This window comes from Pseudomonas sp. Pse79 (assembly GCF_024519615.1).
Lineage (GTDB): Bacteria > Pseudomonadota > Gammaproteobacteria > Pseudomonadales > Pseudomonadaceae > Aquipseudomonas > Aquipseudomonas veronii.
Map to the genome: position 1 here is coordinate 1 of NZ_JALJRR010000037.1, position 40,591 is coordinate 40,591.

Here is a 40,591-nt window from a genome sequence, read left to right on the forward strand (position 1 = left end):
TGCGGTGTGTGAAGACGAAACGAACCGAAAGTTCGACTCTTACAAAACACCGAAAACTATCGCATACCCAATTTGCTGAAGCGAGGCCATCAGGCCACGACTCAGTACCCGAATTTCTTGACGACCATAGAGCATTGGAACCACCTGATCCCATCCCGAACTCAGCAGTGAAACGATGCATCGCCGATGGTAGTGTGGGGTTTCCCCATGTGAGAGTAGGTCATCGTCAAGATTAAATTCCAGAACCCCTGTTTGCTCGCGCAGACAGGGGTTTTGTTTTAGTAGAAGTCCACGAATTTCACTGGAGCGTTGCCAAGGCAACGGTCTGGTACACAGAATTTCTTGACGACCATAGAGCATTGGAACCACCTGATCCCATCCCGAACTCAGCAGTGAAACGATGCATCGCCGATGGTAGTGTGGGGTTTCCCCATGTGAGAGTAGGTCATCGTCAAGATTAAATTCCGAAACCCCTGTCTGCTTGCGCAGACAGGGGTTTTGTCGTTTAAGAGGTCTGCTTCGGTCGCACATCCGCTCAGCTGACTCCCTGCATCTGATCGATGCTCATCCGTCCTGGAAAACTGCAAGACTTTGCAGTTTCGGACGCCTTGTTTGTACCGCCGGTCTGTTTCCCACTCAAAAAGAGGATCTTTCTGACAAAACCTTAAGATTCCACTTCATTTGGCCGAAAGCCTGACGAGCCATGCGTGCACCGATTTGGAGCAGATCAAGCGTCTGCCCAGGCGTTACATGGAATGTTCCACCCAGCACGCTCCCCCCCTTTGGCAAAAGAAGTCGATGAAATGAATCTAAAGTTCAGTCATAAAATTCTGTTGGCCGCGTCAGGCGTCGTGGTCTTGGCCTTCGCGTTATTCACGTTGTACAACGATTACTTACAGCGCAGCACCATCAAACAGAACCTGGAGTCGTCCATCCAGCAATCCGGAGAACTCACCGCCAGCAGTGTGCAGAACTGGCTCAGTGGCCGTGTGCTGATACTCGAAAACCTGGCACAAAACATGGCTCACCAGGGCAGTGCTGCAGATCTTCCAGGCTTGGTTGATCAGCCCGCACTCACCTCGAACTTCCAGTTCACTTACGTCGGCCAAACCAACGGCGTGTTCACCCAACGCCCCGACGCAAAAATGCCCGATGGCTATGACCCGCGCCAGCGTCCTTGGTACAAGCAAGCCGTGGCGGCTGACAAACCGATGCTGACCCCGCCTTACATGGCAGCCGTGGGTGGGCAGATCGTGACCATCGCCATGCCGGTGAAAAAGAACGGCGAGTTGCTGGGCGTGGTCGGTGGTGACCTGAGCCTGCAAACGCTGGTGAAGATCATCAACTCGGTAGACTTCGGCGGCATCGGCCATGCGTTCCTGGTCAGCGGTGACGGTCAGGTCATCGTCAGCCCCGATCAGGGCCAGGTGATGAAGAACCTCAAGGACATCTACCCAGGCACCAGCGTCCGTATCGAGAAGCTTAACCAGGATGTTGTCCTCAACGGTCAGGATCGCATTCTGTCCTTCACCCCTATCGCCGGCTTGCCAGGTGCGGACTGGTACATCGGCTTGTCGATTGATAAAGACAAAGCCTACGCACCCCTGGGTAAATTCCGCACCTCCGCGCTGATTGCCATGCTGATTGCCGTGGTGGCGATTGCGGTGCTCTTGAGCTTGCTGATCCAAGTACTGCTGCGGCCATTGACCACCATGGGCGTTGCCATGCAGGACATCGCCCAGGGTGAGGGTGACCTGACCCGCCGCCTGGACGTGACCAGCAAAGATGAGTTTGGCGAGGTAGGCAGTGCCTTCAACCAGTTCGTCGAGCGTATCCACGCCTCGATTTCCGAGGTGTCCTCGGCAACACGCCAGGTGCATGACTTGTCCCAGCGCGTAATGGCGTCGTCCAACGCTTCGATCGTCGGTTCTGACGAGCAGAGCGCGCGCACCAACAGCGTAGCGGCGGCAATCAACGAACTGGGCGCCGCGACCCAGGAAATCGCGCGTAACGCCGCTGACGCTTCCCAGCACGCCAGTGGTGCCAGCGAGCAGGCTGACGATGGGCGCAAAGTGGTGGAGAAAACCATCCTGGCTATGTCGGAACTGTCGCAAAAGATCAGCCTGTCCTGCACCCAGATCGAAACCTTGAACGCCAGCACCGATAACATCGGCCACATTCTCGATGTGATCAAAGGCATCTCCCAGCAGACCAACCTGCTCGCGCTCAACGCCGCGATCGAGGCCGCCCGTGCCGGGGAAGCGGGTCGCGGGTTTGCCGTGGTCGCCGATGAAGTGCGCAACCTGGCTCACCGTACCCAGGAGTCGGCGGAGGAAATCCACAAAATGATTACTTCGCTGCAAGTGGGTTCGCGTGAAGCGGTGACCACCATGAATGCGAGCCAGACCTCCAGCGAAGAGAGCGTCGAAGTCGCCAACCAGGCCGGTGAGCGCCTGATCAGCGTGACGCAGCGGATTGTTGAAATCGACGGCATGAACCAGTCGGTCGCCGCCGCCACCGAGGAGCAGACCGCGGTGGTGGAAACCCTCAATGTCGACATCAACCAGATCAACCTGCTGAACCAGCAAGGCGTGGCCAACCTCAATGAAACATTGAAGGACTGTGACGCGTTGTCTCAACAGGCCAGCCGCTTGAAACAACTGGTCGACAGTTTCAAGATCTGACCTCAGCGGCATAGGAGCGAGGCCTCTCGCTCCTACTGCTTAGCCGAGCATTTGTCGGACATTTTCCAGTGCGCCGTCGGCGAAGTTCTGCATAAAGTGTTCGAACCCTTCCTGCGCGGTGTCAACCGGTTCGCCGATGAGCGTCCAGGTCGCCCTGGAGCATCCGCAGCCAAGTGGCTCCACACGCATTGCCGCCCACAAGCGGGCCACGCCCAAGGTGTTGTAGACCGTGGTCCAGGTCATGAACATGGCCTCTTCGTCACGGCTGTTGAGCTGCTCCACCGCACAATGGCCATCGTGGAAATACTTCGTGCGCAAAGCGCCTACGCCGGTGCCGGTCATTTCGATGTGCGACAAGGCGGGAATGAACGCATCAAAGCCTGCAAAGTCCCCCACCAAGCCCCACAGCCTGGCGGCCTCGCAGGTGACTACGACAGAGGCCACCACTGGTGTGCCCCGGGGGTTGCGGATCAATGTATCGGGTTGCAACGGTTTCATGAGGTTGTCCTGAGGCGGTTCAGAGAAAGCCGATGGCCTTGAGGTAGTCGCAGCCTTTGCCTAACAGCGCGGGGCTTTTCTCGGGGTACGGCTTACCCATTTCTTCCACGCCCCGGCGTGCGTTGTCGTGACGGATCATCGACGTATCGCCGATGTCTTCACCCAACCCGTCCAGGTAAAAACCCAGCACGCCAAACAGCGCATTTTCGCGGCCCACCGTTCGCAGTTGCCGTTGCCACTGCGCGATACTGACCCGCTCGAATGTGTAGCCGGCGTCGCGGAATGCATCGAGGTACTGCTCCCAGCTCAGGGGTTGTGGGTTATGCAGGTTGTACACGCTGCGCCCGGTTGCGAAACGAGCGCAGTGGAACGCGATGAAGCGTGCAAAAAAGTCCACCGGCATCAGGTCGAAGTTTGCCGCTAAGCGCGGAACCAGGCCCAACTGCAGCGAGCCCTTGAGCATCAGCATCAGGCGATTTTTCTGTGGTTGGCAAACACCGCTTTGGCTGTTGAAACTGATATTGCCCGGACGATAGATATTCACCCAGGCACCTTGCTCCAGCGCGCGCGCCGATAGCCGCTCGGCCACCCATTTGGACAGGTTGTAACCATTCTTGATGTAGATCGGCGGTGTCGCCGCAGCAGGCGACTCGAGGACCTGTCCCGCGGCGTCGATGGCGCTGCATGCCGAGAGTGTCGAGATGAAGTTGAAGACCTTTTTGCTGTGGGTTTCACACAGGCGCACGCATTCCAGTACCGGGTCGACGTTGTCTTTCACCAGCGACGCGTAGTCCATCACATGGTTGACCCGCGCCGCGTTATGCACCAGCACGCCAAAGTCCCTGGCGAGGCGCTCGTACACCTCGGCGGCCAGGCCCAGGCCAGGCTGGCTGACATCGGCGGCGTACACCTGCACCCGGCTCAGGTCCAGATGTTCCAGGCGGTACTCCTGCAACGCCTGGGTGAACCGTACCGTTGCCAGCTGGTTCGGCAGTTCCCGCACCAGGCATGCCACTTCGGTCGCACCGCCGGCCAGCAAGGCTTCGACAATGTGGACCCCGATAAAACTGTTGGCCCCCGTCACGATCACTTTGCGGCGATCACCGGCGCGGTCCTCGGGCAGCACCTCAAAAGCCGGTTCCCGCTGTGCGTCTTGAACCGCCTGGCCGACGGGTGCGGCAGCGCGCGGGCCGTCCTCCAGCAGCGCCGCGAGCGTGCGAATGGTCGGCATTTCAAAAAAGCTGTTCAGGGGCAGGCTGCGACCAAATTGTTCGCGAACCCGCAGCAGCAGGCTCGACAGCAAAATGGAGTGGCCGCCGACGTTAAAGAAGCTGTCATCGATGGACAACGTGCCCGTGGGAAGCTGCAACAACTCATGCCACAGCCCCAACAGCTCAACCTGCAGCGGCGTTTGCGCGGCCTTTACGGTGTGATTCGAAGGGCGCTGCACCGGCAGTTGCAACAAGGCCTGGCGATCGACTTTACCGTTGCTCGCGTAAGGCAGGCCGGCGAGTTCGATCCACCGCTCGGGTTGCATGTAATCAGGCAGCCACTGCCGTGCATGCTGCTTGAGGTCGTCCATCGTGGCACCCGGTTCCGGCTGGGCGACCACACCGCGAATCCTGCGATCACCGTCGATCACCACCGCCACCTGGCGGAACAGGCGGCTGGCACGCAGGCACTGTTCGATCTCCTGGGGTTCGACTCGAAACCCCCGAATCTTCACTTGCTCGTCCCGACGCCCGCCCAGCTCGATGCCGTCGCCGGTCCACTTTGCGTAATCACCGCTGCGGTAGGCGCACACGGGTTGTCCTCCCGGCAGTACCAGTTCGACAAAAGCGTCGTCGCGCAGTTGTGTTGCGTTCAAGTACCCCAGGCTCACGCCCGGCCCGACGATGTACAGCTCGCCCATCACCTGTTCGTCCACCGGCTGTAAATGCTCATCGAGTATCAGCACCTGGCTGTTGGCGATGGGACGGCCGGCGTTGCGATTGCTGTCCCCGGGCCGCAACGTGCGATGGGTGACCAGCACCGTGGCTTCGGTGGGGCCATAGAGGTTGTGCAACTGGCATTGGCCGGCCAGTCGTTCGATCACATAGGGTTCACAGGCATCGCCGCCGGTCAGCAGGTGCGTCAGGCCCAGCGGTTGGTCCAGCGGCAGGATGCTCAGCAGCGCCGGCGGCAGGAAGGCATGGGTGAGCCGCTGCTGGCGGATCAGTTCTACCAACTGCAGCGGGTCGCGTCGTTGCGCCTCGCTTGGAACAATCAACTCGGCGCCGGCAATCAGGCTGGGGAAGATATCCATCAGCGAGGCGTCGAAGCTCAACGAAGCGAACTGCAGTACCCGACTCTGTTCGTCCAGCCCCATGCAACCGCCGAACCAGGCGGTGAAATGGGCCAGGTTGCTCTGGCTCAGCAACACGCCTTTGGGGCGGCCGGTAGTGCCCGAGGTGAAGAGCACCATGCACGGTGCATCCGGGGAGGGGCGATGCTGCAGCAACGGTGACGTGTCGTGCTGATCGAGCGCATTGACATCCAATGAAACGAAGTGCTCGCGCAGTGGGTGGCCGCCATCATCCAGCAACAGCCTGGCTCCCGCGCTGTCCAGCATGGCCTGTTGGCGTTGCGCCGGATGATCCGGTGCCAGCGGCAGGTAAACCGCGCCACAGCCCAGCACCGCAAGAATGCTGGCATACAACGCCGTTGTTTTTTCCAGGCACACCCCGACCACCGGTGGTACCTCGAGGCCTTCCAGCAGTGGGCCGAGGCGTTGCTGGATCGCCCGTGCTTGAGCGTGCAATTGCCGGTAGGTCAGCACACGGCCGGCAATGTTCAGCGCCGGTCGTGCGGCGAAGGTGAGCAGGCTGGCTTGCAGTCGTTCGATCATCGGCACCTGCGCTGCCTGCAGCAATTGCACATCGGCGGTGTGATTGAACCGATGCACGAACGCCAGTGCCTCCAGCTTTTGCAAGCTGTGTTCGGGCCAGGCATTGGTGCCGGCCGCGGCGGGGCAATACTCCGGGTCGCGGGCGAAGCCGCTGACCAGCACGGCGACCCATTCCACCAGCGCGCTTGTCGCTTGCAGGCGCAGTCGCTGGCCATTGCCGCTGGGCGCGTCGGCAAGGTCCAGCACGGCCAGCAAGCATTGGCCGGCGGCATAAGCGCGTAACTGTAGCCGCGGCAACCCATGCTCCGTCAGCGGGCCGACGCCCAGGCGCAGGCTGATGCGTGGAGCGGCGGCCAGGTGCGCGGGCAGTGACTCGCTACCGTCCTCGATCACCAGGTCGGCAACGTCATGCCCCGACAGATGACCATACTGTTCCAGCTCCACCCTCACCGCATCCAGGGCACGGCTGATACCCAACCATCCAATTGTCAGGCGCCTCATGCCGCTCTCCCGGCCACCGGCAGATAGTCGGCCAATGCCAGGGCCACGCTCGGTGTCTGCAGCAAACCGCTGTGTTGCAGAAAGCCCATGATGTTACCGATCAGCGGGTGGTGGCGGGTGATGGGGAACTCCAGTGCCGCCATGTCGGCCCGCAGCGCATGGCGAACATCAGCGCTGACGTCCAACTGATCGATCAGTTGCAGGTCGAAGGATTTTTGCAGCTCGTTGGTCAGGTAATGCGCCAGAAAGATGGGCAAGACCGGCGCAATGCTGTCGCGGTCAGCCGGGCTTGCCGCCTGCCAATAGAGGCGCACCAGGCGTGTCCAGAACTGCCCATGGCGCCCTTCGTCGAACAGGTGATCGGCCATCAAGCCACGGATGGAGGCCTTGACGCTGTCGTCCCTGGAAAACGCCGCCACGTCATGGGTCACGGTGTTTTCGGCAATGGCCACGGCAATCAATTCCACCGCATCGCGCAGGTGCGCCGGGGCTTGCGCCTGCGCCGCCGGCAGGGCGCGGCTCAGTTCGATCTGCCCGGGCAGATCCAGCGGTGATATACCGGTCATCTTCACGGTCTGTTGCAGGAAGTCCAGCGCGACCAGGGCGTGATAGTCCTCGTCCACCACGACGGTCATCGCGTCATAGCGACACACAAGGGGGAAGGGCAGGGCGAAACGGTTCTTGGCGATGTTGCGCGCGGTCCTGTCGACGATCTCGGTTTCGAAAATCACCACGTCATTGATGAATTTGTAGAAGCTTTGCAACAGCACGAAGTCGCGCCACTGCGGGCAATGTTCAAGAAAGGTCGCGCTGAGGACCAGAGGTTGGCGGCACAGCGGATAGATCAGTTTGTCGTCGTTTTCCAGCAGGCGGCGAGGGCGTGTGCGGATGGTGGCGCGGCGTTCCCAGTCTTCGGCGATGGAGCGGTAGGCGCTGATGTTCATGGGCGCACCTGTTGCAGCAAGGTGTGTACGTCGTCCCAGAGCTTGATGCGGTTTTCCACGGCGTTGACCGCGGTTTCAGCCGCCTGTTGCTGGCGCTCGGGCGCGCTGTCGGTAAGGCCCTGGAGCATCCTCTGCGCCCCTGGCTCGTGGTCTTGGGTGTCCAGTTCGATGTGGCGGTTGAGGTACTCGCCCAAGGTTGGCGCCTGGCTTCTGATGATCTCACTGCCCTGCAACAGCCGTTCGAACATGCTCGGGATAATGCTTTCGCGGCCGTGCAGGAAGGCGGCGGCCACACAATGGGTGGGCGCATTCAACGCGATGTGCAACGTGCTGGCGACGAAGCGGGCCACGCCGGGCAGCACATCGACCTGGCCCAGGGCGGCATTGGCCTCGACGCCCCGACGTTGCAGCGTGATGAACGTATCGATGGCGTGGGTACTGGCGCCCACTTCGAGCATGGCTTCGCGGTACAGCTCGAAGTGGCTGCAATGACCGCGCCGGGGGTGTTCGTCCGACTCCTCGCCCAGCACGATTTCGTTGATCAGGCGGGCGGCTTGCGGGTCGGTCGGCGGGAGCCAGGGTAATTGCGTACAGGTCAGGTCCCGTTGCAGGCGTTTGGTGAGGCTCATGAAGTCCCAAACGGCAAATACATGGTTTTCCATAAAGATTTGTAACTTGCCGAGTGAAGTTATTTCTTCAAATAACGGATGGCTGCATAACTGCAGTTTTTTTTGTTTAAGTAAACCTTGATACATAGTTGATGCCTATAAGTTGTTGCGACTGCTCTGAAAACAGTGCTGGGCTTTTGCAGCCCAAAAGCGGACAGATAACGTTTAGCCAAGCAGCGCGCGCAGCGCTGCCCAAACAAGGGTTCGTGCAGGCTGTTGAGGTGCTTGGTTTATTGAAGAAAGATAATAAGCCGATTAAACGTTTGGGCGAGCTTATAAATGTATCAGATGTTTTTTCGAAAAGATTCCGATTGTGGGTAAGTTATATTATTAAACGTGGGAAGTTTCTCGAGCATTAGCAGGCATTACGCAGCCGAATAGTTTTAACCGGGGCGTCTTGATGCAGGTTCTGCCAACAGCGAAGGTCGCCCCGCAACGCTTGATCGGTGAAGCAGGCTGGGAAAGTTCAGTTGCCGGTCGCCTCAAGGCCCTTGAGGTAAGTGCTGATGACCTCCATGCCTCGCATCAAGTGATTGCGCAACGTCAGGATACTTTCGTCGACCTTCTTCTGCGCCACCAGGCTCAGCAGTTCGCGGTGATCTTCCTGGGACGTCTCGCCGAGCCCCATCGCCTCAAGGTTGAAACGCAGGAAGCGCTCCTCTTCATTCAAACCGTGTTCGACCAACGTGAGTAGCCGCCGGTTGGGGGCCTTGCCATACAGCGCCATGTGGAACAGGCGGTTGAGCCGGCCGATCTCGGTATAGTCTTTCTCTTGTTCCAGCGCCGTGATGAAGGCATCGGCCTGGGCAATGTCGTCTGCGCTGAGCAACGGAATCGACAAGCGCAGCGCTTCGGACTCCAGCAGCATGCGCAGGGCGTAGGTCTCGGCCGAATTGTCTTCGATCAGCGGTGCAACCACCGCCCCCTTGTGCGTCACGACGTGCAGCAACGACTGGGCTTCCAGCTGCCGAAGGGCTTCACGCACGGGCATGCGACTGACGCCGAACAGGCTGGCCAGCTCCTGCTGGCGCATGGCGGTACCACAAGGCAATCGGCCATCGAGGATGGCGTTGCGCAAGGTTTCTTCGATTACGGAACGAGCAAGATGGGCGGGAATAGGCCCGCTGACCTTGATACTGCTCAAAGGGCTCGGCTTTTGCGTCACGGCTACGCTAGCCTCCTCATAGAATGGCAATGGCTTATTGGATCCAATGCACACTAGAGATTGCCTACAGGCTTGTCAAACGAGCAAGGTTTTCGGCTTGTAAGCGGCTAAACACGCCACTCTGGGTGCCCACATCGAGCTTTTGCGGTGTCTTACACGGTGGTGTCGGATTGCCCTGCATTGAACACTTCACCGCCATCGTTTGTGCCATTCCCGCCGCCCAGCGCAGGGTTTCGTCGGTGCATTCCTGTCTATGAATATTCTCTAACGGTATTTAAAATACAGTTCTTATATCTATAAAGTTACTCTCCTGTCCGATCGGGAGTGAACTCATGTCAGCCACCTCTACTGTTCCAGCAGCGATCCCTAACGCCCAAACCTTCGAGATTCGCCCACTTCCCGGCAGCGTGGGGGCCGAGATCATCGGCCTGGATTTGTCCCGCCCGGTCAATGACGAGGATTTCGCCCGCATTCACCGCGCGCACCTGGATCACCATGTGGTGGTCTTTCGCGACCAGCGCATCACCCCCGACCAGCAGATCGCCTTCAGTCGCCGCTTTGGCGTGCTGCAGATCCATGTGCTCAAGCAGTTCCTGCTGGCCAACCACCCGGAAATCCTGATCGTCTCCAACATCATCGAAAACGGCCAAGCCATCGGCCTGGGCGATGCGGGCAAGTTCTGGCATTCGGACCTTTCCTATAAAGAACTGCCGAGCCTGGGCTCGATGCTGCATGCCCGGGAACTGCCAGCCGAAGGCGGCGACACCTTGTTTGCCGACATGCACAAGGCCTGGGACCACTTGCCCGAGCACCTGCGCAACGCCGTACACGGCCGCAGCGCTGCGCATTCCTACACCGCGCGTTACAGCGAAACCAAATTCGAAGGCAACTGGCGCCCGACACTGACCCCCGAGCAGCTCGCCCAGGTCGCCGAAGTGGTCCACCCGATTGTGCGTACCCATCCGGAAACCGGCCGCAAGGCGCTGTTCGTCAGTGAAGGCTTCACCACCCGCATCGTCGGCCTGCCGGAGGACGAAAGCCGCGACCTGCTGGCCCAGCTCTACGCCCACAGCGTGCTGCCGGACAATATCTACCGCCACCACTGGCAGCCCCACGACTTGGTGTTCTGGGACAACCGCTCGCTGATCCACCTGGCTACCGGTTGCCCGAGCCATCTGCGCCGCAAGCTGTACCGCACCACCATCCAGGGCGACGCGCCTTTCTGATTCGGAGCATGACCATGTCCAGAAACATTCCATTTGCGCGGCTGGCCGCCACGTTCGGCCTGGGTATCAGCCTGCTGGCCGGCAGCCTCGTCGCCCCGGCGGTGGCGCAGGCTGAAGGTGAGATTCGCATCGCCGAGCAGTTCGGCATCGTCTACCTGTTGCTCAACGTGGTGCGCGACCAGCACCTCATCGAAAAATACGGTAAGCAGGAAGGCCTCGATATCCAGGTCGACTGGACCCAACTCTCCGGCGGCGCGGCCGTGAATGATGCGTTGCTCTCCGGTTCCATCGACATTGCCGGTGCCGGCGTCGGGCCGCTGCTGACCATCTGGGACCGTACCCGCGGCAAGCAGAACGTCAAGGCCGTCGCCTCCCTCGGTAACTTTCCCTACTATTTGGTGAGCAACAATCCCAAGGTCAAGACCATCGCCGATTTCACCGATAACGACCGCATCGCGGTACCGGCGGTGGGTGTGTCGGTGCAGTCGCGCTTCCTGCAATACGCAGCTGCCAAGCAGTGGGGCGACAAGCAATTCAATCGCCTCGATCAGTACACCGTCGCCGTCCCGCACCCCGACGCCACGGCGGCGCTGATCGCCGGCGGTACCGAGCTGACCGGGCACTTTTCCACCCCGCCGTTCCAGGACCAGGCCCTGGCGAACCCCAATGTGCATGTGGTGCTCAACACTTATGACCTGCTGGGCCCGAACTCGCCGACGGTGTTGTTCGCCACTGAAAAATTCCGTAACGACAACCCGAAAACCTACAAGGCATTCGTCGATGCGCTGACCGAAGCCGCGCAGTTCGCCCAGCACGACAAAGGCGCCGCCGCCGACACTTACATCCGCGTGACCAAGGCCAAGATCGACCGTGCCGAGCTGCTGAAAATCATCGACAACCCGCAATTCGAGTTCAGTGTCACGCCGAAAAACACTTACCCGCTGGCGGAGTTCCTCTACCGCGTCGGCGCAATCAAGAACAAGCCGGAATCGTGGAAGGACTACTTCTTCCAGGACGCCAAGCCCCTGCAAGGAAGCTGAGATGAACGCGCCCCTGCAAGGCCACACGGCCAGCAACCTGCCCACCGCCACTGCGCTGCTGGCGGTGGATAACGTCAGCCTCGAATACCGCACCCCCGAGCACGTGGTGCGGGCCACGCACCAAGTCAGTTTCGACATCGACCCGGCCGACCGCTACGTGTTGCTCGGCCCGTCGGGTTGCGGCAAATCCACCTTGCTCAAGTCCATCGCCGGGTTTATCCAGCCTTGCGAAGGGGAGATCCGCCTGCTGGGGCAGAGGGTCGAACAGCCCGGTCCAGACCGCATCGTGGTGTTCCAGGAATTCGACCAGTTGCCGCCGTGGAAAACCGTCAAACAAAACGTCATGTTCCCGCTGCTGGCATCGAACACCCTCAAGCGGCGGGACGCCGAAGAACGCGCGTTGCACTACCTCGACAAAGTCGGCCTCGGCGCCTTTGCCGACGCCTATCCGCACACCCTCTCCGGCGGCATGAAAGCCCGCGTGGCCATCGCCCGCGCCCTGGCGATGCAGCCGAAAATCCTGTTGATGGACGAACCCTTCGCCGCCCTCGATGCGCTGACCCGCCGCAAGATGCAGGAAGAGTTGCTGCGGCTCTGGGAAGAGGTGCGTTTCACCTTGCTGTTCGTCACCCACTCCATCGAAGAGGCGCTGGTGGTGGGCAATCGCATCCTGTTGCTGTCGCCCCATCCCGGGCGCGTGCGCGCGGAAATCCACAGCCATCAATACGATCTGCACAGCCTTGGCGGTGCGCAATTCCAGGCCTCGGCGCGAAGGATTCATCGCCTGCTGTTCGATGAAGCGCCCGAAGCCGAACGTGAGTTGGGCTTCGCCGATATCCGCATCGCTTACTGAAGGGCCCCTCCCATGCGCCAGGAATATGAAGTCACCCTCGAACCGCTGCTCAGCGTCCCCGTGGAGCGCGAGCTGCCCCTGCGCCAACGCGTGTGGCAACAAGGCTGGTTGCGCAAAGGGTTGATCCTGATCGTGCTCGCGATCCTCTGGGAAGCGGTTGCGCGCTACCAGAACAATGACCTATTGCTGCCGAGTTTCTTGCAGACGTTTCACGCGCTCTACGACGGGCTTCTGAGTGGCGAGCTGCTGAGCAAAGTCAGCATTTCGTTGGTGGTGCTGATCAAGGGTTACCTGATCGGCATTGTGCTGGCATTTACCCTGACCACACTGGCGGTCTCGACCCAACTGGGCCGCGACCTGCTCAGCACCCTGACCTCGATGTTCAACCCGCTGCCGGCGATTGCGCTGTTGCCGCTGGCGCTCTTGTGGTTTGGCCTGGGCCAGAACAGCCTGATTTTCGTGCTGGTGCATTCGGTGTTGTGGGCGTTGGCGCTCAACACCTATTCGGGGTTTCTCGGCGTGTCCGAAACCCTGCGCATGGCCGGTCGCAACTACGGGTTGAAGGGCATGCGCTTCGTGCTGTTCATCCTGATCCCGGCGGCACTGCCGTCGATCCTCGCCGGCCTGAAAATCGGCTGGGCATTCGCCTGGCGCACGCTGATTGCCGCCGAGCTGGTGTTCGGCGCCACCAGCGGCAAAGGCGGCCTGGGCTGGTACATCTTCCAGAACCGCAATGAGCTGTACACCGATAAGGTTTTTGCCGGGCTGGCGGTGGTGATCCTGATCGGCTTGCTGGTGGAGAACCTGGTGTTCGACACGTTCGAGCGGCTCACCGTGAAGCGTTGGGGCATGCAGCGTTGATGCTGTAGCCCCACGCGACATCCCTGTTACGATTGCGCCCAGTTCACTCCCTATCGATCACGAGTGCTTGGCATGCAACTACCGGACATGAACCTGCTGGTCGCTCTCGACGCATTGCTCGACGAGGGCAGCGTGGTCGGTGCTGCGCGGCGGATGAACCTCAGCCCGGCGGCGATGAGCCGCACCCTCACGCGTATTCGCGAGGCGGTGGGTGACCCGATCCTGGTACGCGCCGGGCGTGGCCTGGTGCCGACGCCCAAGGCGCTGGCGTTGCAGGGCCAGGTGCGCAGCGTAGTGGAACAGGCGGCGCTGCTGTTCCGTTCGGCGGATCAGGTCGACCTGAGCACCCTGCGCCGGCGCTTCAGCGTGCGGGCCAACGACTTTTTCATCGGTGTGTATGGCGGTCGTCTGTTCGACACCCTGGAGCGTTCGGCACCGTTATGCGAGCTGTGCTTCGTGCCCGAAGGCGATACCGACGACGAAGCGCTGCGCGAAGGGCGCCTGGACTTGCGGGTGAGCAATACCCTGCCCGCCAGTCCCGAAGTCAAGGTGCAGAACCTGTTCTCCACCACCTTCGTCGGGCTCGCGCGGGAAGATCATCCCTTGTTCGATGAGGAGATCACCGCCGCACGGTTCGCCAGCTATTCCCACATCAGCATCTCGCGACGCGGCATCGCCCGAGGGCCGATCGACACTGCGCTCAATGCCCTGGGCCTGGAGCGCCACGTGGCAATGATCGCCCCGGGTTTTCACGGCGCGATGTTCATGTTGCCCGACTCCGACCTGTTGCTGCCGGTGCCCAAGGAAGCGCTCTACAGCGTCAATCGCTTGAAGTTGCCGTTGCGTGTGTTCCCGTTGCCGATTTCCCTGCCGACCCTGGTCCTGGCCCAATTCTGGCACCCGCGTTTCGACAAGGACCCGGCCCACAAATGGCTGCGCGAAACCCTGCGCGAGAGTTGCCACGCCACCTGGTTGGAAGCCCAGCCTGCCCAGGCTTTAAGCATGCACGATCAAGGGTGGAAGGGGTGAGCCCAGGATTGCGTCCGGCGCACTTATAACCTTCCGATAAGTAACTTTTTGTCATGAATGTGCCCGATTAAACTGCTCGGGTATTTCTCATCCCGAGTTACCTGTTCATGACGTCCCTCGCTGCCCCGGCCCCCCTGGCCGCGGCCAAACCCACTGCCCCGAGCCCGCCCGTGTTCGGCCCGCGTATCATCGTTGGCCTGGTCGGCGTTTTGCTCGCGGTGTTGGTGTCCGGTCTCAACGAGATGGTCACCAAGGTCGCCCTCGCCGATATCCGTGGCGCGCTGTACATCGGTTTTGACGAAGGCACCTGGCTGGTCGCGGCCTACACGGCCACTTCCGTAGCGGCCATGGCGTTTGCGCCCTGGTGTTCGGTGACGTTTTCTCTGCGCCGTTTCACCCTGTGCGCCATCGGCCTGTTCACCGTGCTCGGCATCCTGTGTCCGTTTGCGCCGAACTACGAAAGCCTGCTGCTGTTGCGCACTGTGCAAGGCCTGGCGGGCGGCGCGCTGCCGCCGATGCTGATGACCGTGGCGCTGCGTTTTCTGCCGGCCAACGTCAAACTGTATGGCCTGGCCGGCTACGCGCTCACGGCCACCTTCGGGCCGAGTCTGGGTACGCCGCTGGCGGCGTTGTGGACCGAATACGTCGGCTGGCAATGGGCGTTCTGGCAGATCGTCGGGCCGTGCCTGCTGGCAATGGCCGCCGTGGCTTACGGCCTGCCACAAGACCCGCTGCGGCTGGAGCGCTTCAAGCAGTTCAACTGGCGCGGCCTGCTGCTGGGTTTTCCGGCGATCTGCATGCTGGTGATCGGCCTGTTGCAGGGCAACCGCCTGGACTGGTTCGAGTCGGGCCTGATCACCGGCCTGCTGGGCGGCGGCGCATTGTTGCTGGTGCTGTTCATGTTCAATGAATGGTCGCACCCGATGCCGTTTTTCAATTTGCAGATGCTTGGCCTGCGTAACTTAGCGTTTGCCCTGATCGTGCTCGCGGGGGTGTTGATAGTGCTGACCTCAGTGATCATCATCCCGTCGAGTTTCCTTGCCCAGGTTCAGGGTTACCGGCCGCTGCAAACCGCGCCGCTGATGTTGCTGATGGCGCTGCCGCAATTGATCGCGCTGCCGCTGGTGGCGGCGATGTGCAACCTGCGTTGGGTCGATTGCCGTTGGGTGCTGGGGATCGGGCTGGGTCTGTTGGCGCTGTCTTGCATCGGCAGTGTGCACCTGACGTCGGCGTGGGTGCGCGACGATTTCTATGGCCTGTATCTGCTGCAAATCTTCGGCCAACCCATGGCCGTGTTGCCGCTGCTGATGCTCTCCACGGGCAGCATCCAACCGGCGGACGGGCCGTTCGCTTCGGCCTGGTTCAACACCGTCAAGGGGCTGGCCGCCGTGATCGCCACCGCCGTTCTCGATGTGCTGACCACCCGGCGCCTGCATTTCCACTCGACTGTGCTGGTCGACCGCCTGGGCAACTCGCCACTGGCCGACAGCGACGCGCAGGGCCTGGCCCAGCGCCTGCACGCGCAGGCCGTGGTGCTCACTTCCTCGGATCTCTATTACGTCATGGCGGTTGTCGCGGCGACGTTGATCCTGCTGATTTTCTGGATGCCCACGCGGATTTTTCCGCCCCGCGCGCCGACTTGATTGCTCACCGAGCCCTAAGGACTTTCCATGAAACGCAAAGACAAAATGGCTGTCTCCGCCATCGCTGTGTTCGCCGTCGGCGTGCTGCTGTACCAGGCTGTGCCGGGGCTGCTGGGCAGCCAGCGCCAGACCACCAATGACGCCTTCGTCGCCGCCGACTTCACCCTGGTCGCACCCCGTGTGGCCGGGTTTATCAAGGAGGTGTTGGTGGAAGACAACCAGCGCGTCAAGGCCGGCCAGTTGTTGGCGCTGATCGACGACCGCGATTTTCGCGCCGCCGCCCAGGCTGCCGATGCGGATATGTTGGTGGCCCAGGCTCAACTGAAAAATGCCACCGCCACCCTTGAGCGCCAAAGCTCGGTGATCACCCAGGCCCAGGCCACGGTGGCGGCAGAGCGCGCCGAAGTCGCCTTCGCCGAACACGAACTGAACCGCTACAACCACCTCGCCGGTGTCGGTGCGGGCACTGTGCAGAACGCCCAGCAAGCCAGGACGCGCATCGACCAGGCCACCGCGCGCCTGACCAATGCCACGGCGGTGCTGGCGGCCGAGCGCAAGCAGGTGGAGATCCTCAGCGCCTTGCGCGACGCCGCCGCCGGTGGACTCAAACGCGCCCAGGCCGCTCTGGAAATGGCCAGCTATCAGTTGTCCTATACGCGCATCGTCGCGCCGCTGGATGGCATGGTCGGCGAACGCGCGGTGCGGGTCGGCGCCTACGTCACGCCGGGCAGCAAAATCCTCGCGGTGGTGCCGTTGGCCGAGGCATACGTGGTCGCTAACTTCCAGGAAACCCAGCTTCTCCATATGCATGCCGGCCAGGCCGTGCAGGTGCGCGTCGACAGCCTCGACGGCGAGTTGCTCGACGGTCACCTTGAAAGCCTGGCACCCGCGACCGGGGTGACGTTCTCCGCGGTCAAACCGGACAATGCCACCGGCAACTTCACCAAGGTGGTGCAGCGCATTCCGGTGAAGATCGTCCTCGAACCCCACCAAGCGCTGACCGAACGCCTGCGCGTCGGCATGTCGGTGGAAGCCAGCGTCGACACTCGGTCCGTTGCGCAACAGCGTGAGGTGGCCCAGCAATGAGACAGGTCGCCTGGCTTACCTTGAGCCTCATCAGCCTGAGCGCCTGCAGCGTCGGCCCGGATTTTCAGCGGCCACAAGGCCTGCCCATGGCGCAATGGGCCGAACCCCAGGGCCGTCAGGCGGCCAGTCGCGCGGTCAGCGATGCGCTGCAAGAGCGCTGGTGGGACGTGTTCCATGACGAGCAACTGTCGGCCCTCACCCGTCGCGCCCTCACCGATAACCTGGACCTGAAACTGGCCAGCAGCCGCCTGCAACAAAGCCGCGCCATGCGCCAGGTGATCACCGCCGAACGTTACCCCAATGTCGAGGCCACGGGTGGCTCTCAACGCAAACGCAACAGCGGCAAAGGCTTGAGCGACCCTTCCGGCGAAAATGGCCGCTCGGCGTTCAGCCAATGGGACATGGGCTTCTCCGCCTCCTGGGAGCTGGACTTCTGGGGCCGCGTCAAGCGCGAAACCGAGGCCGCCGACGCCACCCTGCACGTCGCCGAAAACGACCGCCGCGCCGTGTTGCTGTCGGTGCTGGCCGAGACCGCCCAGGACTACATCCAACTGCGCGGCGTGCAGAACACCCGCGCCGTCACCGAACAAAACCTTGCCGTCGCCCGCCGCAGCCTCTCACTGTCGCAACTTCGCCTGGCTGACGGTGTAGCGACGGACCTGGACGTGGCTGAAGCCGCCGCCCAGGTTGCGGCCATCGAAGCGCGCCTGCCGGATTTGCAGCAACGCCAGGACCAGTTGATCAACGCTCTCAGCCTGCTGATGGGCGAACCGCCGCAAGCCCTGCATGCGCAACTGTCCGGGGACGCGGCCGTGCCGCAGACCCCGCGTCAGGTCGCCATCGGCCTGCCTTCGCAACTCGCCGAACGCCGCCCCGATATCCGCCAGGCCGAAGCGCGCCTGCACGCCGCCACCGCCAGCATCGGCGTGGCCCGGGGCGACTTCTACCCGCGCATCACCCTGTCCGGCAGTCTCGGCTCCCAGGCCATGCAACTGTCGGACTTCGGCTCCTGGGGCTCCCGCGCATTTGCCTTCGGCCCGCAATTCAGCCTGCCGCTGTTCAACGGCGGGCGCTTGCAAGGCATGTTGAACCTGCGCGAAGCCCAGCAGCAGGAAGCCGCGCTGGCCTACCAACACACCGTGCTGCGTGCCTGGCATGAAATCGACGATCAACTGACCCGCTACAACACCAGCCAACTGCGCCGCGACAGCCTCGCCGAAGCGGTGCGCCAGAACCAGATCGCCCTGTCCACCGCGCAACACCAGTACGTCGAAGGCGTGGTGGATTTCGTCAACGTACTCACCGTGCAAAGCGCGCTGCTGACCACGCAAGAGCAGTGGGTGGAAAGCTCTACCGGCGTGTCGTTGGCGATGGTGGGGTTGTATAAAGCGCTGGGCGGCGGCTGGGAGTCGGTCTACCCGTTGACGGACGTTCGACGCTGAAATGGGAAAATCTTCTCGTCATTTCCTGCGAGGCGAAGATTTAGAAAGGGGTCGAGGTTAGCCCGGGCCTCCGCTGGAGCAAAGACGCATGGCTTCTTGCATATTTTAATTGGGCGTCAGGATTGATCAGGGGTTGCGCAAAAACACCACATACCCGCGAAACCACTCACTCCCCTTCAAATACCCCGGCGCCGTCCATTCCCCGCCCTGGATCAAGCCGATCTTGAACGGCAGCCCCAGCCGATTCATCCGTGGCAGATACGCGGCGTAATCCGGGATGCTCTGGCGCCCCTGATACGTCTGCACCACCACCTCATCCACCACGCCGTTGAGCCGGGCGATGGCGGTTGGGTCGGCGTTGCTGCTCCAGTCCATCAGGCCGGTGATGCTCAGGCGCAGGTCGGCGGGCAGGCGCTGGCGCAGGTCGCGCAGGAAGTCGGCGTATTCGTGCAGGTACTGGGTGCGGGCGTCGAAGTCGATCTGGATGCCGATCACCGGGTTGCCGGCGTCGCGCCAGCGTTGTACCTGGCCGAGCAGTTGGGTGTAGACGCGGTCCGGCCAGCGCAGGGTGTGGGCGCGGTAGACCAGCCAGATGTCGCCCTGGGTGATGCGCGGCACGCTTATGCCCTGGGCGATCAATTGCACGCCGCGTTGGGGCGCGCGGCGGGTGGCGTTGATCTGGCCCTGGAGGATGTACAGGGTGTTTGCCTGCTTGAGCACCGGCTGCGGCGTGACCCCGCTCCACAGCCAGAAGGCGTCATAGTCGCGGGCGTCGACCGCGCCGAAAGCCGGGCTTGCCAGCAACAGCAAGCCGAGCCACAGCGGTTTCACCAGTAGTACTGCAGGGATTTGCCCCACTGCGTGTCGGCAAAGCCCGTCTTGAGTTGACGGAACCAGGCCTTGCGCACGGCCGGTGCGACGTCTTCGCCGCCGCAGCTGTTATAGCCGGCGGGCGCGTAGCAGTTGATGGCGCGGAACAGCGCGTAGGCTTTGTCGGTTTTCGGCGCCTTGGGGTTGCCGATCACCTGTTGGTAGCCGTCGAGCCGCGAGAAGGTGTCACCCTTGAAGTCCGATGGCGTACTGCCCAGGCTGCCGGCGGCGCGTGCCTGTTCAAGGGGCATGCCGTCGAGGTTGTTGCGCAGGATGAACTCACCGAAGCAGTTCAGGCCCTGTGGGTTTTTCGCGTCGTTCTGCAAGGTCGCGGCGGTTTGCGCAATGCTCGGGCAGACGTAGCCGGATTCAGCTTTTTCGCCGTTCCATTGGAACAGTTTCAACGTCTGGCTGGCGCTGTAGACATAACCCAGGCTGGTGCCCAGCTTGTCGTCCGGGGCCGACGCCGGCAGTTGCTTGAGGTCGTCGTCGAAGGTGGCGAACTGGCCGCGCAGCAGGTCTTTATAGAGCAGCACGAATTGGGCGGTCTGGCGCTCCAGCGGGTCATGGGCCTGGGCGATCTGTTGGCGCAGCAAGTCCGGCCCGGCGATGTGGCGCAGCAGGATGTAGCGCACCTGTTTGGCGCTGATCGGCGAATCGGCGGCGAACACCTTGGCCAACTGGCCGCTGTGTTCGTAATTCATCGCCAGTGCCAGCTCCAACTGGTCGCGTTGCAGCGGTTGTTTGGCCAGCGGCAGCAGTTGCAGCCACAGGGTTTCGGCGGCTTTCCAGTCTTGCTTGGCTTCCAGGGCCAGGCCGCGCAGGGTCTGTTGGCTGAAGGCGAAGTAATCCGGGTTCGACGGCACGTCCTGGGGCAGGTGTTTCAACGCGTTGTCGGGTTGATGCTCGACGTACAGGGCATACGCCGCTTGCAGGTAGTCGAACAGCGCCGGCGTGTCGGCAAACACGGCTTTTTGCTGATCGAGGTCGGCGCGGCTGAGGGCCGGCGGCGTGTGAGCGCGCATCCGCATCAGGTCGCTGACGAGCAGGATCATCGGGTTCTGGACTGCCTTGCCGTTGACCATCAGCAGCTTGACGTCGGCTTCGGCCACCAGCTCATCCACGGACACATTGCGCTGCGCATCGGTGGCCTGGGTCAGTTGCCAGGCATAGGCCTCGGCGAGCTTGGCTTGATCGTCCGCCAACCAATACACCCGGCGCAGCAGGCCACGGGCGGAGGCGACGTAATCACCCTGTGGATAAGTCTTCAGGTAACCGAGGAAGCCTTCTTCGGCGTCGCTCAGGGCGGACTTATCCACATGCTCGAGTTGCGGCATGCCGTATTCGTCGAAGGCGTCGGCCTGCGCCTGGTTCAGTGACGTCCGCGCGGTCATGTACAGCGCGGTTTCCTTCAGCCAGGGCACATTGCTGGTGCTGGCGCCGGCGAAACCGCGCTCGGCGTCGCTGAAACGGCCGCTATAGAAGTCGGCGGCAGCCTGCAGATAAGTGCGGAACAATTGGCCTTCGCTGGATTGGATCTGCTGTGCATCCAGCACTTGGCCTTCCCAAGAACAGGCCGTGAGCAATTGCAAACGCGCCTTCACCAGTAGCTCGCGTTCGGCTGCCGGCATGTCGGCCTTGAGCACCTGGCGGATAAACGCGGTGGCGCTGTCATCGTCGTTGCTGCGGCAGCGGCTGCCTTCGCCATTCAGGAAGTCAGCCCCCGCCGATTTGTATTCGTCGCGCTTGATGCCCAAAGGCTGGAGCAGGGTGTCGAGTTCGGCGCTGGGCGAGGTGTGCGATGTGTTATCCGCTTCGGCCGGCGCGGCGGCGATCGGCACCAGGCGGTACACCGGGAACGGCACCGGACCGAAGCCTTGGGACAGGTCGTCCTCGCTCAAGGCGTTCGGTGCCAGGGGCGCGGCTTTTTTGTCGGCCAGTAACAGGCGCAGGTTGGTTCGGCTGTCATTGCCGGGGCTCAGGAACGGCAGGTTGTTGCAGGTGTCCAGGCTGTCCCGCGAGACCCTCCAGTCGGGGTAGCACGAGTCGTCGGAGCTGGCGAGTGCCGGCAGGGCGAGACCGGCGAGCAGGGCCAGTGCCAGGGGTGACAGAAAACCGATGTGCATGACGTGTCCTTGATCCTGAGTCCTTGGAGGTCGGCAATCATAACGTGATCCGGCGAAGGCTTCGGCAAAGGCCTACAAAAAATGCTGATTTGTCTGACTGGGGGTAGTGGCAATTTAACTCCGCTGCCCTAGACTGCGCACATCGTCAGGGAGGTCGAATGTATGAAGCAGTTATGTAGATCGGTACTGGGATTTTCCTGCTTGGTGAGCCTGGCGCCGATGGTCATGGCGGACGATCCGCTGTTGGACCACGCGCCCGCAGCGGCCGTCAGCGCCGACAGCGAAGCCCGTGGTGTATTGCGCGCCCGTGACCAGGCGATGCTTGCCAGTGAATTGTCGGGGCGGATTGTCGAACTGCCGTTCAGCGAGGGCGAGTCGTTCAAGAAAGGCGACACCCTGGCGCGTTTCGATTGCTCGGCCTACCAGGCCCAACTCAATGCCGCCTCGGCCGCCAGCCGTGGCGCCGGCGAAGAACTGGCTCACAACAAACAACTGGCGGCGCTGAATTCGGTCGGCCGGTTCGAAGTGGCCCGCGCCGAGGCCAAACTCACCGAAACCCAGGCCCAGTCCCAGGTCTATCAGGTGCAGGTCAAGCGCTGCAGCGTGCTGGCGCCGTATGACGGCCAGGTGGTGCAGCGCAAAGTCCAACGTTATGAAAGCGTCTCGGCCGGCGCGCCGCTGCTGGAAATCGTCGACAACCGCAGCCTGGAGATCCACCTGCTGGTGCCGTCGCGCTGGATGGGCAAACTCAAGCCCGGGCAGACGTTCAGCTTCACCCCCGACGAAACCGGCCAGGCATTCAACGCCACCGTCAAACGCCTTGGCGCGCGCATCGACGAAGGCAGCCAGACCCTGTTGCTGGTCGCGACCTTGCCCAATGCCAGTGGGTTGATGGCCGGCATGAGCGGCACCGCGCACTTTGCACAACTGCAATGAACGCACCGATGACGGGCAATGCCGAGCGGGTATTCGCGCAGTTTCTCGAGTTGGAACGCCAGACCCGCGCCGCCCACAGCACTGAGCAATTGGCCTACAGCCTGGTCAACGATGGGCAACCGCTGTTCGGCTATCGCCATGCGGCGCTGTTGATCGCCGGCAAGGTGCGGGCGGTGACGGCGGTGAGCAGCGTCGACCCGAACGCGCCGTTCGTGGCCTTCGTCGAGCAGGCCGTGGCCCAATTGCACAAACACGGGCTGGGCCAGACCGCCCGGGAAGTGCCGGCCGCGCAATTGAGCGCGCAACTGCAGGCCGACTGGCAGAGCCTGTCCGCCGGCCATGTGTTCTGGTTGCCCTTGATCGACCCGCAAGGCCGCGTGTTCGGCGGTGTGTGGCTGGCGCGGGATACGCCCTGGAACCCGGCCGAGCAAGTGCTGCTGGCGCAGTTGGGCGACACCTACAGCCACGCTTGGCGTGCGCTGCAACCGCGCCAGCCGTGGCGCCTGCGCCTGACCCGCAAACGCCAGGTGCTGGTGGTCGTCGCGTTGCTGCTGATGCTGCTGATTCCGGTGCGCCAATCGGTACTGGCGCCCGCCGAAGTGGTGCCGTTGGCCGGCCAGGTGGTAGCGGCGCCGCTGGACGGGGTGATCGCCGAGTTCCTGGTCAAGCCCAACCAGACGGTGAAAACCGGCGACCTGCTGCTGCGCTTCGAAAGCACCACCCTCACGGCCCAGGCCGATGTGGCCGCGCGTGCCCTGGGCGTGGCCGAAGCGGAGCTCAAGGCCAATTCCCAGCGCGCCTTTGCCGATGCCGAATCGAGTTCGCGTATCGACCTGCTCGCGGCCCGGGTCGAGCAAAAACGCGCCGAGCGCGACTACGCCCGCGAACTGCTCAAGCGCAGCGAAGTACGCGCCGAGCGTGACGGTATCGCGGTGTTTGCCGACGCCGAACGCTGGACCGGCAAACCGGTACAGACCGGCGAGCGTCTGCTGCAGATCGCCGACCCCGGCCAGGCAGAGTTGCGCATCGAACTGGCGGTGGGCGATGCCATCGCATTGGCGCCCGACGCCCAGGTTGCGCTGTTCCTCGACAGCGACCCGTTGCAGCGCCACCTCGCCACCTTGCAACGCGCCGCCTACGAGGCGCAGCCCACGCCCGGCGGGCAACTCGCCTATCGCCTCGATGCGCGCTTCGATGAGGCACCGCCACGCATCGGCCTGCGCGGCACGGCGAAGCTCTTCGGTGAGCGCGCGCCCCTGGCCCTGTACCTGTTGCGTCGGCCATTGGCCGGCTTGCGCCAGAGCGTTGGCCTCTGATGAACCTGCCCCCACTGCGCGAAGACCTGCAACTGTCCAGCGCCGGCGCGGCCCTGGACGGCTCGCCGCGCTGGACCCTGGCCGACCCGGTGCGCGGGCGTTACTTCAAGCTCGGCGCCACCGCCATTCGGCTGCTGCGCCACTGGTCCCTGGGCGACCCGCAACACGTCCTGCAAGCCGCCAACCGTGAGCCGGGCCTGCCCCTGGGCGCCAGCGAAGTGGATGAGCTGCTGAGCTTCCTGCGCGCCCATGACCTGATCGCCGCGCTGGACCCGCAGCAACGTGCCAGTTACGCCTACAAGGCCGCCGCCCGTAAGCAAAGCCTGTGGCAAATCCTGCTGCACCAATATTTGTTCTTCCGCATCCCGCTGTGGCGCCCGGACGCGTTCCTCAACCGCGCCTGGCCGTGGCTGGCGCGCTTCGGGCCGGGGCTGTTGCGCTACGGCTTGCCGCTGACCCTGGGCCTGGGCGTGTTTCTGGTGGCGCGGGACTGGCAGCGCTTTCTGGCGACGTTCCCGCACCTGTTCAGCCTCGGCGGTGCCTTGGCGTTTGGCGTGGCGCTGTTCTTCGCCAAGCTGTGCCATGAATTCGGCCATGCCTTCATGGCCAAGCGCGCCGGGTGCCGCGTGCAAAGCATGGGCGTGGCGTTCATGGTGTTGCTGCCGATGTTCTACACCGATGTGAGTGACGCCTGGCGGGTCAATGATCGGCGTGCGCGATTGCTGATCGGCGCCGGTGGGGTGATGGCCGAGTTGTTGCTGGCCTGCGTGGCCTTGCTGGCCTGGTCGCTGCTGCCGGACGGCGCGGCGCGCACGGCGGCGTTCATGCTGGCCAGTGCGACGTGGCTGACCACCCTGGCGATCAACCTCAACCCGTTCATGCGCTTCGATGGTTATTTTTTGATCAGCGACCTGTGGGGCGTCGACAACCTGCAAGGTCGCGCCTTCGCCCTTTGCCGCTGGCGCCTGCGCGAGTGGTTGTTCGGCTATGGCGAACCGGCGCCGGAACCCTGGGCGCCGAACATGCAACGGCGCCTGCTGTGGTGGGGTTACCTGGCCTGGTTGTGGCGGGCGGCGCTGTTCCTGGGGATCGCCCTGGCGGTGTATCACCTGTTCTTCAAGCTGCTGGGGATCTTCCTGATGCTGGTGGAACTGGTGTGGTTCATCGGCCTGCCGATCTTCAAGGAGTGGCGCGAATGGTGGAGTCGCCGCAGCCAGGCCCATGCGCCGCGGGTGCTGCTCAGCGGCCTGGGCCTGCTGTTGTTCGTGCTGGCCCTGGTGGTGCCGTGGCGCAGTGCCGTGGAGTTGCCGAGCATGCTCGAGGCCGGGCGCGCCAGTGCCTTGCACGCGCCGGTGGCGGCGCGGGTGAAACAGTTGCGGGTGGTGGATGGGCAAGTTGTGACCCAGGGCCAGGTGCTGATCGAATTGGAATCGCCGGATTTGGATGCGCGGCAAAGCATCGTGCGCCGCGAAGTGGAGATCCTGCAGTTGCAGATGCGTCGCCAGGCCGGACGCAGTGAAACCGCGGCCGACGCCGGGATCAACGATCAGCGCCTGTCCCAGGCCCTGGCCGAATACCGCGGGCTTGCCGCCCAGCGCGAACGCCTGCTGTTGCGTGCGGCCCATGCCGGCACCGTGCGCGACGTGCTGCCGCAATTGAGTGTGGGCCGCTGGCTGTCGCCTAAAGACGCGCTGGCGCGAGTGGTCGAGGAGGGCGCGCGCCTGCGCGGGTATCTGGCGGAAGCCGAGCTGTGGCGGGTGACGCCGGGGGCGAGCGGGCGGTTTATCGCCGATGACCCGATGCGCGCCGCCATCCCGGTGGTGCTGACCGATATCGATGCCAACGGCGTGGCCTATCTGGACCAGGAAGCCCTGACCTCCGACCACCACGGGCCGATTGCCGTGCGCCGCGACGAAAACCAGCGCCCGGCGCCGGTGCAGGCGCAGTACGGCGTGCGGTTGCGCAGTGCGCAACCGATCGCCACCCCCCATCAACCGCTGCGCGGCGTGGTGGTGTTGCAAGGGCGCAGCGAGTCGGTGCTGGGCGTGGCCTGGCGTCGAGCGGCGGCCTTGGGCGTGCGGGAAAGCGGATTCTGACAGGAGTGCAAAGGCATGTTGAACAAGGATGGCGCTTTGGCGCAGGGCCTGGTGGTGCGCCCGTCACGGCCCACCGACGGGCCCTTTCTGCAAAGCCTCTACCGCTCGGCGCGTGCCGATTTGCAGTGGATCGACGGTGAGCAGGGGCTGGTCGAGGCGGTGATCGCGCAACAGTTTCAAGTGCAGGAAAACGGCATGGGCGAGCATTTTCCCGGGGCCTTGCATTATGTGATCGAAAAACTCGACACGCCCATTGGCGCCCTGAGTGCCGATTTCGGCCCGAATGAAATCCGTGTGCTGTACCTGGCGTTTATCCCCGCTGCCCGAGGCCAGGGTTTTGGCCGCGCGGTACTGCACGGCGTGCAACGGGCCGCGCAGCAGGTGTGTTGCCCGGTGGCCACGGTGGTGTGGGCGAGCAACCCCCATGCGCGCCAGCATTACCTGGCGCTGGGGTTTCGGTTGGAGGAAGAGACGCCCGCCGCGCAGCGGCTGGTGTGGTACCCGTCTCAGTTGAACACGATGCAGAAATAACCGCGTGCGTTGTCGCGGCCCATGGCGGGTTCGCGGGACACAAACACCTGCTCCAGGCAGGTCTGCGCCAGCGGCAAACGGCAGAGGCCGTCGACGAAATCCGTCGGCTCCAGGCTGTCGAGCAACACGCTGAAGGCCGTGCGCGGGCTGCCCGGCACGCTGGCTTTGGGCGCATCAGTCACCTGTTGGATCTGGATCGGCAGCGCCGACCCGTCCGGCAGGTACAACACACTCGTGTGCGCAAGCAGAGGGCGAAAGTGCTCGGGGGTGACCAGGTTCAACATACATCAGCTCCGTGTCAGAGAGGCCGAGGCCCAAGTGCCCCGGCCCGGGTGCGGGTCAGTCGCGTGACGGGAAGACCCCGTTCAGGGCAATGCTGAAGTTGATCACCAGGAACGGGTTCATCGTGTCCATGGGCAGCCCTTGGCCGGCCAAGGCCAGCGTGCCGGTCAAGCTCGTGCTGACGCCTTTGAGCGGTACCGGGCTGGCGCCCTGCTGGTCGGAAAAGATCGAGGCACTGCCCGGCCCGCCGCCGGAGGCGCCGATAAACGCATTGGCGGCGGTCGGCGCTGTAAGCGGGTTGCTGGCGGTGGCGGCCAGTTGCACCGCCGCGCTGACCGCCAGCGCCGCCGTGCTATGGGTGTGCGTGGGTAGGTTGGCCTGGGTGGCCATCACGCTTTCGACGCCGTCGACGTCGCCGATCAACCGCTGCGACAGGCCCGGGCCATTGCCTTGGCCGATGGGCAGGCGACCTTGCAGGTCAGGCAGCTTGAAGGTTTGCGTGCCGTCCCCGCCATATGTCGTGCCGATCAGCGCGTACAGCGCCTGGTATTGGCTGATGGGCAGGAGCTGGCCGGCGCAGAAGGCCCAGTTTCTTGGGGCGAAATTAAAGGCGAAAGGTTGGATGGTGCCGATGAATACTTCCATGAATCGTTCATCCTTGTGTGAGCTGTTCAAGGGGATATAAAGCCAGTCGATCTGGCTTCATCGCAGAGCGTAGACGCAGGTTTTGAGCGCTGCCTGCCGGTTGCGAAACAACGAGCGAATCCGGGGCTTTTGTCCTAGAGTGGCGCTTGTTTGCGCATGCGCAGGTTTGGCCCTGAAAATGGGCAGTGGCGGGGGAGTCGGGGTGCGACGGTCTGTGGTAGAGCAAGACGACAACGTTGGGGTGATTTCTGCTGTCAATCGCCTCGCAAAGGCCCGTGAAGGTGGCGATTGGTTGCGCCAGTTATGGTGGGTGCCGATTCTGGCGCTGGCGCTGGCCGTGCGTTTTTATGGCCTGACGGCCGCGGCGATCTGGGGCGACGAAGGCTCGAGCCTGCTGCTCAGCCAATATGCGGCGACCGACCTGTGGTTTCACGCCGCCCACGATGTGCATCCGCCGTTGTATTTCTTCTTGCTGCGCGGCTGGATCGAGCTGTTCGGCGACGGCATCTGGTCGATTCGCAGCATGAGTGCGATTCCCGGTGTGGTCGTGGTGGGCCTGGGCATCTGCCTTGCGCGGCAGTTGTCCACCCTTCGTGCCGCCGTGCTGGCGGGTGTGCTGCTGGCGCTGTTTCCCAGCGCGGTGCGCTACAGCCAGGAAGTGCGTATGTACTCGCTGCTCGGCGTGTGGCTGCTGGGCGCGACGCTGGCGTTGGTGTATTGGGTGCGCCACCCCGAGCGCACGCGCTACCTGCTGGGGTACGGGCTGCTGATGGCCGCCGGTTTCTATACCCATTACTTCACCGCGTTGTGTGTGTTGGTGCATTGGGCCTGGCTGGGCCTGTTGAGTGCGTCCCAGCCCCCCGGTCGGCGCTTGATCACGCGTCCGGCCTGGTGGGTGGCCAACGTCGCGATCGTGCTGGTGTACCTGCCTTGGCTGCCGAACCTGGTGGGCCTGGTGCAGCATGTCGAACAGCTCAAGGTCGGCGGCGACATCGGCTGGGAAGAGCCGATCAACCTGTTCTCCGTGCCGTCGATGATCTGGCAGTTCATGTTGCAGGACGAAGGTCTTGGCTTATCGCCTGTGCTGTTCTGGTCATTCCCGCTGCTGCTGGTGGCCGTGGTCGGCGTCTGCGCCTGGCGCGATCAGACGCGCTACCGGCCGGCCGGTCTGTTGGCGCTGTTTTTCTTGCTGCCGTTGCTGCTGGTGTACGGGGTGTCGTTTATCTCGTCGGTGTTTATCGAGCGTTACCTCACCGTCTACGCCCTGGCTTTGCCGATCATCCTGGCGCTGGCCATCGACCGCCTGCCCGGACGTCTTTCATGGCTGGGCGCGGCATTGTTCGTGCTGTGCGTCGGTGTGGAACTGCTGGGGGTGAAGAACAATGCCACCGTGGATGTGGATGATCAGTTCAACGTGCCGGTGGAGTTCGTCAATCGCAACTACCAGGAAGGTGACCGCATCGTCCTCAGCGACATGCTGTGGTACCTCAGCTACGTGTATTACGACCGGACCGACGCCCAATTGCAGCTTTACACCCCGCCCAAACCGGATGGCACGCCGACGCGGCCGAACTCCTATGGTTTTGGCACGCTGGTGGATCAGGACGGCGGGCGTATTTACCTCGACCGTTTGTCGGCATTACCGGCCGATACCCAGCGTGTCTGGCTGATCAGCAGCAACGAAGCACCGGACGATTTTGCGCCGCTACCGGACGGATGGCGTGAAAAAATGCAGCAGGACGGGGGCGGTGCCAGGGCGCGATTATTCGTGCTATGCCTCGGCCCAGAGCCTTCGCAGCCAGAGGCCTGCCGCTAATATCCATTTGGAATGAAAGGAATATCAAAACAGTGGCATTTGACCACTAGTGAACTTTGTAATCATCAGTTACGATTCGTATACAAATGGATTTTTGTCCTACAAAAGTGGTGAAGGGATGCAGTATCACTTTATCTCCGGTTTGCCCCGCTCCGGTTCGACGCTGCTGTCTGCGATCCTCTTGCAGAACCCGCGCTTCCACGCTGGCATGAGCAGCCCTGTGGGCACTCTGTTCAACGGCGTGCTGGGGCAATGCAGTGCTGGCAGCGAGTTCGGCTCGGTCATCGATGCCAATACCCGGCGCCGCTTGCTGCGCGGGTTGTTCGATGCCTATTACGCCGACCGTGCCCCTGTGCCGGTGGTGTTCGACACCAATCGCCAATGGTGCGCCCGCATGCCGGCGCTGCACGACCTGTTCCCCCAGGCCAAGGTGATCGCCTGCGTGCGTAACGTGGCGTGGATCATGGACAGCCTCGAGCGTGTGTACCGCGCCAACCCCTTCGAAAACACCAAGCTGTTCAACGACGACGTCGAGCGCAACACCGTCTACAGCCGTGTCGAAACCCTTGGCCAGCGCAATCGCCTGGTGGGGTACGCCTGGTCGGCGCTCAAAGAGGCGTACTACGGTGAACACGCCGACTCGATGCTGGTGGTCGACTACGACTTGCTCTCCCAGGCCCCCGAGCGGGTCATGCGGCTGGTCTACGAATTTATCGGCGAGCCCTGGTTCGAGCACGATTTCGAGCACCTGAGCTACGACGCGCCGGACTTCGACGACGCCCTCGGTGTGAGCGGTTTGCATCGGGTCAAACCGAAGGTGGAACTGCAGCCCCGGCGGACCATCCTGCCGCCCGATCTCTTCGAGCAGTTCGCGCATATGTCTTTTTGGCGTGATGGCACTTCCAGCGCCGCCAATGTGATCCGTACCAAAGCCGATGCCGCGATCAGTTGATTGCGGTTTTTTTCATTGCGGGAATCAGCATTCGACCGACGGGTGAGCAGCATGTGGTGGAACAACCTTAAGGCACGGCCAGCAACAACCAATGCCAGCACCCTGGCGACGCCGATGATTATGTCCCTGGAACCGCGCATGCTGTTCGACGGCGCAGTGGCCGCCACCGTGGCCGATGCGGCCCAGGCCGACAGCCACGCCACCGCAGATGCTGCGGCCAAGGCGCCGACGACCACCGAACACGCCGCCACCGGTAGCGAAAGCCACGCGCAGTCCGACGCGCCCGCCACCCCCGCACCGGTTGCCGTGCCGGGGCAGAGCGTGGTGTTTGTCGATGCCCGCGTGAAGGATTCCGCCGAGCTGCTCAACGGCGTTGCCCCCGGCACCCAAGTGGTGCAACTGGATGCGAGCAAGGACGGCCTGCAGCAGATCGCCGATTACCTGGGCAGCCATCAGGGCGTCAGCTCGGTGCAGATCATCGCCCACGGCAATGCCGGTGATCTGTGGCTGGGCAGCACCTATTTGTCCGCCGACAACGTCGCAGCCCGCAGCGAAGTGCTGGCGCAGATCGGCCAGGACATGAACGTGGGCGGCGATATCCTGATCTACGCCTGCAACACCGCCGCCAGCGACAAGGGCATCAACTTTGTCGACTCGCTGGCGCAACTGACCGGGCGCGATGTTGCCGCGTCCACCAACCGCACCGGCCTGGGCGGCGACTGGACCCTGGAAGTCGCCACCGGCTCCATCGAAAGTCATACGGCGTTGTCGTACCAGGCGATGTCGGCATACCAATACGGCCTGGCAAACATCACGGTGACCAGCGCCGCAGACAGCGGTGCCGGCACACTGCGCCAGGCCCTGACCGATGTGGGTGTCGGCGAGACTGTCACCTTCAGCACCCCGGGCATGACGGTCAATCTGGACACGCAGTTGGTCATCGCTAAAAACCTGACCATCGATGGCGACCTGAACAACGATGGTGTTGCCGATGTGACCATCAGCGGGCAGTACAAGACCCAGGTGCTCAAGGTTAACAGCGGTGTCACCGCGACCCTGGACGGCCTGGTCATTACCAAGGGCTTGGCGGCTGGCGACGGCAGTAATGGCGGTAGCGGTATTAGCGCGGCCAATTTGCTCGGGGCGGGGGTCAGTAACTTCGGTAACCTGACCCTCAATAACGTCAGCGTGACAGAGAACGCAGCCTCGGGTGGCGGTGGTGGCGGTGGCGTGGTCAATGGCAATTTCGGCGGTGCCGGCGGCGGCGGCGGCGCGGTGGGCGGAGGCAACGGCGGGCGTGGTGGCAGTACCGGCAACGGGAGCGGTGTCTACGCCGGAACTGCGGGCACCCCCAACCAGGGTGGGAGGGGTGGGGGCTACAGCACCATGGGCGGCAACGGCGGCTCGAGCAGCGGTGGTGCCGGCTCGACCGGCATCTACGGTTATACCAACGGTTCCGCTGGCGGCACAGCGACCTCTGGCGGCTTGTCGATCGGCGGCGGTGGGGGTGGTTCCGGTTGGAACGGTGCCGGTGGCAAGGGCGGCGGAGCGGCTGGCGGTATCTACAACGCCAGCGGCGCCACCCTGACCATCGTCGGCACCAGCTCGATTACCGGTAACATCGGTGCCGGCGGCGGCGGCGGTGGTGGTTCGGCGGCCGGCAGCGGCACTACTCTGAATGGCGGTGACGGTGGCCTGGGTGTCGGTGCCATCTGGAACAAAGGCACGGTATTGATCACGGCGGCCAACTTCGCGGCGCTGGGCGGTTCGGCCAACACCGGTGCCAGTGGTAACGGAGGCTTGGCCACCAACGCCTCGGCGGGCAGCAAACCCACAGCAGTCAACGGTCTGTTCAACGATATCGGCGGAACGGCGAACACCGCTTACAATCCGGCCCCGGTCGCGACCATCGTGGTCAGCAACACCGCGCAGCACATCGGCAGCACCTCGCAGGTGACCATTACCTTCAACCAGGCCGTGACCGGCTTTACCAGCGCCGATCTGACGATCAGCAACGGTACCCTGGGCACCCTGACTACCAGCGACAACATCACCTACACCGCGACCTTTACGCCGAGCGCGAGCGTGACCAGCGCCACCAACCAGATTGTCCTCGACAATACCGGCGTCACCGCCACGTCGACGGGGACACCAGGGACCGGCACCACCTCGTCCAACACCTTCAGCATCGATACCGTGCGCCCAACCGCGACCGTTACGGTCGTTGCGCCGACGTTGAGCACCACGGTCAACTCGACGGTGAACATTACCTTCAGCGAAGCGGTGAGCGGTTTCAGCCTTACTGACATGTCGGCGTCCAACGGCACCCTGAGCAACCTGACCACCAGTGACAATATCCACTGGACCGCGACCCTGACACCGAGCGCCAGCAACAGCAGCAGCGGCAATGTCGTTACCCTGGACAACACCCTCTATACCGATACCGCGACCAACGCCGGTACCGGCACGACCACGTCCAACACCTATGCGATCGACACGGTGCTGCCGACCTCGACCATTGTGGTGTCCGATACCGCACTGAGTATCAGCGGTAACACGTCCCTGGTGACCATCACCTTCAGCGAGGCGGTCACCGGGCTCACCGTCGGCGCCTTCACGGTCGCCGACGGCATCCTGAGCAACTTGGGCAGCAACGACGGTGGTCTCACGTGGACCGCAACCCTGACTGCGACCCCTGGGGCCTCCCATACCGGCAATGTCATCACCCTGAACAACACCGCGGTCAGTGATGGCGCGGGCAACGCCGGCAGTGGCACCACCAATTCCAACACCTATGCGGTCGACACCGCGCGGCCGAACGCGACTGTCGTGTTCGCCAACACCAACCTGGGCATCGGCCAGACCTCGCTGGTGACCATCACCTTCAGCGAAGCCGTGACCGGGTTCACCAACGCCGACCTGATAGTGTCCAATGGCACCCTGAGCGCGGTCAGCAGCAACGACGGTGGTACCACCTGGACCGCCACCTTTACCCCGACGGCGAGTATCGTCAGCGCGAGCAACCACATCACCCTGGACAACACCGGGGTCCAGGACGTGGCGGGCAACGCCGGCAGCGGCACTACCACGTCGAACAACGTGGCCATCGACGGCGTGCGTCCGACCGCGACCCTGGTGGTTGCGAGCAACTCCCTGGGCATTGGCCAGACCTCGCTGGTGACCATTACCTTCTCGGAAGCCGTGGTCGGTTTCTCCAATGTCGACCTGACGGTGTCCAATGGCACCCTGAGTGCGGTGAGCAGCAACGACGGTGGCATCACCTGGACCGCGACCTTCACGCCGAGTGCAAACCTCACCGACACCACCAACGTCATCACCCTGGACAACACCGCCTACAGCGACACCAGCGGCAACACCGGCACCGGCACCAGCGACTCCAACAACTACGTCATCGACACCGTGCGCCCCACCGCGACCATCGTGGTCGCCGACCCGGCGCTGACCGCTGGCGAAACGTCGCTGGTGACGATCACCTTCAGCGAAGCCGTGACTGGCTTCACCCTCGCCGACCTGACGGCAAGCCACGGCAGCCTGAGCAGCCTGAGCAGCGCCGACGGCGGCATCACCTGGACCGCGACCTTCACCCCAGGGACGAACACCAACAGCGCGAGCAACGTGATCGCCCTGGCCAACACCGGCATCGCCGACCTGTCCGGCAACGCAGGCGCGGGCACCACCAACTCGGCGAATTACACCGTCGATACGGTGTTGCCTTCGGCGACCATCGTGGTGGCCAACCCGACGCTGAAAATCGGTGACTCCTCCCAAGTGATGATTACGTTCAACGAGGCCGTGACCGGTTTCAGCAATGCCGACCTGACGATCACCAATGGCACCTTGAGCGCGGTCAGCAGCAGCGACGGCGGCATTACCTGGGGCGCGACGTTCACCCCGAGCAGCGCGATCAGCGACGCCACCAACCTGATCACCCTGGACAACAGCGGTGTCCAGGCGGCGGTGTCGGGTAATGTCGGCGTCGGTACCAGCAATTCCAATAACTACGCCATCGACACCCAACGTCCGACTGCGACGGTGGTGGTGAACAACGACCACCTGGGGATCGGCGGCTCGTCGCTGGTGACCATCACTTTCAGCGAAGCAGTGACCGGGTTCAGCCTGGCCGATCTGACCACCGACAATGGCACCCTGAGCAGCCTGAGCACCAGCGACAACATCACCTATACCGCGACGTTGACGCCTGTGGCAGGCGTCACCCAGAACAACAATCACATTGTCCTGGATAACACCGGTGTGATCGATGGCGTCGGTAACGTCGGGTCTGGCACCACGTCGTCCAACGCCTATATGATCGACAGCCAGCGGCCAACGGCGACCATCGTGATGGCCGACCCTGTGTTGAGTGCCGGCGAAACCTCCTTGGTCACGGTCACCTTCTCGGAAGCCGTCAGCGGTTTTGACAACAGCGACCTGAACGCACCCAACGGCACCCTCTCGACAGTCAGCAGCGCGGATGGCGGCGTCACCTGGACGGCGACTTTCACACCGACCGGCAACGTCCGCGACACCACCAACCTGATCAGCCTGAACAACGCCGGCTACACCGACCTGGCCGGCAACGCCGGCAGCGGTGTCACCAACTCGGGTAACTTCACCATCGACACGGTGCAGCCGAGCGCAACTATCGTCGTCGCCGACAATGCCCTGAACATCGGCGACACCTCGCTGGTCACCATTACCTTCTCCGAAGCGGTCAGCGGTTTTACCAACGCCGACCTGACAATCGCCAACGGCACGCTGACCGCCGTCAGCAGCAACGACGGCGGCGTGACGTGGAGAGCCACCTTCACGCCGAGCAGCGCGATCAGCGACACCAGCAACGTGATCACCCTGGACAACAGCGGTGTGCAAAACGGCTCCGGCAACAGCGGCAGCGGCACCACCGATTCGAACAACTACGCCGTCGACACCGTGCGCCCAACGGCCACCATCGTGGTCGCGAACCCGGCCCTCGGCGTGGGTGACAGCTCACTGGTAGTGATCACCTTCTCGGAGGCGGTAACCGGGCTCAGCAACGCCGATCTGACGGTCAACAACGGCACCTTGAGCACCGTGAGCAGCGCGGACGGCGGCGTGACCTGGACCGCGACGTTCACCCCGACGTCCGGCATCACCGACACCAGCAACGTGATCACCCTGGACAACACCGGCATCGCCGACCTGGCGGGCAACAGCGACAGCGGCACCACCGACTCGAACAACTACACCATCGACAGCCAGCGGCCAACGGCGACCATCGTGATGGCCGACCCTGTATTGAGTGCCGGCGAAACCTCCTTGGTCACGGTCACGTTCTCGGAAGCCGTCAGCGGTTTTGACAACAGCGACCTGAACGTCGCCCATGGCACCCTGAGCGCGGTCAGCAGCAGCGACGGCGGCATCACCTGGACGGCTCTCTTCACACCGGCGGCGGGTATCCGCGCCGCCAGCAACGTGATCACCCTGGCCAATACCGGCATTGCCGACCTGGCCGGCAACGCCGGTACGGGAACGACCGACTCGGCCAACTACAGCATCGACACCGTGCTGCCGACGGCGACCATCGTGGTCGGCGACACCGCCCTCAAGGCCGGCGAGACCGCCCCGGTGACCATCACCTTCTCCGAGGCTGTCAGCGGTTTCACCCTGGCCGACCTGAGCGTGGCCAACGGCGTGCTGAGCAACCTGGGCTCCAGCGATGGCGGCGTGACCTGGACCGCGACCCTGACGCCGACGGCCGACGTGACCGACACCAGCAACCTGATCAGCCTGGACAACAGCGGCGTACAGACCGCCGCTGGCAACGCGGGCAGCGGCAGCACCGATTCGAACAACTATGCGATCGACACCCAGCGCCCGACCGCGACCATTTCGGTGGCCAACGGCACCCTGGGCATCGGCCAGACCACCACCGTCACCATCGGCTTCAGCGAGGCCGTCAGCGGTTTCGATCTGTCTGACCTGAGCGTGGCCAACGGCGTGCTGTCCAACCTGGCCAGCAACGATGGCGGCAAAACCTGGACCGCCACCCTGACCCCGACGGCGGCGATTACCGATGCGACCAACGTGATCGTGCTGGACGCCGGCCAGGTCAACGATGCTGCCGGTAACGCCGGCAGCGGCATTGCGATCTCGAACAACTTCGTGATCGATGGCGAACGCCCGACGGCGACCATCACCATTGCCAACCCGAACCTGACCGTCGGCCAGACCACCACCGTCACGTTTACCTTCAGTGAAAAAGTCAGCGGCTTCGCGCTGGATGACCTCAGCGTGGCCAACGGCACCTTGTCCAACCTGGCCAGCAACGACGGCGGCAAAACCTGGACCGCGACCCTCACACCGACGGCCAACCTCAACGACCCGAGCAACTTCATCACCCTCGACACGGGCCTGGTGAATGACATGACGGGCAACGCCGGCAGCGGTTATGCCAATTCCAACAACTACGCGATCAACACCATTGCCCTGACCGGCGACCCGCTGTTCCGCGTCACCGAGCCGGCACCGCCACCCGGCGCGCCGGATGTGCCGCTGCAACCGATCGTGTTTGGCCGGCCCGTGGGCGACCTGGGTTCACCCATTGGCTTCCCGGCGTTGTTCGAACAGCGCGAGATGGGCGCGGGCTTGCCGCCTATCGGTAACATCTTCATTCGCAACGGTGCCTTGGCGCCCAGCTTCATTGCCCAGGTGTTCAACAGCGACAGTGGCCCGACCGGCGGCGCGCAGGGCTTCCTCGGTTTTGGCGGCGGCGATGGCGGGGTGTTTGGTTCAAGCACCTTGTCGGGGTTGTTCAATCGTGAGAGCGGCGGCGGGGACAGTGGCCTCAAGGCGTTCGACAGCCGAGCGATCCAGGGCGGCGGTGACGCGGCCCAAGGCCTGCGGGGCGTGTTCGGCGCCCCGACCCTGGGCCAGCAATTGCAGCAGATCAAAGACGTGGAACAGCGTCAGGTGATTGACCTGGCGAAGGCATTGCAACAGGTCGGCATCAGCGAAATGCAGGCCTGACACACTTAAATCAAGGCGCAGTAACAGGGGCAGTCCAAGGATGAATACAGTTCATAAGTTGTTCGGCGCCAGCGTGCTGGCGCTGGCGATCGGCGGTTGTGCGGTCACCAGCGAGCCGATTGAGCGTAGTGTCAGCGAGCAGCGAGCCCGCAGCGACCTGCACGGTATGTACACGGATCAGGAGCCATTGAACGGCCCGTTGACACTGCACCAGGCCATGGCCCGGGCGGTTAAATACAACCTCGAAGGGCGCTTGAAGATCATGGAGGAGGCGCTGGCCAAGCGCCAACTCGACCTCGCCAGTTTCGACATGCTGCCGCGCATGGCGTTGTCCGCCGGTTACGCCGGGCGCAACAACACCAACGCCTCCAGCAGCCAGAGTGTTCGCACCGGCACCCAGTCCCTGGAACCGTCGACATCCCAGGACCGCGACCGTCGCGTGGCCGACCTGACCATGGTGTGGAACGTCCTTGACTTTGGCGTCAGCTACATCAGTGCCAAGCAGCAAGGCGACCAACGCCTGATCGTCCAGGAGCGGCGCCGCAAGGTGATCAACACCATCGTCCAGGACGTGCGCTCGGCCTATTGGCGGGCGGTTGCGGCCGAACGCCTGTTGACCCAGATCGACAGCCTGATGGCGCGGGTCGACCAGGCCCAGAGCAACAGCCAAAGCATGAGCGAGCAGCGTATCGGCGACCCGATCCAGGCCCTGGGCTACCAGCGCTCGCTGATCGAAGCCACGCGCCAATTGCAGGAACAGCGCCGCGCGCTCTCCCTGGCCAAGACTGAACTGTCGACCCTGATCAACCTGCCCATGGGCACCGACCTCAAACTGGCCACGCCGGACGACTACGCCGTGCCGCAGCTCAAGGTCAACTTCGCCAGCCTGGAACAGGAAGCCCTGGCCAACCGCCCTGAACTGCGCGAGCAGGACTACCAGACCCGCATCAGCGCCGCCGAAACCCGCAAGGCCATGCTGCGCCTGCTGCCGGGCCTGGAATTCTCGGCCGGTGGGCATTACGACAGCAACTCGTTCCTGGTGGACAACCGCTGGGCCGACTACGGCGCCAAGGTCACCTGGAACCTGTTCAACGTGCTCTCCGCCCCGGCCGCCATCGACGTCGCCAAGGCCGGCGAAGAAGTCGCCACCGCACGGCGCCAGGCCATGTCCATCGCAGTGCTGGCGCAACTCTACGTCGCCAACGCGAACTTCCAGGACGCCGTGCGCCAGTTCAAGACCAACGAACAGCTGGCCGACATCGACGGGCAGATCCTCACCCAACTGCGCAACCGTCACCAAGCCGCAGGCCTGGGCGAACTGGACCTGATCCAGGGCGAACTCAATACCCTGCAAGCCGACCTGCGCCGCGACCTGGCCTACGCCGACCTGCGCAACGCCTACGGCCAGATCTTCGCCAGCGCCGGGCTCGACCCGTTGCCGGAGCAGGTCGATTCCGACCGCGTGCAGTCCATCGCCACCGCGCTGGCCGGCCGCGAATCGGCATGGGCCGCCGGCAACATCGCCGCCCCGGTGCCCCGTGCCGCCGTCAAGTAACCTGGTGGCACCGACCGCGAGCATCACGCGTGCCCAGCGTGAGGCTCGCAACGGTCATCGCGGCGTGGCGATCCTGCTGACTGGCCTGCCGGCGTCGGGTAAATCGACCCTGGCCCAAGGGCTGCAGGCGGCGTTGTTCGAACAAGGCCGACACAGCATCGTGCTCGACGGCGATGCCTTGCGTGGCGGCTTGAACAAAGACCTGGGGTTTGCCGACGGCGACCGCCTGGAAAACATCCGCCGCGCCGCCGAACTGGCGGCGTTGCTGGTGGACAACGGGCAAATCGTGATCCTGGCGCTGATCGCGCCGTTGGTCGAATTACGCGCGGTACTCGCCGAACGCCTGGGCGCGGACTATCGGGAAGTGTGGTGCAACGCCGCACTGGACATCTGCGAACGCCGCGACCCCAAAGGCCACTACGCCCGCGCCCGACGCGGCGAACTGCCGGGGTTCACCGGCATCGGCTCACCCTACGAACCGCCGCCGCAAGCCGCCCTGGTCCTGGAGACCGGCCAGCTATCCGTGCAGCAATGCGTCGCACAACTGCAGGCCTGGTTGCAAACCCTGTAGCGCAAGCTCGCGCCTGCCGTGGGTGAGGGCTAGACTCGGATAAACCCACCTATCCGGAGCTCATCATGCAATCGCCTGAACACAGCTTGCCCTCCCTGTTCAAACAACTCGGCCTGGCCGACGACCCCGCTGGCATCGAGCAATTCGTCACCGCGCACTCACCGCTCAAGGCGGACCTGGAACTGGCCGATGCGTTTTTCTGGACGGATAGCCAGAAAGCGTTTTTGCGTGAGGAAATTCTGGAGGATGCGGATTGGGCTGAAGTGGTGGATGAGTTGAACCTGATGTTGCGGCGTGATTGAGAGGTGTAAAAAAATCTTTGATGAAATGCCGTAATGTAAAAAAATTGGTGTGCGGTAAAAAAAACTGGGCTGTAAGCGGCCCAGTTAATTTTTTCTGGAAAGCTTCGCACCATGGCTATCGACCTGCGCGCTGGGGCGGGTGATACACGAGGTTGGGAAATTTCCTATCGACTAAAAGGAAGTGGATGATGGTGGGCAGAGTGAGGAACCCTTATCAACGGGGCTGACTCCTTCTTCTGAACACAACATGAAACGACTGATCCCCCGTACCGAAATTGAACAATATGACCTCACAAAAATCGAGAGTCCCTATTTTGCCGGCAGCAAAGTAAGGGAGTTTTTCCGTGCGCCTTATGCGTTGCAGGGACTGAGTGAACTTCTTGGTGAATGCAATATTTCCCCTGTTTGCTGTTCTGGGGAAAAAAGATCAAAGGACGCAGGAAAATGACGCGCAAGCATGTTTTTTGGTTTTGGGGAGCCATGGATGCCCTTTATCTGATTCGCTATGCAGTGGCCAGCGCAATAGAGGGAAGGATTCCTTATTTAAGTGATCTTGAAAGTGCGTTATGGGTGCTGCGTGATCATAGCGTTGTGCAGTTATACATGTTCGGCTTTGCCATGCTGCTGCAAGTTTCCATCGTGATCTCGTGCCTGCTGTTCTTTCTTGGACGTGAACAGGTGAGATGGGTTACTTACCTTCAAACACCCTTGCGATTGGCTTTTATTGTGCCTTCTGTTTCGCTGTTGCTAGTGGGTGCTCAGCTTGTTCCCAACTACAACGTGGTGTTAATGGCTGCGTTAGTTGTTGTATCCGAGGCAGTGAAAGTCTGGAGCGTCTGGCGATGGAGCAAAAGGTGCTGATATTTTCCGGCAGAGCCACTTAGGAGACTGAGCGGTCAATAAGCCGGTTGCACAGCAATCCTGAAGCCGACACCGATCCAAATGTGGGAGGGGGCAAGCCCCCTCCCACATGGGTCATGCGGCGTTGTGGCTATCGTTGAAGATCCAACCCTCACACGAAACCCGCTTTACTTACCCAC

General features: G+C 62.8%; 30 protein-coding genes and 2 rRNA genes. 23 read left to right on the forward strand and 9 right to left on the reverse strand.

Going from position 1 to position 40,591, the window contains the following annotated elements:
- Positions 1–116 precede the first annotated feature (116 nt).
- From rrf (NR164_RS28265) to NR164_RS28275, 3 genes are all read left to right on the forward strand, one after another.
- Positions 117–232 (forward strand): 5S ribosomal RNA (gene rrf, locus NR164_RS28265).
- 109 nt (positions 233–341) lie between these two features.
- A 5S ribosomal RNA gene (gene rrf, locus NR164_RS28270) occupies positions 342–457 on the forward strand.
- 346 nt (positions 458–803) lie between these two features.
- Complete coding sequence (locus tag NR164_RS28275) at positions 804–2,684, forward strand: methyl-accepting chemotaxis protein (protein WP_079442568.1); 1,881 nt, start codon at positions 804–806, stop codon at positions 2,682–2,684.
- A 39-nt stretch (positions 2,685–2,723) separates the two neighbouring features.
- Here NR164_RS28275 and NR164_RS28280 read toward each other — a convergent pair whose 3' ends face one another.
- The 5 genes from NR164_RS28280 to NR164_RS28300 all read right to left on the reverse strand — a co-directional run bounded on the left by NR164_RS28280 (position 2,724) and on the right by NR164_RS28300 (position 9,347).
- Positions 2,724–3,182: an SRPBCC family protein gene (locus NR164_RS28280; RefSeq protein WP_079442569.1), complete on the reverse strand. Its 459-nt coding sequence runs from the start codon at positions 3,180–3,182 to the stop codon at positions 2,724–2,726.
- A 19-nt stretch (positions 3,183–3,201) separates the two neighbouring features.
- Entirely contained in the window at positions 3,202–6,570 is a 3,369-nt protein-coding gene (locus tag NR164_RS28285) for an amino acid adenylation domain-containing protein (protein WP_256823551.1), read from the reverse strand.
- Complete coding sequence (locus tag NR164_RS28290; RefSeq protein ID WP_046483732.1) at positions 6,567–7,514, reverse strand: diiron oxygenase; 948 nt, start codon at positions 7,512–7,514, stop codon at positions 6,567–6,569. The genes NR164_RS28285 and NR164_RS28290 overlap by 4 nt, the downstream gene beginning before the upstream one ends.
- Positions 7,511–8,269, reverse strand: coding sequence for a DUF3050 domain-containing protein (locus NR164_RS28295; RefSeq protein ID WP_256823552.1), 759 nt, complete (start codon positions 8,267–8,269; stop codon positions 7,511–7,513). The genes NR164_RS28290 and NR164_RS28295 overlap by 4 nt, the downstream gene beginning before the upstream one ends.
- A gap of 379 nt (positions 8,270–8,648) precedes the next feature.
- Positions 8,649–9,347, reverse strand: a complete 699-nt coding sequence (locus NR164_RS28300) for a GntR family transcriptional regulator (RefSeq protein ID WP_026139846.1) — start codon at positions 9,345–9,347, stop codon at positions 8,649–8,651.
- Between the two features lie 332 nt (positions 9,348–9,679).
- Between NR164_RS28300 and NR164_RS28305 the strand changes: the two genes are divergently transcribed.
- The 8 genes from NR164_RS28305 to NR164_RS28340 all read left to right on the forward strand — a co-directional run bounded on the left by NR164_RS28305 (position 9,680) and on the right by NR164_RS28340 (position 18,527).
- The gene (locus tag NR164_RS28305; protein ID WP_256823553.1) at positions 9,680–10,573 is read left to right on the forward strand and encodes a TauD/TfdA family dioxygenase; all 894 of its coding nucleotides are present in this window, start codon (positions 9,680–9,682) and stop codon (positions 10,571–10,573) included.
- Positions 10,574–10,587: 14 nt separating this feature from the next.
- On the forward strand, positions 10,588–11,613 hold the full coding sequence (locus NR164_RS28310; RefSeq protein ID WP_256823554.1) for an ABC transporter substrate-binding protein: 1,026 nt from the start codon (positions 10,588–10,590) through the stop codon (positions 11,611–11,613).
- A 1-nt stretch (position 11,614) separates the two neighbouring features.
- Positions 11,615–12,466: an ABC transporter ATP-binding protein gene (locus NR164_RS28315; RefSeq protein ID WP_256823555.1), complete on the forward strand. Its 852-nt coding sequence runs from the start codon at positions 11,615–11,617 to the stop codon at positions 12,464–12,466.
- A 12-nt stretch (positions 12,467–12,478) separates the two neighbouring features.
- Positions 12,479–13,327, forward strand: coding sequence for an ABC transporter permease (locus NR164_RS28320; protein WP_046385130.1), 849 nt, complete (start codon positions 12,479–12,481; stop codon positions 13,325–13,327).
- A gap of 72 nt (positions 13,328–13,399) precedes the next feature.
- Complete coding sequence (locus NR164_RS28325) at positions 13,400–14,356, forward strand: LysR family transcriptional regulator (RefSeq protein WP_046385129.1); 957 nt, start codon at positions 13,400–13,402, stop codon at positions 14,354–14,356.
- A 107-nt stretch (positions 14,357–14,463) separates the two neighbouring features.
- Positions 14,464–15,999, forward strand: a complete 1,536-nt coding sequence (locus NR164_RS28330; RefSeq protein WP_256823556.1) for an MFS transporter — start codon at positions 14,464–14,466, stop codon at positions 15,997–15,999.
- A 27-nt stretch (positions 16,000–16,026) separates the two neighbouring features.
- Positions 16,027–17,085 (forward strand): HlyD family secretion protein, encoded by a 1,059-nt coding sequence (locus tag NR164_RS28335; protein WP_046385127.1) that lies wholly within the window; start codon positions 16,027–16,029, stop codon positions 17,083–17,085.
- On the forward strand, positions 17,082–18,527 hold the full coding sequence (locus NR164_RS28340) for an efflux transporter outer membrane subunit (RefSeq protein WP_256823557.1): 1,446 nt from the start codon (positions 17,082–17,084) through the stop codon (positions 18,525–18,527). The genes NR164_RS28335 and NR164_RS28340 overlap by 4 nt, the downstream gene beginning before the upstream one ends.
- Positions 18,528–18,653: 126 nt before the next feature.
- Here NR164_RS28340 and NR164_RS28345 read toward each other — a convergent pair whose 3' ends face one another.
- Entirely contained in the window at positions 18,654–19,358 is a 705-nt protein-coding gene (locus NR164_RS28345; RefSeq protein WP_046385125.1) for a DUF3142 domain-containing protein, read from the reverse strand.
- Positions 19,355–21,523 (reverse strand): outer membrane assembly lipoprotein YfiO, encoded by a 2,169-nt coding sequence (locus NR164_RS28350; protein WP_256823558.1) that lies wholly within the window; start codon positions 21,521–21,523, stop codon positions 19,355–19,357. The genes NR164_RS28345 and NR164_RS28350 overlap by 4 nt, the downstream gene beginning before the upstream one ends.
- A gap of 219 nt (positions 21,524–21,742) precedes the next feature.
- Between NR164_RS28350 and NR164_RS28355 the strand changes: the two genes are divergently transcribed.
- From NR164_RS28355 to NR164_RS28370, 4 genes are read left to right on the forward strand one after another with little or no spacing between them, the layout of a single operon-like run.
- Positions 21,743–22,459, forward strand: a complete 717-nt coding sequence (locus tag NR164_RS28355; RefSeq protein ID WP_231590069.1) for an efflux RND transporter periplasmic adaptor subunit — start codon at positions 21,743–21,745, stop codon at positions 22,457–22,459.
- A complete protein-coding gene (locus tag NR164_RS28360; RefSeq protein ID WP_046385122.1) occupies positions 22,456–23,775 on the forward strand; it encodes an efflux RND transporter periplasmic adaptor subunit in 1,320 nt (439 codons plus the stop codon). The genes NR164_RS28355 and NR164_RS28360 overlap by 4 nt, the downstream gene beginning before the upstream one ends.
- Positions 23,775–25,871 (forward strand): biotin/lipoyl-binding protein, encoded by a 2,097-nt coding sequence (locus NR164_RS28365; RefSeq protein ID WP_177033591.1) that lies wholly within the window; start codon positions 23,775–23,777, stop codon positions 25,869–25,871. The genes NR164_RS28360 and NR164_RS28365 overlap by 1 nt, the downstream gene beginning before the upstream one ends.
- A 15-nt stretch (positions 25,872–25,886) precedes the next feature.
- A complete protein-coding gene (locus NR164_RS28370; RefSeq protein WP_046385120.1) occupies positions 25,887–26,402 on the forward strand; it encodes a GNAT family N-acetyltransferase in 516 nt (171 codons plus the stop codon).
- Here NR164_RS28370 and NR164_RS28375 read toward each other — a convergent pair.
- Together NR164_RS28375 and NR164_RS28380 are read right to left on the reverse strand one after the other, a co-directional pair.
- On the reverse strand, positions 26,378–26,686 hold the full coding sequence (locus tag NR164_RS28375) for a hypothetical protein (protein WP_102618786.1): 309 nt from the start codon (positions 26,684–26,686) through the stop codon (positions 26,378–26,380). The two genes, NR164_RS28370 and NR164_RS28375, sit on opposite strands and share 25 nt — an antisense overlap.
- A gap of 55 nt (positions 26,687–26,741) precedes the next feature.
- On the reverse strand, positions 26,742–27,329 hold the full coding sequence (locus NR164_RS28380; protein ID WP_079442583.1) for a phage tail protein: 588 nt from the start codon (positions 27,327–27,329) through the stop codon (positions 26,742–26,744).
- A gap of 202 nt (positions 27,330–27,531) precedes the next feature.
- Between NR164_RS28380 and NR164_RS28385 the strand changes: the two genes are divergently transcribed.
- The 8 genes from NR164_RS28385 (at position 27,532) to NR164_RS28420 (ending at position 40,412) form a co-directional block, all read left to right on the forward strand.
- Positions 27,532–29,145, forward strand: a complete 1,614-nt coding sequence (locus tag NR164_RS28385; RefSeq protein ID WP_256823560.1) for a glycosyltransferase family 39 protein — start codon at positions 27,532–27,534, stop codon at positions 29,143–29,145.
- Positions 29,146–29,263: 118 nt separating this feature from the next.
- Complete coding sequence (locus tag NR164_RS28390; protein ID WP_017845533.1) at positions 29,264–30,097, forward strand: sulfotransferase; 834 nt, start codon at positions 29,264–29,266, stop codon at positions 30,095–30,097.
- Positions 30,098–30,211: 114 nt separating this feature from the next.
- On the forward strand, positions 30,212–37,123 hold the full coding sequence (locus NR164_RS28395) for an Ig-like domain-containing protein (protein ID WP_256823561.1): 6,912 nt from the start codon (positions 30,212–30,214) through the stop codon (positions 37,121–37,123).
- A 40-nt stretch (positions 37,124–37,163) separates the two neighbouring features.
- The gene (locus NR164_RS28400; RefSeq protein ID WP_046385116.1) at positions 37,164–38,678 is read left to right on the forward strand and encodes a TolC family protein; all 1,515 of its coding nucleotides are present in this window, start codon (positions 37,164–37,166) and stop codon (positions 38,676–38,678) included.
- Positions 38,662–39,249 (forward strand): adenylyl-sulfate kinase, encoded by a 588-nt coding sequence (gene cysC / locus NR164_RS28405; RefSeq protein WP_046385115.1) that lies wholly within the window; start codon positions 38,662–38,664, stop codon positions 39,247–39,249. Before NR164_RS28400 ends, cysC begins: the two co-directional genes overlap by 17 nt.
- 65 nt (positions 39,250–39,314) lie before the next feature.
- Positions 39,315–39,551: a DUF2789 domain-containing protein gene (locus NR164_RS28410; protein ID WP_046483761.1), complete on the forward strand. Its 237-nt coding sequence runs from the start codon at positions 39,315–39,317 to the stop codon at positions 39,549–39,551.
- A gap of 247 nt (positions 39,552–39,798) precedes the next feature.
- Positions 39,799–39,999 carry a hypothetical protein gene (locus NR164_RS28415; RefSeq protein WP_156180015.1) on the forward strand — a complete coding sequence of 67 codons (201 nt, stop codon included), beginning with the start codon at positions 39,799–39,801 and terminating at the stop codon, positions 39,997–39,999.
- Positions 39,996–40,412 (forward strand): hypothetical protein, encoded by a 417-nt coding sequence (locus NR164_RS28420; protein ID WP_126587694.1) that lies wholly within the window; start codon positions 39,996–39,998, stop codon positions 40,410–40,412. Before NR164_RS28415 ends, NR164_RS28420 begins: the two co-directional genes overlap by 4 nt.
- The last annotated feature ends 179 nt before the right edge of the window (positions 40,413–40,591 follow it).

Excerpts from the sequence above, each read along its gene's own strand:
- NR164_RS28275 (WP_079442568.1), top strand. The coding sequence starts at position 804 with ATGAATCTAAAGTTCAGTCATAAAATTCTGTTGGCCGCGTCAGGCGTC.
- NR164_RS28280 (WP_079442569.1), bottom strand. The coding sequence starts at position 3,182 with ATGAAACCGTTGCAACCCGATACATTGATCCGCAACCCCCGGGGCACA.
- NR164_RS28285 (WP_256823551.1), bottom strand. The coding sequence starts at position 6,570 with ATGAGGCGCCTGACAATTGGATGGTTGGGTATCAGCCGTGCCCTGGAT.
- NR164_RS28290 (WP_046483732.1), bottom strand. The coding sequence starts at position 7,514 with ATGAACATCAGCGCCTACCGCTCCATCGCCGAAGACTGGGAACGCCGC.
- NR164_RS28295 (WP_256823552.1), bottom strand. The coding sequence starts at position 8,269 with ATGTATCAAGGTTTACTTAAACAAAAAAAACTGCAGTTATGCAGCCAT.
- NR164_RS28305 (WP_256823553.1), top strand. The coding sequence starts at position 9,680 with ATGTCAGCCACCTCTACTGTTCCAGCAGCGATCCCTAACGCCCAAACC.
- NR164_RS28310 (WP_256823554.1), top strand. The coding sequence starts at position 10,588 with ATGTCCAGAAACATTCCATTTGCGCGGCTGGCCGCCACGTTCGGCCTG.
- NR164_RS28315 (WP_256823555.1), top strand. The coding sequence starts at position 11,615 with ATGAACGCGCCCCTGCAAGGCCACACGGCCAGCAACCTGCCCACCGCC.
- NR164_RS28320 (WP_046385130.1), top strand. The coding sequence starts at position 12,479 with ATGCGCCAGGAATATGAAGTCACCCTCGAACCGCTGCTCAGCGTCCCC.
- NR164_RS28325 (WP_046385129.1), top strand. The coding sequence starts at position 13,400 with ATGCAACTACCGGACATGAACCTGCTGGTCGCTCTCGACGCATTGCTC.
- NR164_RS28330 (WP_256823556.1), top strand. The coding sequence starts at position 14,464 with ATGACGTCCCTCGCTGCCCCGGCCCCCCTGGCCGCGGCCAAACCCACT.
- NR164_RS28335 (WP_046385127.1), top strand. The coding sequence starts at position 16,027 with ATGAAACGCAAAGACAAAATGGCTGTCTCCGCCATCGCTGTGTTCGCC.
- NR164_RS28340 (WP_256823557.1), top strand. The coding sequence starts at position 17,082 with ATGAGACAGGTCGCCTGGCTTACCTTGAGCCTCATCAGCCTGAGCGCC.
- NR164_RS28350 (WP_256823558.1), bottom strand. The coding sequence starts at position 21,523 with ATGCACATCGGTTTTCTGTCACCCCTGGCACTGGCCCTGCTCGCCGGT.
- NR164_RS28355 (WP_231590069.1), top strand. The coding sequence starts at position 21,743 with ATGGTCATGGCGGACGATCCGCTGTTGGACCACGCGCCCGCAGCGGCC.
- NR164_RS28360 (WP_046385122.1), top strand. The coding sequence starts at position 22,456 with ATGAACGCACCGATGACGGGCAATGCCGAGCGGGTATTCGCGCAGTTT.
- NR164_RS28365 (WP_177033591.1), top strand. The coding sequence starts at position 23,775 with ATGAACCTGCCCCCACTGCGCGAAGACCTGCAACTGTCCAGCGCCGGC.
- NR164_RS28370 (WP_046385120.1), top strand. The coding sequence starts at position 25,887 with ATGTTGAACAAGGATGGCGCTTTGGCGCAGGGCCTGGTGGTGCGCCCG.
- NR164_RS28375 (WP_102618786.1), bottom strand. The coding sequence starts at position 26,686 with ATGTTGAACCTGGTCACCCCCGAGCACTTTCGCCCTCTGCTTGCGCAC.
- NR164_RS28380 (WP_079442583.1), bottom strand. The coding sequence starts at position 27,329 with ATGGAAGTATTCATCGGCACCATCCAACCTTTCGCCTTTAATTTCGCC.
- NR164_RS28390 (WP_017845533.1), top strand. The coding sequence starts at position 29,264 with ATGCAGTATCACTTTATCTCCGGTTTGCCCCGCTCCGGTTCGACGCTG.
- NR164_RS28395 (WP_256823561.1), top strand. The coding sequence starts at position 30,212 with ATGATTATGTCCCTGGAACCGCGCATGCTGTTCGACGGCGCAGTGGCC.
- NR164_RS28400 (WP_046385116.1), top strand. The coding sequence starts at position 37,164 with ATGAATACAGTTCATAAGTTGTTCGGCGCCAGCGTGCTGGCGCTGGCG.
- NR164_RS28410 (WP_046483761.1), top strand. The coding sequence starts at position 39,315 with ATGCAATCGCCTGAACACAGCTTGCCCTCCCTGTTCAAACAACTCGGC.
- NR164_RS28415 (WP_156180015.1), top strand. The coding sequence starts at position 39,799 with ATGAAACGACTGATCCCCCGTACCGAAATTGAACAATATGACCTCACA.
- NR164_RS28420 (WP_126587694.1), top strand. The coding sequence starts at position 39,996 with ATGACGCGCAAGCATGTTTTTTGGTTTTGGGGAGCCATGGATGCCCTT.